At 63.5% G+C, this 41,137-nt stretch carries 31 protein-coding genes and 1 pseudogene (1 of these 32 only partly in view); 20 read left to right on the forward strand and 12 right to left on the reverse strand.

Going from position 1 to position 41,137, the window contains the following annotated elements; translation table 11 throughout:
• Positions 1-1,020, forward strand: partial view of a 1-deoxy-D-xylulose-5-phosphate reductoisomerase gene (dxr, locus tag WA950_RS11180; RefSeq protein WP_424551789.1) — the 3' portion only. It extends 156 nt beyond the left edge of the window; the window shows 1,020 of its 1,176 coding nt (coding positions 157-1,176); the start codon falls outside the window, past its left edge; the stop codon is at positions 1,018-1,020.
• Between the two features lie 18 nt (positions 1,021-1,038).
• Here the strand turns inward: dxr and hemA are convergent, their stop codons facing one another.
• The 4 genes from hemA to WA950_RS11200 all read right to left on the reverse strand — a co-directional run bounded on the left by hemA (position 1,039) and on the right by WA950_RS11200 (position 6,253).
• Entirely contained in the window at positions 1,039-2,253 is a 1,215-nt protein-coding gene (gene hemA / locus WA950_RS11185) for a 5-aminolevulinate synthase (RefSeq protein ID WP_424551790.1), read from the reverse strand.
• Positions 2,254-2,495: 242 nt separating this feature from the next.
• Complete coding sequence (locus tag WA950_RS11190; RefSeq protein WP_424551791.1) at positions 2,496-3,293, reverse strand: FAD binding domain-containing protein; 798 nt, start codon at positions 3,291-3,293, stop codon at positions 2,496-2,498.
• Between the two features lie 11 nt (positions 3,294-3,304).
• Positions 3,305-5,656: a xanthine dehydrogenase family protein molybdopterin-binding subunit gene (locus WA950_RS11195; protein WP_424551792.1), complete on the reverse strand. Its 2,352-nt coding sequence runs from the start codon at positions 5,654-5,656 to the stop codon at positions 3,305-3,307.
• Positions 5,657-5,761: 105 nt separating this feature from the next.
• Positions 5,762-6,253 (reverse strand): (2Fe-2S)-binding protein, encoded by a 492-nt coding sequence (locus WA950_RS11200; protein WP_424551793.1) that lies wholly within the window; start codon positions 6,251-6,253, stop codon positions 5,762-5,764.
• 456 nt (positions 6,254-6,709) lie between these two features.
• On the opposite strand from WA950_RS11200, the gene WA950_RS11205 reads away from it, so the two are divergent.
• The 5 genes from WA950_RS11205 (at position 6,710) to WA950_RS11225 (ending at position 16,298) form a co-directional block, all read left to right on the forward strand.
• Positions 6,710-6,973, forward strand: a complete 264-nt coding sequence (locus WA950_RS11205) for a YMGG-like glycine zipper-containing protein (protein WP_064331830.1) — start codon at positions 6,710-6,712, stop codon at positions 6,971-6,973.
• A gap of 264 nt (positions 6,974-7,237) precedes the next feature.
• Positions 7,238-9,157, forward strand: a complete 1,920-nt coding sequence (locus WA950_RS11210; RefSeq protein ID WP_424551794.1) for an autotransporter assembly complex protein TamA — start codon at positions 7,238-7,240, stop codon at positions 9,155-9,157.
• 102 nt (positions 9,158-9,259) lie between these two features.
• The gene (locus WA950_RS11215; protein ID WP_424551795.1) at positions 9,260-13,429 is read left to right on the forward strand and encodes a translocation/assembly module TamB domain-containing protein; all 4,170 of its coding nucleotides are present in this window, start codon (positions 9,260-9,262) and stop codon (positions 13,427-13,429) included.
• Between the two features lie 242 nt (positions 13,430-13,671).
• On the forward strand, positions 13,672-14,148 hold the full coding sequence (locus WA950_RS11220) for a chemotaxis protein CheW (protein WP_424551796.1): 477 nt from the start codon (positions 13,672-13,674) through the stop codon (positions 14,146-14,148).
• 383 nt (positions 14,149-14,531) lie between these two features.
• Positions 14,532-16,298: a methyl-accepting chemotaxis protein gene (locus tag WA950_RS11225; RefSeq protein WP_424551797.1), complete on the forward strand. Its 1,767-nt coding sequence runs from the start codon at positions 14,532-14,534 to the stop codon at positions 16,296-16,298.
• A gap of 63 nt (positions 16,299-16,361) precedes the next feature.
• On the opposite strand, the gene WA950_RS11230 is transcribed toward WA950_RS11225, so the two are convergent.
• From WA950_RS11230 to WA950_RS11260, 7 genes are all read right to left on the reverse strand, one after another.
• On the reverse strand, positions 16,362-16,631 hold the full coding sequence (locus tag WA950_RS11230) for a formate dehydrogenase subunit delta (RefSeq protein ID WP_424551798.1): 270 nt from the start codon (positions 16,629-16,631) through the stop codon (positions 16,362-16,364).
• An 8-nt stretch (positions 16,632-16,639) separates the two neighbouring features.
• Positions 16,640-17,473: a formate dehydrogenase accessory sulfurtransferase FdhD gene (gene fdhD, locus WA950_RS11235; protein ID WP_424551799.1), complete on the reverse strand. Its 834-nt coding sequence runs from the start codon at positions 17,471-17,473 to the stop codon at positions 16,640-16,642.
• An 8-nt stretch (positions 17,474-17,481) separates the two neighbouring features.
• Positions 17,482-20,361: a formate dehydrogenase subunit alpha gene (gene fdhF, locus WA950_RS11240; RefSeq protein ID WP_424551800.1), complete on the reverse strand. Its 2,880-nt coding sequence runs from the start codon at positions 20,359-20,361 to the stop codon at positions 17,482-17,484.
• Positions 20,362-20,420: 59 nt separating this feature from the next.
• On the reverse strand, positions 20,421-20,639 hold the full coding sequence (locus tag WA950_RS11245) for a DUF4287 domain-containing protein (protein ID WP_424551801.1): 219 nt from the start codon (positions 20,637-20,639) through the stop codon (positions 20,421-20,423).
• Complete coding sequence (locus WA950_RS11250) at positions 20,636-22,192, reverse strand: formate dehydrogenase beta subunit (protein ID WP_424551802.1); 1,557 nt, start codon at positions 22,190-22,192, stop codon at positions 20,636-20,638. Before WA950_RS11250 ends, WA950_RS11245 begins: the two co-directional genes overlap by 4 nt.
• On the reverse strand, positions 22,189-22,668 hold the full coding sequence (locus tag WA950_RS11255; RefSeq protein WP_424551803.1) for a formate dehydrogenase subunit gamma: 480 nt from the start codon (positions 22,666-22,668) through the stop codon (positions 22,189-22,191). Before WA950_RS11255 ends, WA950_RS11250 begins: the two co-directional genes overlap by 4 nt.
• 183 nt (positions 22,669-22,851) lie before the next feature.
• Positions 22,852-23,745 carry a LysR family transcriptional regulator gene (locus WA950_RS11260; RefSeq protein WP_424551804.1) on the reverse strand — a complete coding sequence of 298 codons (894 nt, stop codon included), beginning with the start codon at positions 23,743-23,745 and terminating at the stop codon, positions 22,852-22,854.
• A 127-nt stretch (positions 23,746-23,872) separates the two neighbouring features.
• On the opposite strand from WA950_RS11260, the gene WA950_RS11265 reads away from it, so the two are divergent.
• Entirely contained in the window at positions 23,873-24,868 is a 996-nt protein-coding gene (locus WA950_RS11265; RefSeq protein WP_424551805.1) for an MDR family oxidoreductase, read from the forward strand.
• A 12-nt stretch (positions 24,869-24,880) separates the two neighbouring features.
• On the opposite strand, the gene WA950_RS11270 is transcribed toward WA950_RS11265, so the two are convergent.
• Positions 24,881-25,651: an SDR family NAD(P)-dependent oxidoreductase gene (locus tag WA950_RS11270; protein ID WP_424551806.1), complete on the reverse strand. Its 771-nt coding sequence runs from the start codon at positions 25,649-25,651 to the stop codon at positions 24,881-24,883.
• A 136-nt stretch (positions 25,652-25,787) separates the two neighbouring features.
• Here WA950_RS11270 and WA950_RS11275 point away from each other — a divergent pair, with 136 nt between their 5' ends.
• The 13 genes and pseudogenes from WA950_RS11275 to WA950_RS11335 form a co-directional block, all read left to right on the forward strand.
• Positions 25,788-26,558 carry a DeoR/GlpR family DNA-binding transcription regulator gene (locus tag WA950_RS11275; RefSeq protein ID WP_424551807.1) on the forward strand — a complete coding sequence of 257 codons (771 nt, stop codon included), beginning with the start codon at positions 25,788-25,790 and terminating at the stop codon, positions 26,556-26,558.
• 114 nt (positions 26,559-26,672) lie between these two features.
• Positions 26,673-28,190: a glycerol-3-phosphate dehydrogenase gene (gene glpD / locus WA950_RS11280; RefSeq protein ID WP_424551808.1), complete on the forward strand. Its 1,518-nt coding sequence runs from the start codon at positions 26,673-26,675 to the stop codon at positions 28,188-28,190.
• 41 nt (positions 28,191-28,231) lie between these two features.
• A complete protein-coding gene (locus WA950_RS11285) occupies positions 28,232-29,314 on the forward strand; it encodes an ABC transporter ATP-binding protein (RefSeq protein WP_424551809.1) in 1,083 nt (360 codons plus the stop codon).
• Between the two features lie 10 nt (positions 29,315-29,324).
• A complete protein-coding gene (locus WA950_RS11290; protein WP_424551810.1) occupies positions 29,325-30,395 on the forward strand; it encodes an ABC transporter ATP-binding protein in 1,071 nt (356 codons plus the stop codon).
• A 2-nt stretch (positions 30,396-30,397) separates the two neighbouring features.
• A complete protein-coding gene (locus tag WA950_RS11295; protein WP_424551811.1) occupies positions 30,398-31,264 on the forward strand; it encodes a carbohydrate ABC transporter permease in 867 nt (288 codons plus the stop codon).
• A gap of 107 nt (positions 31,265-31,371) precedes the next feature.
• Positions 31,372-32,157 (forward strand): annotated as a pseudogene (locus tag WA950_RS11300) (carbohydrate ABC transporter permease); the annotation flags it as partial.
• Positions 32,157-32,576: a DUF2160 domain-containing protein gene (locus tag WA950_RS11305; protein WP_424551812.1), complete on the forward strand. Its 420-nt coding sequence runs from the start codon at positions 32,157-32,159 to the stop codon at positions 32,574-32,576. The pseudogene WA950_RS11300 and the gene WA950_RS11305, both read left to right, overlap by 1 nt.
• A gap of 77 nt (positions 32,577-32,653) precedes the next feature.
• Positions 32,654-34,375, forward strand: a complete 1,722-nt coding sequence (locus tag WA950_RS11310; RefSeq protein ID WP_424551813.1) for an ABC transporter substrate-binding protein — start codon at positions 32,654-32,656, stop codon at positions 34,373-34,375.
• 270 nt (positions 34,376-34,645) lie between these two features.
• On the forward strand, positions 34,646-35,920 hold the full coding sequence (locus WA950_RS11315; protein WP_424551814.1) for an aspartate kinase: 1,275 nt from the start codon (positions 34,646-34,648) through the stop codon (positions 35,918-35,920).
• Positions 35,921-36,007: 87 nt separating this feature from the next.
• Complete coding sequence (gene ptsP, locus WA950_RS11320; RefSeq protein WP_424551815.1) at positions 36,008-38,275, forward strand: phosphoenolpyruvate--protein phosphotransferase; 2,268 nt, start codon at positions 36,008-36,010, stop codon at positions 38,273-38,275.
• Between the two features lie 22 nt (positions 38,276-38,297).
• Complete coding sequence (gene prfA, locus WA950_RS11325) at positions 38,298-39,380, forward strand: peptide chain release factor 1 (RefSeq protein WP_424551816.1); 1,083 nt, start codon at positions 38,298-38,300, stop codon at positions 39,378-39,380.
• A complete protein-coding gene (prmC, locus tag WA950_RS11330) occupies positions 39,377-40,249 on the forward strand; it encodes a peptide chain release factor N(5)-glutamine methyltransferase (RefSeq protein ID WP_424551817.1) in 873 nt (290 codons plus the stop codon). The genes prfA and prmC overlap by 4 nt, the downstream gene beginning before the upstream one ends.
• 327 nt (positions 40,250-40,576) lie before the next feature.
• The coding region (locus WA950_RS11335) for a DUF4167 domain-containing protein (RefSeq protein WP_424551818.1) at positions 40,577-41,137 on the forward strand (561 nt) is incomplete at its 3' end.

The following is a 41,137-nucleotide window of genomic DNA, read 5'->3' on the forward strand; positions in this document are numbered from 1 at the left end:
GAACAGGCGAAGGAATGCGGCGCGCAAATGGCGGTGACGGCGAACGAGAGCCGCTATGGCGCGCTCAAGGATGCGTTGTCCGGCAGCGGCATTGAAGCTGCAGCGGGGCGCTCGGCGCTCATGGAAGCGGCCTCCGGCGATGCGGACTGGGTGATGGCGGCGATCGTCGGCACTGCGGGCCTCGCCCCGACGCTGGCGGCGGCAAACAAGGGCGCGGACATCGCGCTTGCCAACAAGGAATGCCTCGTTTCCGCCGGCGACCTGTTCGTCGATGCGGTGGCGCAGGGCGGCGGGCGGCTGATTCCGGTCGACAGCGAGCACAGCGCCATTTTCCAGTCGCTGGAGGAAGACCAGCGCCATGCCGTCGAGCGCATCGTGCTGACGGCGTCCGGCGGACCCTTCCGCACCTGGAGCCGCGAGCAGATGGCCGGCGTTACCGCCGATATCGCGCGCGCGCACCCCAATTGGTCGATGGGCCTCAAAATCTCGATCGGCAGCGCTTCGATGTTCAACAAGGCGCTGGAAATGATCGAGGCGAAGCATCTGTTCGATGTGCGGCCGGACCAGATCGAGGTCGTCGTGCACCCGCAGTCGATCATCCATTCCATGGTCGGCTATGTCGATGGTTCGGTGCTGGCGCAGCTCGGCGCGCCCGATATGCGCACCGCCATCGGCTATGCGCTGACCTATCCGGAGCGCTCGCCGCTCAATGTCGACCGGCTGGACTTCGCGAAGCTGTCGCGGCTCGATTTCGAGGCGCCGGACGAGGTGCGGTTCCCGGCGCTCCGCCTTGCCCGCACAGCGTTGGAGCGCGGCGGCTTGCAGGGCGCGGTGATGAATGCGGCTGAGGAAGTTGCCTTCAACGCGTTCGTCGGCGGACGCATCGGCTTCCTCGCCATGGCTGACATTGCCGAGCAGGTGATGGACAGGCTTGCCCACCTGCCTGCGGCATCTTCGATGGACGATGTCTTTGCGGCAGACGAAGAAGCCCGGCGGGTGGCCGCCGGGCTCATCGGATAGTTCTGCCTGGGTCGCTTTTTAGGCGACGGCGCGGGCCAGCGCACAGCGCGACCAGAGCGAATGCAGGGCGCCGACCAGATGGTCGATATCGGCATCCGTGTGGAGCGGCGTCGGCGTAATGCGCAGGCGCTCGGTCTTCTTCGGCACCGTCGGGTAGTTGATCGGCTGGACGTAGATGCCGAAATTGTCGAGCAGCAGGTCCGTGATCCACTTGCACTTGGCGGCATCGCCCACCATCACCGGCACGATATGGCTCGGATTTGGCATGTGCGGAATGCCGTTGCGGTCCAGGGCCGAACGCAGGCGACGGACACGCTCCTGATGGGCGAAGCGCTCGGTCTGGCTTTCCTTCAGGTGCCGGATTGCCGCGCATGCGCCAGCGGCAATCGCCGGCGGCAGGGAGGTCGTGAAGATGAAGCCGGAGGCGAAGGAACGGACGAAGTCGCAGAGCGCGGCCGAACCCGCAATATAGCCACCCATGACGCCGAAGGCCTTGCCGAGGGTGCCCTCGATGAGGGTCAGGCGATGCATCAGGCCTTCGCGCTCGGCAATGCCGCCGCCGCGCGGGCCGTACATGCCGACGGCATGGACTTCATCGAGGTAGGTCATCGCGCCATACTTGTCGGCAAGGTCGCAGATTTCCTTGATGGGAGCGATGTCACCGTCCATCGAATAGACCGATTCGAAGGCGATCAGCTTCGGCGCCTTCGGGTCGGCGGCGGCGAGCTTGGCTTCCAGGTCCTTGAGGTCGTTGTGCTTCCAGATCACGCGCTCGCACTTGGAGTGGCGGATGCCCTCGATCATCGAAGCGTGGTTTCCGGCATCGGAGAAACAGATGATGCCGGGGATCTTGGAACAGAGCGTGCCAAGGGCTGCCCAGTTGGACACGTAGCCCGAGGTGAAGAGCAGCGCCGATTCCTTGCCGTGCAGGTCGGCAAGCTCGCGCTCCAGCAGGACGTGGTGGTGATTGGTGCCGGAGATGTTGCGGGTGCCGCCGGCACCGGCGCCACACTGGTCGATGGCGGATTTCATCGCGTCGGTGACTTTCGGGTGCTGACCCATGCCGAGATAGTCGTTCGAACACCAGACCGTGACGTCCTGGATACCGCTTGCCGTATGACGGGTGGCCTTCGGGAAGTTGCCTTTCTGGCGCTCCAGGTCGGCGAAGACGCGATAACGGCCTTCCTGATGCAGGCCATTCAGTTCGTTCTGGAAGTAGGTCTCGAAGTCCATCCGGCGTCTCCAGTCCGGCAATAACCCGGACGTCATCATCGTTTGCGGTCGTTCAAACGGCTACACCCAGTGTCGTCTTGCTGCAACGGTATCCGCTGCGGCAAATCGAGCCACCTTTGAACCATTCCAATGTATCCTAGCCTGCCAAAGGCCATTTCCTGTTGATGCATGTCAAGTCTGCATGAAAAAAGGACGGCCTCAATCGTCCTTTTAATCGAACAGTTTCAGCTTTTTCCGCGCAGTCAGGTGGCTGCGACGGCGCGCTTGGCCATGACCTTCACGAGATTCGCGCGATATTCGGCGCTGCCGTGGATATCCGCCAGCAGGTCCGAAGCATCCACCGTGACGCCGGAGGCGGCATCCGCCGACCAGTTGGTCGCCAATGCCTTCTCCAGTCCCGCATGGCGGAAAACGCCGTTGGAGCCTGCGCCGGTCACCGCCACGCGCACGCCGCCATCTGCGGCCTTCGCCACGAAGACGCCGGTCATCGCAAAGCGCGAGGCCGGGTTGGCGAACTTGGAGTAGCCCGCCTTTGCAGGCGCGTCGAAGGTGACCGCGACGACGAGCTCACTATCCTCCAGCGCCGTTTCGAAGAGGCCGAGGAAAAAGTCGTCGGCGGGGATTTCACGGGCATTGGTGATGATCGTCGCGTTCAGTCCCAGCATGGCGGACGGGTAGTCGGCGGCCGGATCGTTGTTGGCGATGGAGCCGCCGATCGTTCCCATGTGCCGCACATGCGGGTCGCCGATAAGGGCGGCAAGGTGACAGATCGCCGGGCACACGGCTTTCAGTTCGGCCGAGGTGGAAACCTCGTGGTGCGTCGTGCCCGCGCCGATGCGCACCCGGTTGCCGCTGACGGATATACCCTTCATCTCGGCGACATGCCGCAGGTCGACAAGCTCCGGAGGGGCGGCCAGCCGCTGCTTCATGGTGGGAATCAGCGTCATGCCTCCGGAGAGGTATTTTGCCTCCCCGGAAGACGACTGAAGCTTGACGGCGTCAGCGACCGAAGACGCGCGGTGATAGTTGGTTGCGTACATGGCGTCCTCCGTCAGTTTGCCGTCAGCCGTGCAGCCGCCCAGACCTTCTGGGGCGTTGCCGGCATGGTGAGGTCGTTGTTGCCGATGGCATCGGTGATGGCGTTCATCAGCGCAGGCGGCGAGCCGATGGCGCCCGCCTCGCCGCAGCCCTTGATACCGAGCGGATTGCTCGGGCAGGGCGTGAGCTGATGCGACAGCTTGAAGAAGGGCAGGTCGTCGGCGCGCGGCATGGTGTAATCCATGTAGCTCGCGGTCAGCAGCTGGCCCGTCTCGGGATCGTAGTGGACGCCTTCAAGCAGCGCCTGACCGACGCCCTGCGCGATGCCGCCATGTACCTGGCCTTCGACAATCATCGGATTGATGATGTTGCCGAAGTCGTCGGCGGCGACGAACTGCACGATCTCGGTCTTGCCGGTCTCCGGATCGACCTCGACCTCGCAGATGTAGCAGCCGGCCGGGAAGGTGAAGTTGGCCGGATCGTAGAACGCACCCTCCTTGAGGCCCGGCTCCATGCCGGATGGCAGGTTGTGGGCGGTATAGGCGGCCAGCGCCATCTGGAACCACGGAACCGACTTGTCGGTGCCGGCGACCTTGAGGGCGCCGTTCTCGATGACGATGTCGCTCTCGTCGGCTTCCATCAGGTGGGCCGCGATCTTCTTGGCCTTGGCCTCGACCTTGTCGAGCGCCTTGGCGACGGCCGACATGCCGACCGCCCCGGAGCGCGAGCCATAGGTGCCCATGCCCATCTGCACCTTGTCCGTGTCGCCATGCACGATGGAGACGCTGTCGATCGGCACGCCGAAGCGTTCCGTGACGAGCTGGGCGAAGGTCGTCTCATGGCCCTGGCCGTGGCTGTGCGAGCCGGTCAGCACTTCGATTGTGCCGACCGCGTTGACGCGCACCTCCGCCGATTCCCAGAGGCCGACGCCGGCGCCGAGCGAGCCGACTGCGGCGGACGGCGCGATGCCGCAGGCCTCGATATAGCAGCTCATGCCGATGCCGCGCTTCATGCCGCGGCTGGCGGCTTGCGCCTTGCGGGCGGGAAAGCCGTTCCAGTCGGCAGCCTGCATCGCCGCCTCCAGCGAGGCTTCGTAGTCGCCGGCATCGTAATTCATGATGACCGGCGTCTGGTGCGGGAAGGAGCGGATGAAGTTGATGCGGCGAAGCTCGGCTGGCGAGACGCCGAGTTCGCGCGCCGCCGTCTCCATGGTGCGCTCGAGAAGGTAGGTCGCTTCAGGTCGGCCGGCACCACGATAGGCGTCGACCACGGCCGTATTGGTGTAGACGGCCCGCACATTGGCGTGAATCGCCGGGAAGGCATACTGGCCGGAAAGCAGGGTCGCATAGAGATAGGTCGGCACGGCCGAAGAGAAGAGCGACATGTAGGCGCCGAAATTGGCGATCGTATCGACCTTCAGGGCCGTGACGCGGTTGTTCGCGTCGAAGGCCATCTTGACCGTCGAGACGTGGTCGCGCCCGTGTGCGTCGGTCAGGAACGCCTCGGTGCGGTCGCTCGTCCATTTCACCGGAACGCCGGAGCGCTTGGAGGCCCACAGGCAGACGATCTCTTCCGGGTAGATGAAGATCTTCGAGCCGAAACCGCCGCCGACGTCCGGTGCGATGACGCGCAGCTTGTTTTCCGGCGCTACGTTATAGAAGGCGCTCATGACGAGGCGCGCGACATGCGGGTTCTGGCTCGTCGTGTAGCAGGTGTAGTGGTCTTCGGCCGAATCGTAGACGCCGAGCGCGGCGCGCGGCTCCATCGGGTTCGGCGCGAGCCGGTTGTTGACGATCTTCATCTCCGTGACATGGGCGGCCGCGGCAATGGCGGCGTCCGTCGCGTCCGCGTCACCGATCTGCCAGTCATAGATCAGGTTGCCGGGGGCCTCGGGGTGAAGCTGCGGCTGTCCGGCTTCCAGCGCCTTCACGGCCTCGGTCACGGCGGGCAGAACGTCATAGTCGACGACGACGGCCTCGGCCGCATCGCGCGCCTCGCCCATGCTGTCGGCTACCACTACGGCGACCGCATCGCCGACATAGCGCACCGTCTCATGCGCGAGCGGCCGCCAGGCGCCCATCTTCATCGGCGAGCCGTCCTTGGAATGGACCATCCAGCCACAGATCAGGTTGCCGATGCCGTCGTCCAGCATCTGTTTCCCGTTGAGCACGGCGATCACGCCGGGCATGTCCTCTGCCGCCGACGTATCGATGCTCCTGATCTTCGCATGCGCGTGCGGCGAGCGCACGAACGCGGCATAGCGCATGCCCGGTACGACCATGTCGTCCGTATAGCGGCCCTTGCCGGTCAGAAACCTCTTGTCTTCCTTCCGCGCGACGCGCGCGCCGATGCCTTCGACACCCATCTTCATCTCCTCCCGAGATATCGTTCGCGTGATTTGCTGAAGGCGGTCGGCCGGGCGGCGTGCGCACACGCATCGCAACCATCGGCAGGAACCGCCGTCCGCGCGCTATTCCGCAGCCTGACGGCCTGCCGCGCCCATTTCTTCGGCGGCGGCGAGGATGGCTTTCACGATGTTGTGATAGCCGGTGCATCGACAGATATTGCCTTCGAGATTGTCGCGGACCGTCTTCTCGTCGAGCTTGGCGCCATAGCGGTTGATCATGTCGATGGCGGTCATCACCATGCCGGGCGTGCAGAAGCCGCATTGCAGGCCGTGATTGGCCTTGAAAGCCGCCTGCACCGGGTGCAGCTCGCCGTTTGCCGCAATTCCTTCGATGGTCAGGATATCCGAGCCCGCGGCCTGCGCCGCGAGGATGGAACAGCTCTTCACCGACTTGCCATCCATATGCACGACGCAGGCCCCGCATTGGGACGTATCGCAGCCGACATGGGTTCCGGTGAGGCTGAGCTGGTCGCGCAGGAAATGCACGAGCAGGGTGCGGTCCTCGCACTCCTTGCTCACCTTCCTGCCGTTGACGGTCATTGCCACTCTTGTCATTCGTTCCTCCCTGGCGGTTGCGTCCGCTGGGCCGGTCGATCCGACGTCACATGCAGCAGGCGTCCTCACGACGCGGGCCGGGGATCAAACGACACCAGCATTTTCTGTTCGCGTGCATTGTACTTCGACAATGAAGTTGCGACGGCGATTCCTCCCCTGCCGGTGCAACCTCAACAATCATATCATTTGACTTTTTAGAGCGCCGATCAACCGGTACTTTCAGGCAATTGCGAAATTTCTCAAGATTGGTTCAGCGACCAGTCAAAACGAAATGGAAATGAAATTTATTCGGGACGCAAAAAAATAGTTTATTGCCATGGACTTCCCAATCAACGGCGATATTTTCATCCTCGGACAGACCTGACCGTCGTTGACGGCCCCGGTATGTTACTGAGTAGAAGGGGATAGGGTGGACCGTGAAAACGCGGCCGCCGCTCAACTTTGGAGAACATCTTCATGAAGAAAGTCATTGCGCTCGTTCTGGTCGGCCTTGCTGTCGCCAGCTGCACGCAGACGGAAAAGGGTGCGGGCATCGGCGCCGTCTCCGGCGCGATCATCGGTGGCGCAGTCACGGGTAACGTCCGTGGTGCGGCTGTCGGCGCGGCCATCGGCGGCGTTTCCGGCGCCGTCATCGGCAGCGTCTCCGAGCAGCCCGGCCAGTGCTACTATCGCGACCGCTACGGCCGCCGCTACATCGACCGTTGCCCGTCGGGTTACTGATACCTGCACACGCAACCTATGCGAAGCCCCGGATGTTCTCCGGGGCTTCTGCTTTTCGGCTTCCGTCAGAAAATGTGGACCGGCGCTTCAAATCCCGTGCACCTGCGTGTAAAACCGCCGTTAACATTACGGAAAACCTAACACGTTAGGGTCTTTTCCTGCCTGAAAGCTCCGGATGGATCGGAGCGCCTGAAGTCTGTGCCGGAAGCTGTCGGTCTGCCGCACGCACCGCACCTGAAGGAGAAAGGCGACGGATAGTAGCGGATGCGGGATAAAGTGAACCGGCCGGAAAAGAGTTATGCGTTTCTGAAGGCTGGCACCGCGCTCGCGGTTGCTGCTGCGCTTGCGTGCGGCCCGTTTGCCGCCCAGCCGGCGTCTGCCTTCGAGATCTTCGGTATGAAATTCTTCGAAGACGAGGAAGAAGCGGTCGCGGTCATCGATCCCGTCGACTATACGCTGACGCTCGATCCTGGCGCGGACGAGGACCTGAAGGACGCGATCGAGAATACCGCGCGCCTCAAGCAGGACGAGGGCAAGCCGGTCTCCGGCGATCTCGGCCTCGTCATCAAGGCGCGCGACGACCGCGATCGTATCCTCGCCGCTCTCTATGAGCATGCGCGCTACGGCGGTGTCGTGAACGTCACCGTCAACGGGCAGGACCTCGATTCGCTGCCACCCAATCCGGAATTCAACCACAAGGGCCCGGTGCCGGTGACGATCAGCGTCATTCCCGGCCCGGTCTTCACCTTCGGCGAGGTCGGCTTTTCCGGGGATGCGGAAGGCCGCAATCCTGCGGATTATGGGCTGGTGCCCGGGGCGCGGGCCGATTCAACCCTTATCCTGAAAGCCGGTGAAAAGGTCGTCGTCGACCTCAAGGCCGAGGGCCGGCCGCTGGCGAGGCTCGTGGAGCGCAATGCCACGGCGGACCACAAGACGCAGACCGTGGATGTGGTGATCGCCGCCGAAGGCGGACCGGTCGCGCCCATCGGCGAGGTCGGTGTCTCCGGTACCAAGACGGTCGATCCGAATTTTGTGCAGCGTTATTCGCGCATCAATGCCGGCCAGCCCTATTCGCCCGAGGCGCTTGGAAAGGCGGGCGAGCGGCTACGCCAGCTCGGCGTTTTCTCCAGCGTCACGATCCGCGAGGCCGACAAGCTGGCACCGGATGGCTCACTGCCGATGACCATCGAGGTTTCCGAGGGCAAGCACCGCTATTTCGGCGCCGGTGCGCAATATTCGAACACGGACGGTGTGGGCCTCCAGGGCTATTGGGGGCATCGCAACCTGTTCGGCCAGGCCGAGTCGCTGCGTATCGAGGGATCGGTCAACCGGATCGGAGAATCGGACCTTGGCGACCTCGACTATTCGACCGCCATTCTTTTCTCCAAGCCCGGTGCGTTCGGCCCGGCCTCGACTTTCAATGCCAGCCTCAAAGCCTCCATCGTCGATCCCGATGCCTACAAGGCGTTTACGACCACGGCCGCCGCGGGCGTCAGCATCGAGCTTTCCGACCGCGATACCGTGAGCGGCGGCGGCGAGGTCATGTGGAGCGATGTCGAGGACGCCTTCGGCAAGAACAAGTACCTGACGGTCAGCCTGCCGATCGAATATGTGCGCGATACCCGCGACGACAAGCTGAACCCGACCGAGGGCTACCGCTTCCTGATCAATGCGAAGCCGAGCTACGAGAATTATCGCGGCACGTTTTTCTCGAGCTTCGAGGGCGCGATCACCGGCTATCGGGCACTTGGCACCGAAGACCGGTTCGTGCTGGCCGGCAAGCTTTCCGCTGGCACGATCGTTGGCGGCAACGAGCTTTCCGACATACCGGCCACGCGCCGCTTCTTCCTTGGCGGCGGCGGTACGGTGCGCGGCTATGGCTATCAGGAGATCTCGCCGCGCAATGCTGACAACAAGCTGCTCGGCGGCCGCTCCTATGTGGCGGCCTCCGCAGAGGCGCGCATCGGTATCACCGAGACGATCGGTATCGTTCCCTTCATTGATGTCGGCACAGTCTCGACCGACGAGGTGCCGGACTTCAAGGATCTGAGGGCCGGTGCCGGCGTCGGCATACGCTATGCGACGCCGTTCGGGCCGCTCCGGCTCGATGTCGCGGTGCCATTGAAGAAATACCCTGGCGGAACCTCCTTCGGGATCTATGCCGGCATCGGCCAGTCCTTCTGACTGTCGCCCCAATTTTCATCTAGGCTCTTGATCCGTTGCGCGATTGAGATTCTAGACGTTGAGGAGCGATTCCGCGCTCCCCGCACGCGAAATGGATGAAGCATGAACAGGCTGTCCCGAATTCTCCGCGCCACGCTCCGCTATCTCGGCTACGGCCTTGCCGTTCTGCTCGTGCTTGCTATCGCTGTGCTGGGCTTCGTCGGGTTTACCGATACGGGCGCGCGGATGGCCGTTTCCTATGCGCAGAAGATCGCGGCCGCGAGCGGGCAGGTGATTTCCATCAGCGAGCCTTCCGGCTTGCTGACCGGGAAACTGCGCGCCGGCGCCGTCACGCTCGGCGACGAGAAGGGCACCTATGCGGAAATCCGCGACCTCGCCGTCGACTGGTCGCCGCTCCAGCTTCTGTTCTTCAACTTCGACGCGTCGCGTGTGTCCGCGTCCACCGTGTCCTTGCTGCGGCTGCCGGAATCAAAGGCGGAAGCGGAGAAATCCGACAAGCCATTCTCGCTCCCGGTCGAGGTGCATATCGGCTCGCTGGCGATCCCGGAGCTGTTCGTGTCTGGCGCAATCGCCGGGCGTGACCAGCGCATCGTCGTTTCGGGTCGCGGTAACGCCACGGCCGAAAGCGTTGCGGTCAAGCTTTCGGCTTCCGAAACGGCGCGGCCAGATGCGCGGATCGCCGCCGATATCGTCTTCAATCCCGCTGAGAACGTGCTTCGGCTCGAGGCCGATGTCGCCGAGCCCAAGGGCGGTATTCTGGCTGGCTTGCTCAAGCTGCCGAACGATCCTGCCGTCTCGCTCCACCTGACGGGCGACGGACCGCTGTCGCAATGGAAGGGACGCCTTTCGGCCGCCCTCGACGGCACGGAAATGCTGCGCGTCGATGGCCGCCATGATCTTGCCGCGAGCGGTCTCCACACGGTCGCCCTCAAGGGCGGCGGTACGTTCGATGCCCTGATGCCGCCGCAGCTTCGCCCGCTCTTCGCCGGCGAGACCGGGATTGACGTGGTCGCGGCCTTTGACGGGTCTGACATGTTGCGGATCGAGAAGGGGTCGATTGCGACGGGTGCGATGACGCTCGCCGCCTCGGGCACGCTGAGCGCCAAGGGGGCGAACGATCTCGACGTCAAACTTGCCGGCAAGGATGGGCCGATCGATTTTCGCTGGCCGCTCACGGAGGGCGATGCGCGCGTCCTGATCGAGGGCGCGGATCTTTCCCTGACGGGTGAGGCGAGTGCGGCGGCGCTTGAAGTCCACGCGGCGGTTGCTTCGGCCGAGCTTCCGGCCGGCCGGATAGAAAACATCCGCCTGACGGCGAAAAGCGATGCCTTCAACGTTGCGAGCCAGTCCGGCCGCATCGACGCCACGCTGGAAACCGGCTTCACGGCCTTCACCAATCCCGATCTCGACCGCGCGGTAAAGGGGCCGGCAAAGCTTGTCGCGACGCTGGACGTCTCGCCGCAGGAGATCGCCTTCGATCCCGCGACCCTCGAAAGCGCCAGCATCGGCGGCACGCTGTCGGGGCGCTACGGGCTCGAAAGCCGCGAGGCCGACGTCAATTTCCGCCTGTTCGCGTTGCCGGCCGTTCTGCCGCCGGCCCTTTCCGGCAAATTCGATACGACGATCGCCATGGAAGGTCGCGTTCAGCTTGCCGGCGATGGCCGACTTCAGGTGTCCGGCCTTCAGGTCAAGTCCGGTACGCTGGAGGCGGCGGGCAATGTCTCGCTTGGCAAGGGCAATCTGGAAGCCGCGCTTGCCGGCAAGGTGGTGAACCTCGGCAAGCTGCTTGCCGATGCAGCCGGGGAGGCCGAATTCGACGTCTCCGCCACTGGTCCTGTCGATGGGCTCGATGTTTCGGCCAAGGTCACTTCGAGCGGTGCGACGCTGTCCGGCCGTACCCTCAGCGATCTCGTCGTGACGCTCAAGGGCAAGGCCGTGGCCGACAGTCCATCCGGCGAGCTGACGGCGACCGGCGCGCTCGACGGGCAGGCGATCAACGTGCGCTCCAGCATCACCTCGGAGGGCGGGCGCATCTCCGTGCCGGTGCTGGAGGCGGAGATCGGTCCCAACACGCTGAAGGGTTCGCTTGCCCTTGCGCAGAACTTCATGCCTGATGGTACGATCCGCTTCAACTTCCCCGATCTCGGCCTTCTCGCCGCCATGGCGGGCCAGCAGGCGGCCGGCGATCTTTCCGGCCAGCTGGAAATCGCGACCGCCGGCGGCAAGACATCCGCGACGATGCAGGCGTCCGGCTCTGCGATCCGCCGCGATGCTGTCAGCATCACCAAACCGGCCGTCGACCTCACCATCACGGATCTCGCCACCGCCGCGATCACCGGCACGGTGCGCGCCGAGCGGGTTGCGTCCGGCGAAAACCGGATCGAATCCCTGAAGCTCGATTTTGCGCGCGAGGGGCAGGCGACCATTTTCGACCTTACCGGCCGTCTCGATGGCGCGCCGCTGGTGACGAAAGGCAAGATCCTGCAGCGCGACGGCGGGCTCGAGGTCGCCCTGCAAACCGTCGAGGCTGCGCCACGGCGCATTGCGCTGAAGCTGGCGAAACCTTCGACGATCACCGTCGCGAACGGGATTGCAACGCTCGATGGCCTCACCATCCAGGCCGGGCGCGGGTCCGTTGCCATTTCCGGCAAGGCGGGCGAGACGCTGGACCTGTCGGTTCGACTCAACGCATTGCCGGCTGCGCTCGTCAATAATTTTGCCGCGGGGCTCGATGCGGACGGCACGATCGGCGGCACGGTGTCGGTCAAGGGCAAGGCGACGGCACCCGTCGTCAATTATGCGCTTGACTGGAAAGGCGCGGTGACGAGCCAGACCCGCGGTGCGGGCATAGGCACACTCGACATCAATGCAAAAGGTGAACTTGCCAACAACCAGTTGCGGCTCGACACGGTTCTCTCCGGCGCGGGTGGTCTTTCCTTCCGCGGCGGCGGCACGGTCGGCATCGGCGGGGCGACGCCGCTTGGGCTCAAGTTCAACGGCACGGTGCCGTTCGGCCTGTTGCAGGGCCAGCTTTCCGCGCAAGGTTTCGTGTTGACCGGCAATGCCAATGTCGATGTTGCCATCGGCGGCACGGCCGCGGCGCCGTCCGTGACGGGCAGCATCACGGCAGGCGGTGCGCGCCTCGTCGATGTGCGCCGCAATCTTGCAGTGAACGACCTCACCATCCGCGTCACCATGGACGGGCGGCAGGCTGTGATCGAAACCGTTTCCGGCAAGCTGGCGAGCGGCGGGCAGCTTTCAGCAAGCGGCACGGTCGGCATCGATCCGGCGAGCGGCTTTCCCGTCGATGTGGCAGTCAAGCTCGGCGATATCACCTATGTCGACGGAACGCTGGTGACGGCGAATGTGACGGGCGACCTCACGCTGAAAGGCCCGGTGGCCGCGCTTGCGCTGGCCGGCAAGGTGGTCATCAACAAGGCGAGCATCGTCATCCCGCAGAAGCTGCCGGCCTCGCTGTCGGAAATCGACATCAAGCATCGCAATGCGCCGGCCGATGTGAAGCGCATGACGGCCGATGTGCAGCGTGAGCAAGGCAGCAGCAACGCCTCGCGCGGCATTGCGCTCGATCTCACCATCACGTCGCCCGGCCAGCTCTTTGTGCGCGGACGCGGCATCAATGCGGAAATGGGCGGCAGCCTGCGCATCAGCGGTACGTCAACGTCTCCGGTCGTCTCCGGCGGCTTCGATCTGGAGCGCGGGCGCATGGAGATCCTGACGCGCCGGCTCGATTTCACCAGCGCTCATATCGGCTTTGCCGGCGGCCTGGTGCCAACTGTCAATCTGGTCGCGGCGAGCACGGCGGGTACGACGGAAATCACCGTGACTGTGGCGGGCATTGCCAGCAACCCGACGGTCACCTTCGCGTCCTCGCCCTCCCTGCCGCAGGACGAGATTCTTGCCCAGCTGATCTTCAATCGCTCGATGTCGAACCTGTCGGCCATGCAGATCGCGCAGCTTGCCTCTGCCGCCAGCCAGCTTGCCGGAGGCAAGTCGACGGGGCTGCTCGACAGTCTGCGCAGCAAGCTCGGCGTCGACGACCTCGACATCACGACGGACGCGGAAGGCCGGGCGGCGGTCTCTGCCGGCAAATACCTGAACGAGCGCACCTACATCGAATTGAAGCAGGATCCGGAGACCAACGGCGCCAAGGCGGTGATCAACCTCGACGTCGGCCGCGGCCTCAAGCTGCGCGGCGAGGCAGGCAGCAGCGGCAGCGCGGGTGCGGGCATATTCTACGAGAAGGAATATTGAGGGCAGGCGCCGGCACTTTGTTGCATCCGGCGTCTTCATGCCGAGGCGTCATCCTCTGGCCTGCTCCTCGCGGCGCGCGAGCCCGCACGCCACTTCCCGTCAGTTCCGCTCCCGTCTTGATTTGCGGTGACGCGGGGCCTTTTGCATGCCGGGATACAGCAAACGGTCCGGCGTTTGAAAGATTTTAACCAGGACGTGCATAGGATCGGGACACGACGCAGATCAAACTGGAAAGAGTTCCGATGACCTCCATCAAGACGACCGGCTTCACCGGCGATACGCTCGAAATCATCGCATTCCGTCTGCATGAACAGGAGTTCTGCGTGAAGACGACGACGATCCGCGAAATCCGCGGCTGGGCGCCGTCCACACCGATCCCGCATTCTCCGCCGGATGTCATCGGCGTGATGAACCTGCGCGGCACGGTCATCCCGATCATCGATCTGGCCCACAAGCTCGGCATGAAGAGCACGGAAGCCAATGAGCGCAGCGCCATTGTGGTGGCCGAAGTGCACAGCATGGTCGTCGGCCTTGTCGTCGACCGGGTTTCCGACATTCTCACCATCCGCAGCGAGCAGATCCAGCCCGTGCCGGAAGTGACGACCTCCTTCGACAAGGCCTATGCCGAAGGCATCATCGCCCACGAGAACGGCATGATATGCTTCCTGAACCTGGCGCGCATGTTCAAGGAGCGCGACGTCGAAGACATGGCGGCCTGACCGCCTGAAGACAGACGCGAAGCATGAAGCCGCCGTGCGAAAGCCCGGCGGTTTTTTGTTGTTCGAAAATTTATGCAACCATTACGAGAATATCTTCTCAATAGATTGGAGGCGGACTTACGTAGCGTTAGGCCGGCGCTCTCTAAGTCGTTGTTATGAAACCAAGTCTAATATATCGCCCTTTGATTTTCATTAATCCTTAAATCGTCACCTCTATCTTTGATTGCAGTCGCGTACAGAACGTCGAAGCGGATCGGTACGTGCGTTGAATTCACTTGTTACGAATTCGTGGCCCGCATGCGGCCCACGTCAGAGCGCCAACAATTGAAGATGGCCACGGGCGATCCCAAGTAGACCCAGGTCATCGCACAGAGGGACAGGTCATGCTTTCAATTGCAAAGTCCCTGGATGCCGGCCATATCATCGACGCGCTGTCGCGCTCACAGGCCGTGATCCAGTTCGATCTCACCGGAAATATCCTGACGGCCAACGAGAACTTCTGCCGCGCGCTCGGCTATGAACTGAAGGACATCGTGGGCAAGCACCACCGTATATTCTGCGACGCGGCCTATGTGGCGAGCGAGGAATACCGGCAGTTCTGGGCGCGCCTCGGCCGGGGTGAATATGATTCGAACAGCTACAAGCGACTGCGCAAGGATGGCGGCGAGATCTGGATCCAGGCGACGTACAATCCGATCGTTCGCGGCGGCAAGCCCTACAAGGTCGTCAAGTTCGCCACCGATATTACCCAGGTGAAGATTCAGGCGACGGAAGACGCAGCCAAGCTCGATGCGATCTCCCGTTCGCAGGCGATGATCGAATTCACGCCGACCGGCGAGATCCTGACCGCCAACGAGAACTTCTGCGCGGCGCTCGGCTACGATCTTTCCGAGATCCGCGGGAAGCATCACCGCATGTTCTGCGACCAGACCTATGCCCAGACCCCGGCCTATGCAGATTTCTGGAAGAGCCTTGCGGAAGGCCAATTCATCGCCAACGAGTTCGTGCGCTACGGCAAGGGCGGGCGGGAAATCTGGATCCAGGCTGCCTATAACCCGATCCGCGATCTCAATGGCAAGGTCTACAAGGTCGTCAAGTTCGCGACTGACGTAACGGAGCGCATGTCGGCGATCAATACGCTTGGCGGCGCTCTGAAGGCATTGTCGGCAGGTGATCTCACGCAGAACCTCACCACGCCCTTCGTGCCCTCGATGGAGGTGGTGCGCAAGGACTTCAACGAGGCCGTTGCCGGCCTGCATGAAGCAATGCAGACGGTGGAGATCAATGCCAATGCGATTGCTTCTGGTGCGCAGCAAATCCGCGCTGCGGCGGACGATCTCGCCAAGCGGACGGAGCAGCAGGCGGCTTCCGTGGAGGAAACCGCTGCCGCGCTCGATGAAATTACCACGACGGTCGCCGATTCGAGCCGCCGGGCCGACGAGGCCGGCAAGCTGGTGAGCAAGACGCGGGCCGGGGCAGAAAAATCCGGCGAGGTCGTCAAGCAGGCAATCGGCGCGATGGGCCAGATCGAGCAATCGTCCCGGGAAATCTCCAATATCATCGGCGTCATCGACGATATTGCCTTCCAGACCAACCTCCTGGCGCTCAATGCCGGCGTGGAAGCGGCGCGGGCGGGCGAGGCCGGCAAGGGATTTGCTGTCGTGGCGCAGGAAGTCCGGGAACTGGCCCAGCGCTCGGCCAGTGCGGCCAAGGACATCAAGGCGTTGATCACCACGTCTGGCGAGCAGGTCAAGAGTGGGGTGGCGCTTGTCGATGAGACGGGACGGGCCCTGCAGGAAATCCTCGTGCAGGTCGCGGAGGTCCATCTCAACGTTACCGCAATCGTCGAAGCCTCCCGTGAACAGTCGACGGGGCTTCGCGAGATCAACCTGTCGGTCAATGCGATGGATCAGGCAACGCAGCAGAATGCGGCGATGGTGGAGGAGAGTACAGCGGCAAGCCACGCCATGGCGCGTGAGGCGGATGCGCTGCACGGTCTCATCCGGCGGTTCCGTCTTGCCGGAAGCGCGAAATCCAGCCAGCGGGCGCCATCGGCGGCACCCGTGGCACAACTTCATGCCGTGGCGCGCACCATGCGGGCACCGCGCGGCTCCGCGGCGCAGGCAGCGGAGAGTTGGGAAGAGTTCTGAGGTCTGATCGAAAATGAAAACGGCCGGCTGCAATGCCGGCCGTTTGTGTTTCGGGAATGGCGTTCAGCGTGCAGCGGGCGCGCTATCCCGGGTCGCGGCGGGTATTTCCGCCGGCGCGGGGCGGTGGACGAGGGGGGCCGCCTGCAGAACCAGTTCGTCGAGGCCTTCGCCATTGTGATTGTCGATGAGGTCGAAGAGCTGCCGACGCATGCGCGGCTCCCAGAACTTGTTGATATGGGTCGCCACGCCCTTCGGGCGTTCACTTGCGGGCTGCGAGTGAAAGAAGATGGCGATCTGGTTCGCCATCCTGACGATCTTGTTGCCTTCCGACATGCTGTCTCCTAGCCGTTGCCGATCCGGCGCCGAGGGCCGGACACGATGCGTTCCGCACCGGTGAATATCTCGAATTCCTCGCCGCGCACGAGCGCGATCAAGGTCATGCCGGCCTCTTCCGCCGTGCGGATGGCGAGCGCCGTCGGCGCGGAAATCGCAATGATGAACGGGCTGCCGATGATCGCCGTCTTCTGCACCATCTCGACCGAAACGCGGCTTGTCACGACAACTGCGCCCGCACCGCCGGCATGGCCGGCGCGTCGCGCGGCGCCGACGAGCTTGTCGAGCGCATTGTGCCGCCCGACATCCTCGCGCACGGCGACAAGGCCCGTGTCGGGCACGTAGAACCCGGCGCCATGGACGGCGCGCGTTACCATATGCAGCGGCTGATGGCCGTTCAGCAAGCGCACCGCCTCGACCACCTCGTCTTCGCTCAATGTAAGTGATGACGAACGAACGGACTGTGTCACGCGCACCGCCTGCTCGATCGATTCGATGCCGCACAGGCCGCAGCCCACGGGACCCGCCATGTGGCGGCGACGGGCCGTCAAGGCGTCGTTCTGGACATCGCCAAGACGGACCTGCACGTCGATGCCCTTGTCTTCCGCAATGATCTCGATGGCTTCGATCTCGCCCGGATCGCTGATGACGCCTTCGGTCAGGCTGAAGCCGACAGCGAAATCCTCAAGGTCGGCGGGCGTCGCCATCATCACGGCATGGGTCGAGCCGGCATAGGAGAAGGCGATCGGCGTCTCCTCCGGCACGAAACGATCGCCGGCGACGAGCCGCCCGCTGCGGCGGGCGGTCTCGGTGACCTTGGTCGTGGTGGCAAAGTCCGGCACGCGCAATCCTACTCTGCTGCCTCCAGCTTTCCGGCGATCCGGCGGGACCGGCGCGCCAGCTCGTCATATTCGATCTGCCAGTCGGACGGGCCGTTCGACGGCGAAATCTGCACGGCCGTCACCTTGTATTCCGGGCAGTTCGTCGCCCAGTCGGAGAAGTCGGTCGTGATGACGTTCGCCTGTGTCGTCGGATGGTGGAAGGTCGTGTAGACGACGCCCGGCGCCACGCGGTCGGTGACGAGGGCGCGCAGCGTCGTTTCGCCGGCGCGGCTGGCAAGACGCACCCAGTCGCCCTCGCGGATGCCGCGATTTTCGGCGTCGTGCGGATGGATTTCCAGCCGGTCCTCCTCGTGCCAGACGACATTGTCCGTCCGGCGCGTCTGGGCGCCGACATTGTACTGGCTGAGGATGCGGCCGGTGGTGAGCAGCAGCGGGAAGCGCGGGCCGGTCTTTTCGTCGGTCGCCACATACTCCGTTCGTATGAACTTACCCTTGCCGCGCACGAAGCCGTTGATGTGCATGATGGGAGAACCGTGCGGGTTCTTCTCGTTGCAGGGCCATTGAACGGAGCCGGCCTTCTCCAGATAGTCGTAGGAGACCAGCGCGAAGCTTGGCGTCGTCGCGGCAATCTCGTCCATGATCTCGGAGGGGTGGCTGTAGTTCCAGTTGAGGCCCATCGCCTTGGCGAGGTTCTGCGTGACCTCCCAGTCCGCATAGCCGTTCTTCGGCGTCATCACGCGGCGTACGCGATTGATGCGGCGCTCGGCATTGGTGAAGGTGCCGTCCTTTTCGAGGAAGGTCGAGCCCGGCAGGAAGACATGCGCATAGTTTGCCGTCTCGTTCAGGAAGAGATCCTGCACGACGACGCATTCCATGGCGGCAAGGCCGGCGGAGACATGCCTGGTGTCGGGGTCGGACTGGAGAATGTCCTCACCCTGGATATAGAGACCCTTGAACGTGCCCTCGACGGCGGCGTCCAGCATGTTGGGAATGCGCAGGCCCGGTTCGTTGTTGAGCGTCACGCCCCACATCTTCTCGAAGATCTCGCGGGTCGCATCATCGGAAATATGGCGGTAACCCGGCAGCTCGTGCGGGAAGGAGCCCATGTCGCACGAACCCTGCACGTTGTTCTGGCCGCGCAGCGGGTTCACGCCGACGCCTTCCCGGCCGATATTGCCGGTTGCCATGGCAAGGTTGGCGATGGCCATGACCGCGGTCGAGCCCTGGCTGTGCTCGGTGACGCCGAGGCCGTAGTAAATCGAGCCATTACCGCCGGTGGCAAAGAGGCGCGCGGCGCCCCGTACCATTTCGGCCGGCACGCCGGTCAGCGCCTCGGTCTCTTCCGGGCTGTGGCGCGGTTCGGCGACGAAGGCGGCCCAGTCCTCGAATTCCGACCAGTCGCAGCGCTCGCGGATGAACGCCTCGTCATAGATGCCTTCCGTCACGATGACATGGGAAAGCGCCGTGACGAGCGCGACGTTGGTGCCGGGCCTGAGCGGCAGGTGGTAGGCGGCCTTGACGTGTGGCGAAGAGACGAGGTCGGTGCGGCGCGGATCGATGACGATCAGCTTGGCGCCCTGGCGCAGGCGCTTCTTGAGGCGCGAGCCGAAGACCGGATGGCCATCCGTCGGGTTGGCGCCGATGACGATGACGACATCGGTAAACTCGACGGAATCGAAGTTCTGCGTGCCGGCGGAGGTGCCGAAGGCCTGGCCGAGGCCGTAGCCGGTCGGCGAATGGCAGACGCGGGCGCAGGTATCGACATTGTTGTTGCCGAAGCCGGCGCGGATCAGTTTCTGGACGAGGTAGGTTTCCTCGTTCGTGCAGCGGGACGAGGTGATGCCGCCGATGGAATCGCGGCCATACTGGTACTGGAGGCGGCGGAATTCCGATGCCACATGGGCATAGGCCTCTTCCCAGGTGACTTCCCGCCACGGATCCGAGATCTTTTCACGGATCATCGGATTGAGAATGCGGTCGCGATGGTTCGAATAGCCGTAGGCGAAGCGCCCCTTCACGCAGGAATGGCCGCGGTTGGCCTGCCCGTCCTTCCACGGCACCATGCGGATCAGCTCCTCGCCGCGCATTTCCGCCTTGAAGGAGCAGCCGACGCCGCAATAGGCGCAGGTCGTGACCACGGAATGTTCCGGCTGGCCGATCTCGATGACCGATTTCTCGGTAAGCGTCGCCGTCGGGCAGGCCTGTACGCAGGCGCCGCAGGAGACGCATTCGGATTCGAGGAACTGTTCGTGCATGCCGGGCGAAACGCGGCTGTCGAAACCGCGGCCCTCGATCGTCAGCGCGAAGGTGCCCTGCACCTCTTCGCAGGCGCGCACGCAGCGCGAGCAGACGATGCACTTCGACGGGTCATAGGTGAAATAGGGGTTCGATTCGTCCTTCGGCATCCAGCGGGCATTGGCCTCGCCATTGCTGCGCGCCTTGACGTGGTTGTCGCCCTCGTAGCCGTAGCGCACGTCGCGCAGGCCCACGGCGCCGGCCATGTCCTGCAGCTCACAATCGCCATTGGCCGCGCAGGTGAGGCAGTCGAGCGGATGGTCGGAGATGTAGAGCTCCATCACGCCCTTGCGGATCTGCTTCAGCCGGCTCGTCTGGGTATGGACGACGATACCGGGCGCCACGGGCGTCGTGCAGGAGGCGGGTGTGCCGTTGCGGCCCTCGACCTCGACGAGACAGAGGCGGCAGGAGCCGAAGGCATCGACCATGTCGGTGGCGCAGAGCTTCGGCACCTGAATGCCGGCCTCCATCGAGGCGCGCATGATGGAGGTGCCCTCCGGAACGGTGATCTCGTTCCCGTCGATGGTGAGTGTCACCATTTTTTCCGAACGGGAGGCGGGGGTGCCGTAGTCGATTTCGTGAACGAGGGGCATGGAAACCTCCGGGACAATTCTTGGCGCCGCGGGCATGCCCTGGCGGCTTGGGTTCAATTCTAGGACTTCGCCGTCTCGGCCAGGGTGGCGGCGACGAGCGCATTGGCATGGCCATGGCCGAGACCGCGCGTTTCCTTCAGGAACGCCACGATCTGCATGTGCGCCTTGCCGTCCTGCGCGCGGACGATTGCCTTCCAGTGCTCGATCGGCTGGCCGTACTTCTCCTCGATGGAGGGGAAGTAGGAGGCCGGGCCCTTTGCCTTTTCGGTCTCGCTCATTCCGCAGCCTCCACCATCGGCGCCGGCGAAAAGTCCTCCGGGAAATGCGTCATGGCGCTCATGACCGGATAGGGGGTGAAGCCGCCGAGCGCGCAGAGCGAGCCGAACTTCATGGTGTTGCACAGGTCCGTCAAAAGCTCGCGGTTCTTCTCCGGTTCGATGCCCTGCGCGATCCGGTCGGCCGTCTCGACGCCGCGTGTCGAGCCGATGCGGCAGGGGGTGCACTTGCCGCAGCTTTCCACGGCGCAGAATTCCATGGCGAAGCGGGCCTGCTTCAGCATGTCGACCGTCTCGTCGAAGACGGTGATGCCGGCATGGCCGATGAGCCCGTCCCTGGCGGCAAAGGCCTCGTAGTCGAAGGGCGTGTCGAACAGGGCGCGGGGGAAGTAGGCGCCAAGCGGACCGCCGACCTGCACGGCGCGAACCGGGCGGCCGGAGGCGGTGCCACCGCCGATGTCATCGATGATCTCGCCGAGCGTCAGGCCGAAGGCCGTCTCATAGAGCCCGCCATGCTTGACGTTGCCGGCGATCTGGATCGGGATCGTGCCGCGCGAGCGGCCCATGCCGAAGTCGCGGTAATAGGCGGCGCCCTTGTCCATGATAACGGGCACGGAGGCGAGCGAGATGACGTTGTTGACCACCGTCGGGCGACCGAGGAAGCCCTGCAGCGCCGGCAGCGGCGGCTTGGCGCGCACGATGCCACGCTTGCCTTCGAGGCTATTGAGCAGGGCCGTCTCCTCGCCGCAGACATAGGCGCCCGCACCGACTCGGATTTCCATGTCGAAGGCTTTTTGCGAGCCGAGCACGGAGGGGCCGAGCACGCCGGCGGCCCGCGCGACGGCGACGGCCTCGTTCATGATGGCGATGGCGTGCGGATATTCCGAGCGGGTATAGACGTAACCCTTCGTTGCGCCCGTCGCGAGACCGGCGATCGCCATGCCCTCGATCAGCACGAAGGGATCGCCTTCCATGATCATGCGGTCGGCAAAGGTGCCGCTATCTCCCTCGTCGGCGTTGCAGACGATGTATTTCTTGTCGCCCGGGGCGTCGAGAACGGTCTTCCACTTGATGCCCGTCGGGAACCCGGCGCCGCCGCGGCCGCGCAGGCCGCTGTCGGTGACTTCCTTGACCACCTCGGCGGGCGCCATCGCGATGGCTCTTTCGAGGCCCCTGAGGCCGCCATGGGCCTTGTAGTCGGCCAGGGAGACGGGATCGATGACGCCGCAGCGGGCGAAGGTGAGGCGGGTCTGGTTCTTCAGGAACGGAATTTCTTCCGTTGCGCCAAGACAGAGGGCGTGCGCCTGGCCAGCGGTGAGGCCGGCGTCGAGCAGGCCGGGAATATCGGAGGGTTTCACCGGGCCATAGGCGATGCGGCCTTCGGCGGTCTCGACTTCGACCAGCGGCTCCAGCCAGTGCATGCCGCGCGACCCGTTGCGAATGATCGCAATGTCGAGATTGCGGGCGTCCGCCTCGCGGGCAAGCGCACTGGCGACGCGATCTGCACCAAGTGCGAGGGCGGCGGCGTCACGGGGAATGTAGATGCGAACGGTCATCGGCGTGCCTCCGCAACGAGTTCACCGGCAAGGTCCGCATCGATCCTTCCGTGCAACTCGCCGTCGAGCATGGCGGCGGGTGCGCAGGAACAGAGCCCAAGACAGTAGACCGGTTCGAGCGTCACGGCGCCGTCGAGCGTCGTCTGGTGGAAATCGATGCCGAGCAGGGATTTGATGCGTTCGGCGATTTCATCGCCGCCCATCGACTGGCAGGCCTCGGCGCGACAGAGCTTGAGGACGTGTCGTCCGGTCGGATGGTCGCGATAGTCATGGTAGAAGGAAACGACGCCGTGGACTTCGGCGCGCGACAGGTTCAATTCGCTGGCAATGACCGGCAGGCATTCCTGCGGCACATAGCCGAACTCGGCCTGGATTTCGTGCAGGATCGGAAGAAGCGGCCCCTCGAGCCCCTTCAATTCACTGACGATTGCCAGCGTTCTTGTTCCGACATCGCTGCCGGTGACATGCACATTCATGGTCAGGCCTCCCAACCGACACGAATGAACCACGGAAGAAGAGGGGTCCTGACGCGTCGATGCTATTGATATTGCTCGACGAAGACCGGAACCCTGTCGCTCCTCGCAGAATTGTTGAATAGCTTCTCAGTACGGAGGCGGCGGGTCAATAAAGCTGTCCCGTTGATTGATAGAAAAAAACTATCAATCCATCCCTTTTTCAGCAAGCGTGCGGGCCTCGTGCAGCAAGGCGGACACGAGCGGAGTAAAAGGCTCGCGGTGCGTGGCGACGAGACCGACCGTGTGGTGCGGATCGGGATCGACAAGTGAAACTATACTTATTCCCTCAGGAAATCCAAATGATTTGGCGACATTTCTCGGCATGATGCTGGACCAGCGTCCCGTTCGCACATGAGAGAACAGCACGATCATCGAGTTGGATTCGAGCGAAGGCTCGACCGTGACGCCGGCCTCGGCAAAATGCCGGTTGATGATGCGGCGGTTCTGCATGTCGGCGGTCAATAGGCAAAGCCTAATGCTGCCGGCCTCCCGCCAGGTCACGGTTTCGCGATCGGAAAAGGGGCCGCCCTTGGCGGTGACGAGGCAATAGTGCTCATGCAGCAGCGGCACGCTGGTGACGCGGCCGAGCGGCTCGTTTTCGAGATAGGTGAGGCCGGCGTCGATCTCGAGGTTTTCCAGCAGGCCGAGGATCTTGATCGAGGTCGTCGAGACGATGGAGAAGGTGACGTCCGGGTGCTTTTCCTGGAAGGGCGCGGTGATGCGCGGCACCAGGGCGAGGGTCGTCGGAATGGCGGCGAGCCGGATATGGCCGGAAAGGCCGGTGCGCGCGGCGCGCATCTCCTCGCGCATGGTGCGCGTGTCGCCGACGATGCGGCGCGCCCATTCCAGCACGCGCTGGCCTTCCGGTGTCAGGCCCTGGAAGCGGGAGCCGCGCACGACGAGCATGACGCCGAGCTGGTCCTCGAGCTGGCGTATGGCCGCCGAAAGCGTCGGCTGCGAAATGCCGAGCTCTTCCGCCGCCCGGGCAAAGTGCCTTTCGCGGGCCAGGGCAATGAAATATTCGAGCTTGTCTATCATCTGCGAACGGCGCCTCCACGCTCTTGATACAAAAGAACAGTGGCGGCACCAATGCCCCGCGCCCTATATCTTGGGGCGGTAAAGGGATCACGTCATGCGTGCCCTTGGAGATCACGAGGAGGACGCCATGACATTTCAGGCATTGCTGGTCGAAAAGGCCGGGGACGGTACGGTTTCCGCATCGCTACGGGAACTGGAGGATGCGCGGCTTCCCGATGGCGACGTGACCGTCGCGGTCGAATATTCGACGCTCAACTACAAGGACGGGCTCTGCATCAGCGGCAAGGGCGGCCTGGTGCGCAGCTTCCCGCATGTGCCGGGCGTCGATTTTGCCGGCACGGTCGAGGCCTCCGACGATCCGCGCTACCGGCCGGGCGACCGGGTGGTGCTGACAGGCTGGCGCGTCGGCGAGGTCTGGTGGGGCGGCTACGCGACACGCGCGAAAGTGAAGGCCGACTGGCTGGTGCCGCTGCCCGATGAACTGTCCACCCGGCAGGCGATGGCGATCGGCACGGCGGGCCTCACCTCCATGCTTTCCGTCATTGCGCTGGAAAAGGCCGGGCTTTCACCGCTGAAGGGCGAGGTTCTCGTGACGGGGGCTGCCGGCGGGGTCGGTTCCGTCGCCGTCGCGCTTCTGGCTAGGCTCGGCTATTCCGTCGCTGCCGTCACGGGGCGGCCGGAAACGGCAGGCTACCTGAAGGAACTCGGCGCAGAGACGATCATCGAGCGCGCCGAGCTTGCCGAGGCCACGGGCAAGCCGCTGGAATCGGAACGCTGGGCCGGCGCCATCGATGCGGTCGGCGGCGAAATGCTCGCGCGCGTGCTCAAGCAGATGAAATATGACGGCGTCGTCGCCTCCGTGGGGCTTGCGGCCGGTGCCGGCGTGCCGTCCTTCACGGTCATTCCGTTCCTGCTGCGCGGCGTCAGTCTCCTCGGCATCGATTCGGTCATGCGGCCCTACGACCATCGCGTCGATGCCTGGAACCGCATCGCGTCTGATCTGCCGATGGACAAGCTCGAAGCGATGGTGGTCGAGCATCGCCTGTCCGATCTGCCGGATCTGGCCGACCGCATTCTGGACGGCAAGGTCAAGGGGCGTGTCGTCATCGACGTGCGCGCCTGAAGGCGAGGGCGGCTAGCAGATGAGCTGGCCGCCGTTCACCTCCAGCACCTGGCCGGTAATGTAGCCGGACAGTGCATTGGAGGCGAGGAAGAGATAGGCGGGGGCGCAATCCTCCGCCGTACCGAGCCGTTGCAGCGGAATGGTCTTGCGCGTCGCCTCCAGCTTTTCGGCGGACGAGTAGCGCGAATGGAAGTCGGTGGTGATGGTGCCCGGCGAGACGCAGTTGACGCGGATGCCCTCTGGCGCAAGCTCGCGGGCAAGGCCCTTGGAATAGGTCGCGACGAAAGCCTTGGTCGCCGAATAGATCGCGGAGCCGGGGCTGCCCCCTGTCAGCGCCGAAATCGACACCGTGTTAACGATCGCCGCCTGCGGTGCACGGCGAAGCGAGCGCAGCAGCGCCCGCGTCACCTCGACGACGGAGGTCTGGTTGAGGCGCACGACGGTTTCGTATTGCTCGTCGGTGAGGTCTGCCGCAGGGAAGCGGCCGACCATGGTGCCGGCATTGTTGATGAGCACGTCGATATGCGGGAAGAGGCCATCCACCCGCTGCAGGAGCGTGCCGATGCCGCCTTCGACGAGAAAGTCCGAATAGACGATATGGGCGCGGGCTTCCGCAACGGCGTTTTCGAGGAAATCGGGCAGGGGCCCGTGCGCGGAGCGGCCGCCGTGCAGCAGCACATGCGCGCCGCAATCGAGGAACTGCCGGGCGATTTCCAGTCCGATGCCACGCCCCGCGCCGGTGATGACCACGTTGGCGCCCTTGAATAAGGATGGATGAAACATGTGCTTTCCTCCCGATGTCCTGCCGATCGCCAGTATCACAAAAAGTGGCGCACACTCCAAGAAGGCGGGACGGATCAATTGATGTGTTTTCGTTTTCGCATATTATGAAACCAAACGAAAGCAATGGGAGAAGCCGATGTTTCTGACAGGTCGCCAGGCGGAGATCCTGGATCTCGCCAAAGTCGAGGGCCGCGTGCTCGTGGAAGACCTCGCAGCGCGCTTCTCCGTGACGCCGCAAACCATCCGCAAGGATCTCAACGATCTGTGTGACAGCAAGGCGCTGACGCGCATCCACGGCGGAGCGCTGTTCCCGAGCGGCAACGAGAACGTGAAATACGAGGCGCGCCGCTCGATCGCCGCGCCGGAAAAGCAGGCGATCGGCCGCGCCGCCGCCGGCATGATCCCCGACAATTCCTCCCTGTTCATCAATATCGGCACGACGACGGAAGCCGTTGGCGAGGCCCTTCTTGACCACAGGGAACTGATGGTCATTACCAATAATATCAATGTTGCCAATCGCTTGCGTGTCTACCCCTCGATCGAGGTGGTGATTGCCGGCGGCGTCGTTCGCGGCGCGGACGGCGGCATCGTCGGGGAAGCGGCGGTCGATTTCATCCGCCAGTTCAAGGTGGATTACGCGGTGATCGGCGTTTCAGCCATCGACGAGGACGGCGCGCTGCTCGACTTCGACTATCGCGAGGTCAAGGTGGCGCAGGCGATCATGGCGAATGCGCGCCATGTCATCCTGGTTTCGGATTCAACGAAATTCGAAAGGACCGCGCCGGTGCGCATCGGCCACCTTTCGCAGGTCCATACATTCATCACCGACAACTGTCCTTCCGAGGGGATTCGCGGCATTTGCCAGGAGCATGACGTGCGTCTCATCGAGACGGGATCGCAGGCCTGATCCGGCAGTGCAGTGCTGCCTATAGCATTCGTTTGACATTCGGAATGTTTTCGTTTTAACTCCTCTTGCTTTCGCGGCTGCGCAAATTTGTGCAATGCGAAATGGGAGGGGAATTTGGACGGCGACGTGATCCGCGATATTTTCGTCATCGGTGGCGGCATCAACGGCTGCGGCATTGCGCGCGATGCAGCGGGTCGCGGCTATTCGGTCGTGCTTGCCGAGATGAAGGATTTCGCGTCGGGGACATCTTCGGCCTCCACCAAGCTCATTCACGGCGGCCTGCGCTATCTCGAACATTACGAATTTCGCCTGGTGCGCGAGGCGCTGATGGAGCGCGAAGTGCTCTGGGCCATGGCGCCGCACGTCATCTGGCCGATGCGCTTCGTCCTGCCGTTCCAGAAGGGCGGTCCGCGTCCGGCCTGGCTCATCCGCCTCGGCCTTTTCCTGTATGACTATATTGGCGGTCGTAAGCTGCTGCCGGCGACCCGCACGCTCGATCTGGCGAAGGACCCGGCGGGCGGCCCGCTGAAGAAACTCTTCCGCAAGGCCTTTGAATATTCCGACGGCTGGGTGGATGATGCGCGCCTTGTCGTCCTCAACGCCCGCGATGCCGCGGACCGTGGTGCGGATATCCGCACCGGCGTCAAGGTCGTCACGGCACGCCGCGAAAACGGCCACTGGAATGTCGAGACGGAGAATGTCGAGACGGGCGCTCGCGAGACGTTCCGCGCCCGCATGCTGGTAAACGCGGCAGGCCCCTGGGTGGACAAGGTGCTGTCGACGGCCTTCGGTCGCAACGACGTGCACAATGTCCGCCTCGTGCAGGGTAGCCACGTCGTGGTGAAGAAGAAATTCTCCGATCCGCGCGCCTACTTCTTCCAGAACCCGGACGGGCGTATCATGTTCGCCATTCCCTATCAGGAAGAGTTCACGCTGATCGGTACGACCGACCGCGATTATCAGGGCGATCCTCGGGGTGTTCGCATCAGCGATGCGGAAATCGACTATCTTTGCGCTTCGGCCAGCGAATATTTCGCCGAGCCCGTCGGGCGCGACGATATCGTCTGGACCTATTCCGGCGTTCGCCCGCTCTTCGACGACGGCGCGAGCAAGGCGCAGGAAGCGACACGCGACTACGTGCTGAAGGTCGAGGGTAGCAATGGCGAGGCGCCGCTGCTCAACATCTTCGGCGGCAAGCTTACCACCTACCGGCGTCTTGCCGAATCGGCGCTGGAAAAGGTCAGCGAGGCAATCGGTGCCAAGGGGGATCGCTGGACGGCGCAGTCCCGCCTGCCCGGCGGCGATTTCAAGGTTGACGGCTTCGATGCCGAGGTGAAGGCGCTCGCAACGCGCTTTGCGTTCCTGGCGCCCGCCCATGCCCGCCGGCTTGTCAGGCTTTATGGCACGCGCGCAGCAAAGATGCTGGACGGCGCGACGGGCATCGACGATCTTGGTCGGCATTTCGGCAGCGATCTCTATGAGCGCGAAGTGCGCTGGCTGATGAAGGAAGAATGGGCCCGGCATGCGGAGGACGTGCTGTGGCGGCGAACGAAACGAGGATTGCATCTCTCGGCCGCGGAGGCGGCTGCGCTAGAGGACTACATGGTGGCGGCCCAGGCGGCCCCGCACTAGCGCCCCTTGTCCGGTGGCTGGGAGGAACATTGGAGACATGAATGCTTGAACTCAGAAACATCACGAAGGCGGCGGGGGCGGAAACGCATATCCATGCGACCGACCTCGTGCTCGAGCGCGGCTCGCTCAATGTGCTGCTCGGCCCGACGCTGTCCGGCAAGACCTCGCTGATGCGGCTGATGGCCGGCCTCGACCGGCCGACCACCGGTTCCGTGTGGTTCGACGGCAAGGACGTGACCGGCGTTCGCGTGCAGGATCGCGGCGTTGCCATGGTCTACCAGCAGTTCATCAACTATCCGGCGCTGACCGTCTACGAGAACATCGCCTCGCCGATGCGCATCAAGGGTGCGGACAAGGCGACCATCGACCGCGAAGTGCGCAAGGCGGCGGACCTTTTGAAGCTGACGCCCTATCTCGACCGCACGCCGCTCAATCTTTCCGGTGGCCAGCAGCAGCGCACGGCGCTTGCCCGCGCCATCGTCAAGAATGCCAGCCTTGTGCTGCTCGACGAGCCGCTCGCCAACCTCGACTACAAGCTGCGCGAGGAACTGCGCCTCGAACTGCCGAAGATTTTTGCCGCTTCCGGCGCGATCTTCGTCTACGCGACGACGGAGCCCTCCGAGGCCCTGCTTCTGGGGGGCAATACCGCGACGCTGGCGCAGGGCCGCATCACCCAGTTCGCCCGCACCATCGACGTCTACCGCCGTCCGAACGACCTTTTGACCGCACGCACCTTTGCCGATCCACCGCTGAACACGATGCAGGTGCTGAAGAACGGCGCGAATTTCGAGGTCGGCGGCAAGCCGGTGATCCCGGTGCCGGCGCATCTGGCGCGGCTTGCCGATGGCCCCTGCACCATTGCCTTCCATCCGCATCATCTCGCCCTGTCGAGCCAGTATCCGGCGTCGGCGAGCCTTGAGGTCCGCACGACGATTTCCGAGATCGCCGGTTCGGAGAGCTTCATCTACATCGAGTTCGAAGGCAGCCGCTGGGTCATGCTGGCGCCTGGCATCCACGACATCGAGCCGGACGCGTTCATCACCGTCCATGTCGACACACGCCACCTGATGGCGTTCGGCACGGACGGCAGGGCGATCGTCGAGCCGGCCGCCGCGGCGGCCTGAGGAGGAGACCATGGCACGCATCACCCTCGATCATATCCGCCACGCCTACGGCGAAAAGCCGAAGTCGGAAGCGGACTATTCCCTGAAGGAAGTCCACCATGAGTGGAACGACGGCGGCGCCTATGCGCTGCTCGGCCCTTCGGGTTGCGGCAAGACCACGCTGCTCAACATCATTTCGGGCCTGCTGCAACCTTCGGAAGGTCGCATCCTGTTTGACGGCAACGACGTGACCAACCTGTCGACGCAGCAGCGCAACATCGCGCAGGTCTTCCAGTTTCCGGTCATCTACGACACGATGACGGTTTACGACAATCTGGCGTTCCCGCTGCGCAATCGTGGCGTTGCCGAGCCCGAGGTCGACCGCCGCGTGCGCGACATCCTCGAAATGATCGATCTTTCCAGCTGGGCGAAGAAGACGGCGCGCGGCCTTACCGCCGACCAGAAGCAGAAGATCTCGCTCGGCCGGGGCCTCGTGCGCAACGACGTCAATGCGATCCTTTTCGACGAGCCGCTGACCGTTATCGATCCGCATATGAAATGGGTCCTGCGCTCGCAGCTGAAGAAGCTGCACCGCCAGTTCGGCTTCACCATGGTCTATGTCACGCATGACCAGACCGAGGCGCTCACCTTCGCCGACAAGGTCGTCGTCATGTATGACGGCCAGATTGTGCAGATCGGCACGCCTGCCGAGCTCTTCGAGAGGCCGAGCCACACCTTCGTCGGTTACTTCATCGGCTCGCCGGGCATGAACGTGCTGCCGGCCGCCATCGACGGCAGCAGCATCAAGGTCGGCGGCGAGACGCTTGCGCTCGACTACAAGCCGCAGATCGCCATCGGTGCGAAGACCGAACTGGGCATCCGCCCGGAATTCATCACGCTGTCGCGCGACGGCATGCCGATTTCGATCAATAAGGTCGAGGATATCGGTCGCCAGAAGATCGTGCGCGCGGAATTTGCCGGCAAGCCGATCGCCATCGTCGTGCCGGAAGACGGGGAAATCCCGGCCGATGCGCGCGTGACCTTCGATCCCGCCGCCATCAACATCTACGCCGATAGCTGGCGTGTCGGCAGGGAGGGCTGAGGATGAACAAGACCTGGAACAACAAGGCCTGGTTCATGGTTCTGCCGGTCCTGCTGCTCGTCGCCTTCTCGGCGGTGATCCCGCTGATGACGGTGGTGAACTATTCGGTTCAGGACACGTTCGGCAACAACCAGTTCTTCTGGAACGGCGTCGGCTGGTTCTCCGACGTGCTGGAATCCGATCGCTTCTGGCAGGCGCTCGGGCGCAACCTGCTCTTTTCCGGCATCATCCTCGCCATCGAGATCCCGCTTGGCATCCTGATCGCGCTCAACATGCCGAAAAAGGGTCTCGGCGTGCCGGTCTGCCTCGTTCTGATGGCGCTGCCGCTGCTCATTCCGTGGAACGTCGTCGGCACGATCTGGCAGGTCTTCGGCCGCGTCGATATCGGCCTGCTCGGCCGCACGCTCGATGCGCTCGGTATCAGCTACAACTACGTCAACAATGTCTTCGACGCCTGGATGACGCTCATTGTGATGGATGTCTGGCACTGGACGAGCCTTGTCGTGCTTCTCTGCTATGCCGGTCTCGTCTCGATCCCGGAGGCCTATTACCAGGCCGCCAAGATCGACGGCGCGTCGCGCTGGGCCGTGTTCCGCTACATCCAGCTGCCGAAGATGAAGCGCGTGCTGCTCATCGCCTTCCTGCTGCGCTTCATGGATAGTTTCATGATCTATACGGAGCCCTTCGTGGTCACCGGCGGCGGTCCCGGCAACTCGACGACCTTCCTGTCGATCGACCTCGTCAAGATGGCGATCGGCCAGTTCGACCTTGGCCCGGCCGCGGCCATGTCCATCATCTACTTCCTGATCATCCTTCTGCTGTCATGGATCTTCTATACGGTCATGACCAGCAGCGACGAACAGGCGTGAGGGAGGAAACCATGACTTCGCACGCAAGCACTGCAAACCCGATTTCCGCAGGCGTTTCGAGCCAGAGCGGGACCAGGGCCGGGGCCGGCAGCAAACGCAGCCTCTCCTGGCTCGTGCCGACGCTCTACATCGTCTTCCTGATGCTGCCGATCTACTGGCTCGTCAACATGAGCTTCAAGACGAATGCCGAGATCACCGGCGCCTTCTCGCTGTGGCCGCAATCGCCGACGCTGCGCAACTACCTGGTGATCTTCACCGATCCGGCGTGGTATCGCGGCTATATCAACTCGATCATCTACGTGGTGCTGAACACGGTGATCTCCGTTTCGGTGGCGCTGCCGGCAGCCTATGCCTTCTCGCGCTATCGCTTCCTCGGCGACAAGCACCTGTTCTTCTGGCTGCTGACCAACCGCATGGCACCGCCGGCCGTTTTCGCGCTGCCCTTCTTCCAGCTCTATTCGGCCTTCGGCCTGATCGACACGCATATTGCGGTGGCCATCGCCCACTGCCTGTTCAACGTGCCGCTCGCCGTCTGGATCCTCGAAGGCTTCATGTCGGGCGTGCCGAAGGAAATCGACGAGACCGCCTATATCGACGGCTACTCGTTCCCGAAATTCTTCGCCAAGATCTTCGTGCCGCTGATCGCGTCCGGCATCGGTGTCGCCGCCTTCTTCTGCTTCATGTTCTCCTGGGTCGAACTCCTGATCGCCCGCACGCTGACGACGACGGATGCCAAGCCGATCGCCGCTACGATGACGCGCACGGTCTCGGCTTCGGGCATGGACTGGGGTGTGTTGGCTGCCGCCGGCGTGCTGACCATCATCCCCGGCGCGCTCGTGATCTACTTCGTCCGCAACTACATCGCCAAGGGCTTCGCCCTGGGGAGGGTCTGATGACTGCCGTCGTGAAACGCAACAAAAACTGGCCCGTGGCGCTCGGTTGCGTGCTCGTCGCCTATGCTGTCCTGGTCGGCCTTCTCGTCATGGCGCTGCCCTTAAAGAATGACGCGCGCGACTGGTTCGCCCCGCTCATTCCGGGCGGCTGGATGGCCTGGTCGTTTCCGACCGCGGTGTTCTTCCTGACGATCTTTACGCTGATCGCGCTGATGGCGGTCTGGGAATATGCCCGTCCGGGCGGCAATCCGCGCGTCGGCATCCTGCGCTTCGAGACGACGCGCGGCGACCGGCTCTTCGTGTCGCTGCTCGGTTCGGCGTTCATTCATCTCGCATGGCTGGGCCTTGTCGGCGCCAACCTGTGGTGGGCTCTTGCCTTGTCAGTGGTCTACGCCATCGGCGTCTTCCGCTTCGTCTAGGCAATCGGGAAGGGAGGCTCCGGGGAGAAAATGGGGCCTTCATGCATGCAATCGCAAAACCTTAAGGGAGGATCAAAATGCGAAAGCAACTTCTGACAACGACGGCAGCCATGCTGCTGGCGTTTACCGGTTCCGCATTCGCGGACATGGATGCTGCCAAGAAGTTCCTGGATGCCGAGATCGGCGATCAGTCGTCGCTCGATCGCGCCGGCCAGGAAGCGGAAATGCAGTGGTTCATCGACGCCGCCAAGCCGTTCGCCGGCATGGAAATCAAGGTCGTCTCCGAAACGATCACCACGCATGAATATGAATCGAAGGTTCTTGCTCCGGCGTTCACCGCGATCACCGGCATCAAGATCACCCACGACCTGATCGGCGAAGGCGACGTCGTCGAAAAGCTCCAGACCCAGATGCAGTCGGGCGAAAACGTCTATGACGCCTATGTCAACGACTCGGACCTCATCGGCACCCACTGGCGCTACCAGCAGGCCCGCAGCCTGACCAAGTGGATGGAGAACGAAGGCAAGGACGTCACCAATCCGGGCCTCGATCTCAACGACTTCATCGGCCTGAAGTTCACCACCGCACCGGATGGCGATCTTTACCAGCTGCCCGACCAGCAGTTCGCGAACCTTTACTGGTTCCGGTACGACTGGTTCAACGACGAGAAGAACAAGGCGGACTTCAAGGCGAAGTACGGCTACGACCTCGGCGTTCCGGTCAACTGGTCGGCCTATGAGGACATCGCCGAGTTCTTCACCGGCCGCGAGATCGACGGCAAGAAGGTCTATGGCCACATGGACTACGGCAAGAAGGACCCGTCGCTCGGCTGGCGCTTCACCGACGCCTGGCTCTCGATGGCCGGCAACGGCGACAAGGGCCTGCCGAACGGTCTTCCGGTCGACGAGTGGGGCATCAAGGTTGACGAGAACTCCCGCCCGGTCGGCTCGTGCGTTGCCCGTGGCGGCGACACGAACGGCCCGGCTTCGGTCTACGCCATCCAGAAGTACCTCGACTGGATGAAGGCCTATGCACCGGCATCCGCCCAGGGCATGACCTTCTCCGAATCGGGTCCGGTTCCCTCGCAGGGCGAGATCGCGCAGCAGATGTTCACGTATACGGCGTTCACCGCCGACTTCGTGAAGCCGGGTCTGCCGGTCGTGAACGAGGACGGCACGCCGAAGTGGCGCTTCGCTCCTTCGCCGCATGGCGTCTACTGGAAGGACGGCATGAAGCTCGGCTATCAGGACGTGGGTTCCTGGACGCTGCTGAAGTCGACGCCGGACGATCGCGCCAAGGCCGCCTGGCTCTATGCGCAGTTCGTCGTCTCCAAGACGGTTGACGTCAAGAAGAGCCATGTCGGCCTGACGCTCATCCGCGAATCCTCGATTGCCCACCAGTCCTTCACGGACCGGGCACCGAATCTCGGTGGTCTGATCGAGTTCTATCGTTCGCCGGCCCGCGTTCAGTGGTCGCCGACCGGTACGAACATCCCGGACTATCCGAAACTGGCCCAGCTGTGGTGGCAGGCGATCGGCGATGCGTCGTCGGGTGCCAAGTCTGCCCAGGAAGCGATGGACTCGCTCTGCGCCGAGCAGGAAAAGGTGCTGGAACGCCTCGAGCGCGCCGGCGTCCAGGGCGATATCGGCCCGCTGCTCGCCGACGAGCACGACATCGAGTACTGGAACAAGGATGCCGTCTCTAAGGGCAACCTTGCGCCGCAGCTGAAGATCGAGAACGAGAAGGAACAGCCCCAGACCGTCAACTATGACGAACTGGTCAAAAGCTGGCAGAAGTAACCAGACAGGGCTGCGGGCGGATTTCGCCCGCAGCCAATTTTCTTCGCAATGGACGGTGTACGCGCCCTAGGTGCTCTCACCGGAATTGCCGACCATCCGGTCCCCTTTGCCCGTGCGCCGAAAGGTGAACGGGCCTTTTCATGTCGGTCGGAAACGCTGGCTGTATCGTTTGTCGAATTCCATCCATTGCACAGGACGGGGTCTTCCGCTAAGAGACCCCGCGGTTTCTCCCGCGCGCTCGCGCGTATTATTTGGAATAGCGGTACACCCATGGCACGCATCGTGATGAAATTCGGCGGAACGTCCGTCGCTGACCTCGACCGTATCCACAATGTGGCCCGTCATGTGAAACGCGAGGTCGATAACGGCCACGAGGTTGCCGTCGTCGTTTCCGCCATGTCCGGCAAGACCAACGAGCTGGTCGGCTGGGTGCAGGGCATACCCAAGGTGACGGGTGCCAATTCGCCCTTCTACGACGCGCGCGAATACGATGCGATCGTTGCTTCCGGCGAACAGGTAACCTCGGGCCTTCTGGCCGTCGCACTCCAGTCGATGGGCATCAATGCCCGCTCCTGGCAGGGCTGGCAGATTCCGATCAAGACGGACAACGCGCACGGCGCGGCCCGAATCATGGATATCGACGGCACGGAGATCATCCGCCGCATGGGCGAAGGCCAGGTTGCGGTCGTCGCCGGCTTCCAGGGTATCGGCCCGGACAACCGGATCGCGACGCTCGGCCGTGGCGGTTCCGATACGTCCGCCGTTGCCATCGCAGCGGCCGTCAAGGCCGATCGCTGCGACATCTACACGGACGTCGATGGCGTCTATACGACCGACCCGCGCATCGAGCCGAAGGCTCGGCGCCTGAAGAAGATCGCCTTCGAGGAAATGCTCGAAATGGCATCGCTCGGCGCCAAGATTCTCCAGGTGCGCTCGGTGGAGCTTGCCATGGTGCACAAGGTGCGCACCTTTGTCCGGTCGTCTTTCGTGGATCCCGATGCACCGGGCATGGGCGATCTAATGAACCCGCCCGGTACGCTGATTTGTGATGAGGATGAGATCGTGGAACAGGAAGTCGTAACCGGCATCGCCTATGCCAAGGATGAAGCGCAGATCTCGCTCCGCCGCGTCGCAGACCGGCCGGGCGTTTCGGCCGCGATCTTCGGCCCGCTGGCCGAGGCCCATATCAATGTCGACATGATCGTCCAGAATATTTCTGAGGACGGCTCGAAGACCGACATGACCTTCACCGTCCCCTCCGGCGACATGGAGAAGGCGATCCGCGTGCTCGAAGGCGCCAAGGAGCAGGTCGGTTTCGACGTGATCCAGCACGAGACGGGCCTTGTGAAGGTCTCCGTCATCGGCATCGGCATGCGCAGCCATGCGGGCGTTGCCGCCTCGGCCTTCCGGGCGCTTGCCGAGAAGGGCATCAACATCAAGGCGATCACGACTTCCGAGATCAAGATTTCCATTCTGATCGACGGTCCCTATGCCGAACTCGCCGTTCGGACTTTGCATTCCGTCTACGGTCTCGATAAGAAGTAAGGACCGGCCGACTCGGCGCCGATCTCATGATCGCCAGCGCGGGCCAGCGCTGGTGGTGTAAACGTCATTTTCGGGAGACGCCACGCGATGAGAGATCTCTCCGCGGGTCCGCGCGTTCTTCTCAAGCGGCTGCGCGAACTCATGGCGGAGCCGCTCGAGCCGCAGGAGCGCCTTGACCAGATCGTGCGCCAGATAGCGCAGAACATGGTCGCGGAGGTGTGTTCCGTTTACGTGCTGCGCTCCGACGGCATTCTCGAACTCTACGCGACCGAAGGCCTCAATCCCGGCGCCGTTCACCTTGCCCAGCTCAAGATGGGCCAGGGCCTCGTCGGCACCATCGCGGCCTCCGCACGGCCGCTGAACCTCTCCGACGCCCAGTCGCATCCCGCCTTCACCTACCTGCCGGAAACGGGCGAGGAGATCTACCACTCCTTCCTCGGCGTACCTATCTTGCGCACCGGCAGGGCGCTCGGCGTGCTTGTCGTGCAGAACAAGGCGAGCCGCACCTACCGCGAGGACGAGGTGGAGGCGCTCGAAACGACGGCGATGGTGATTGCGGAAATGGTGGCGACGGGAGAGCTGAAGAAGCTCACCAAGCCCGGCCTCGAGCTCGATCTTTCCCGGCCTGTGGCAATCGACGGGTCGAGCTTCGGCGAAGGCATCGGCCTTGGCTATGTGGTGCTGCACGAGCCGCGCATCGTCGTCACGAACCTGCTCAACGAAGATTCCGAACACGAACTCGGCCGGCTTGCCGAAGCGCTCGGTTCGCTGCGCATCTCCATCGACGACATGCTGTCGCGCCGCGAGGTGTCGATGGAGGGCGAGCATCGCGAGGTGCTCGAAACCTATCGCATGTTCGCCCACGATCGCGGCTGGGTGCGCAAGCTCGAAGAGGCGATCCGCAATGGCCTGACGGCGGAAGCGGCGGTCGAACGGGTGCAGAGCGAGACCAAGGCGCGCATGATCCGCATGACGGATCCGTATCTGCGCGAGCGCATGCACGATTTCGACGATCTGGCGAACCGGCTGCTGCGCCAGTTGACCGGCTATGGGGCGAAACTTTCTGCCAGCAGCTTCCCGAACGATGCGATCATCGTGGCCCGCGCCATGGGGGCCGCCGAACTGCTCGACTATCCGCGCGAAAACGTGCGCGGGCTCGTGCTGGAGGAGGGCGCTGTCACGAGCCATGTGGTCATCGTGGCGCGCGCCATGGGCATCCCGGTCGTTGGCCAGGCGGCCGGCGCGGTGGCGCTTGCCGAAAACGGCGACTCGATCATCGTCGACGGCGAGGATGCCAGGGTGCATCTGCGCCCGCTGGCCGATCTCCAGCGCTCCTATGAGGAGAAGGTGCGCTTCCGCGCCCGCCGGCAGGAGCAGTATCGTGCGCTGCGCGCCGTCGAGCCGGTGACGAAGGACGGTCACGACATCAATCTCCAGATGAATGCCGGCCTTCTCGTCGACCTGCCGCATCTCAACGAGTCCGGCGCCTCCGGCATCGGGCTCTTCCGCACCGAACTCCAGTTCATGATCGCCTCGACCATGCCGAAGGCGGAGGAACAGGAAGCCTTCTATCGCAACGTGCTGAAGCACGCCGGCGGCCGGGCCGTGACCTTCCGTACGCTCGACATCGGCGGCGACAAGGTCGTGCCCTATTTCCGCTCCACGGAAGAAGAAAACCCGGCGCTCGGCTGGCGCGCCATCCGCCTGTCGCTCGACCGGCCGGGTTTGCTGCGCACCCAGCTTCGCGCCATGCTGCGCGCCGCCGCCGGTGCCGATCTCCGGCTGATGCTGCCGATGGTGACCGAGGTTTCGGAACTGAAGGAGGTCCGCGATCTTCTCCAGAAAGAAATCCAGCGCCAGTCGAAGCTCGGCGAGCAATTGCCGAAGAAGCTGCAATTCGGCGCCATGCTGGAAGTGCCGGCGCTGCTCTGGCAGCTGGACGAACTGATGGCCGAGGTGGATTTCGTGTCCGTCGGCTCGAACGATCTCTTCCAGTTCGCGATGGCGGTCGATCGCGGCAATGCCCGCGTCTCGGACCGTTTCGACACGCTCGGCCGGCCGTTCCTGCGCATCCTGCGCGATATCGTGCGCGCAGGCATTCGCAACGAGACGTCGGTGACGCTGTGCGGTGAAATGGCGAGCAAGCCGATTTCCGCCATGGCGCTCCTGGGCATCGGCTTCCGCTCCGTCTCGATGTCGCCGGCGGCGATCGGTCCGGTGAAATCCATGCTGCTGTCACTCGATGCCGGAAAGCTCGAATCCATACTGATGCCGGCGCTGGACGATACGAAGCCTTCGGCCTCGATCCGGCAGATTCTCTCCGATTTCGCAGCCGAGAACGGCGTTCCGCTTTAAAGTTTTGACTGGAGACCAAACGGTGGCTCAGCTTCCCGTTGAAAAGATGCGCGAACTCGAACGCCGCTTCGGCGAGATCGAGGCGCGCATGTCGGCGGGCCCCGATTCGGAGACCTATGTGCGTCTGGCTTCGGAATATTCCGAGCTGCAGCCGGTCGTGACGAAGGTCCGAGAATACGAGAAGGTCAATGGCGAGATCGCTGACCTTGAAGCGCTGCTGGCCGACAAGGCGACGGATCGCGAGATGCGCGACCTTGCCGAAATGGAACTGCCGGACCTGAAAGAACGGCTGGAGGGGCTGGAAAAGGAGATGCAGATCCTGCTTCTCCCGAAGGACGCCGCCGACGAGAAGAGCGCGATCCTGGAAATTCGCGCCGGCACGGGCGGTTCCGAAGCGGCGCTGTTCGCCGGCGATCTTTTCCGCATGTACGAACGCTACGCCGCCGCCCACGGCTGGAAGGTGGAAGTCATCTCGGCCAGCGAGGGTGATGCCGGTGGCTTCAAGGAAATCATCGCGACCATTACCGGGCGCGGCGTTTTCGCCAAGCTGAAATTCGAATCGGGCGTTCACCGTGTCCAGCGCGTTCCGGAAACCGAGGGGAGCGGGCGTATCCACACGTCGGCGGCGACCGTTGCCGTGCTGCCGGAGGCGGAGGAGATCGATATCGAAGTCCGCGCCGAGGATATCCGCATCGACACGATGCGTTCATCGGGCGCCGGCGGCCAGCACGTCAACACGACGGATTCGGCCGTGCGCATCACGCACCTGCCGACGGGCCTTGTCGTGACCAGTTCGGAAAAGTCGCAGCACCAGAACCGCGCGAAGGCCATGCAGATCCTGCGCTCGCGCCTCTATGACATGGAGCGCCAGCGCGCCGACAGCGAACGCTCCGCCGACCGCAAGAGCCAGGTCGGTTCGGGCGACCGGTCCGAGCGTATCCGCACCTACAATTTTCCGCAGGGGCGCGTCACGGATCATCGCATCAACCTGACGCTCTACAAGCTCGACCGCATGATGATGGGCGAGATCGACGAAGTGGTGGATGCGCTCCTTGCCGACTATCAGGCCGGCCTTCTGGCGCAACTCGGCGAACAGGGCCGATGAGCGCCACGACGCTGGCCGAGTCGCTGGCGGCGGCACGGCTGCGGCTTTCGCAGGCCGGCATTGCGGATCCCGCGCGTGATGCGCGAACGCTGATTGCCGGCATCCTGGGGCTGTCGTCGACCGCCTTCGTCACGGATGGCGCGCGCCCGCTGGACGACATGCAGCTGGACGCAATCGACAAGGCGCTGGCGCGGCGCGTTGCGCACGAGCCGGTGCACCGGATCCTCGGCCGCCGGGCCTTTTCGCGGCTCGACCTGATGCTCTCGCCCGAAACGCTGGAACCGCGCCCGGATACGGAAATCCTGGTCGATATGCTCGTGCCTTATGCCAGGAAGATCGTGGCCGAGAGCGGTGGCTGCCGCATCCTTGATCTCGGCACGGGGACAGGGGCGATCTGTCTTGCTCTGCTCGATCTTGTCCCCGGCGCGACGGGCGTCGGCGCGGATCTTTCGGCTGGGGCCCTTGAAACGGCGAAGCGCAATGCCGATATGAATGGGGTCGCAGACCGCTTCGAGGCGGTCGAGAGCGACTGGTTTACAGCCGTGACCGGCGCGTTCGACATCATCGTGTCAAACCCGCCCTATATCGTCCGCTCCGTGGTCGGAACGCTGGACGAGGACGTCCGGCTCTACGACCCGATCCTGGCGCTGGATGGCGGAGACGATGGGCTTGATGCCTATCGGGCCATCGCTGCCGGTGCGGGCGATCATCTTCGGGAAAACGGCCTGGTGGCTTACGAAATCGGATACGACCAGATGGATCAGGTCACCGGGATCATGCGCGAAAACGGTTTTGCGCGTGTCGAGGCGGCACAGGATCTCGGCGGCAACGACCGCGCCCTCGTCTTTGCCAAAGCCGTGGCTTTGTAATTTGGCGCCCAAGCGCGGCAAATTCCGCAGCTGCAAAGAAAAGGCTTGGAATTGTGAAGGAAGCGCGATAGTTTGCGGCCACGCACTGGGCAAGAGGTCATGGCACAGGGAGTTTCTCCTGTATGACCCGATCGCGAGGATTGCTCTCTCCGAAGAGTTGCTAGGGTTGAAGCTGCCCTGTGCGGGTACCTGTTAATTTGACGTCTTACGGCGACAGGACCACCGACCGGCGTGGTTTCCCGCGGGTAAGGATGCTTGATCTGGTGTGTCCCGATCAGGCGTGCAGACACATGAATCTTCATACACGATACGTTAGGTGAGTGACACATGAGGCCAGGACAGCAAAACAAGCGCGGCCGCGGGCGTAATAACAACAGTAGCAGCAGCAACAATAACAACAATAACCACCGCAAGGGTGGCAATCCCCTGACGCGGACCTACGACAGCTCGGGTCCGGACGTGAAGATCAGGGGCACGGCCCAGCACATCGCCGAGAAGTATTCGGCGCTCGCCCGCGACGCCCAGAGCTCCGGCGACCGCGTCATGGCGGAAAATTATCTCCAGCACGCAGAGCACTACTACCGCATCATCGCGGCTGCCCAGGCGCAGATGCAGGACCGTCTGCCGCGTGAGGAACGCTCCGATAACGCCGACCGTAGCGATTTCAACGACCGCGACGGTTATGATCGCGATCAGGATGAAATCGATTCGACGCCCGGCGATGAGCCGACGCCTGTTGCTGCACCTGCACCCGTCGTTGTCGAGGAGCCTATCGTTGTTGGTTCCGGCCCGCAGCCGGTGATCGAAGGTACGCCGGCCGAAGTTGCGCTCGAGGAAGAAGCGGGCGCGACTGCCGCCCGGGGCCAGCCGCGCCGCCGTGCTGCCGCT

Source organism: Shinella sp., assembly GCF_049651085.1.
In the GTDB taxonomy this organism is placed as follows: domain Bacteria; phylum Pseudomonadota; class Alphaproteobacteria; order Rhizobiales; family Rhizobiaceae; genus Shinella.

Coding starts and splice junctions, on each gene's coding strand:
- WA950_RS11230 (WP_424551798.1), bottom strand. CDS start 16,631: ATGTCGGAAGGCAACAAGATCGTCAGGATGGCGAACCAGATCGCCATC.
- hemA (WP_424551790.1), bottom strand. CDS start 2,253: ATGGACTTCGAGACCTACTTCCAGAACGAACTGAATGGCCTGCATCAG.
- WA950_RS11260 (WP_424551804.1), bottom strand. CDS start 23,745: ATGATAGACAAGCTCGAATATTTCATTGCCCTGGCCCGCGAAAGGCAC.
- WA950_RS11295 (WP_424551811.1), top strand. CDS start 30,398: ATGAACAAGACCTGGAACAACAAGGCCTGGTTCATGGTTCTGCCGGTC.
- WA950_RS11190 (WP_424551791.1), bottom strand. CDS start 3,293: ATGTACGCAACCAACTATCACCGCGCGTCTTCGGTCGCTGACGCCGTC.
- WA950_RS11310 (WP_424551813.1), top strand. CDS start 32,654: ATGCGAAAGCAACTTCTGACAACGACGGCAGCCATGCTGCTGGCGTTT.
- WA950_RS11195 (WP_424551792.1), bottom strand. CDS start 5,656: ATGGGTGTCGAAGGCATCGGCGCGCGCGTCGCGCGGAAGGAAGACAAG.
- WA950_RS11200 (WP_424551793.1), bottom strand. CDS start 6,253: ATGACAAGAGTGGCAATGACCGTCAACGGCAGGAAGGTGAGCAAGGAG.
- WA950_RS11215 (WP_424551795.1), top strand. CDS start 9,260: ATGAACAGGCTGTCCCGAATTCTCCGCGCCACGCTCCGCTATCTCGGC.
- WA950_RS11265 (WP_424551805.1), top strand. CDS start 23,873: ATGACATTTCAGGCATTGCTGGTCGAAAAGGCCGGGGACGGTACGGTT.
- WA950_RS11275 (WP_424551807.1), top strand. CDS start 25,788: ATGTTTCTGACAGGTCGCCAGGCGGAGATCCTGGATCTCGCCAAAGTC.
- WA950_RS11315 (WP_424551814.1), top strand. CDS start 34,646: ATGGCACGCATCGTGATGAAATTCGGCGGAACGTCCGTCGCTGACCTC.
- WA950_RS11285 (WP_424551809.1), top strand. CDS start 28,232: ATGCTTGAACTCAGAAACATCACGAAGGCGGCGGGGGCGGAAACGCAT.
- WA950_RS11270 (WP_424551806.1), bottom strand. CDS start 25,651: ATGTTTCATCCATCCTTATTCAAGGGCGCCAACGTGGTCATCACCGGC.
- WA950_RS11290 (WP_424551810.1), top strand. CDS start 29,325: ATGGCACGCATCACCCTCGATCATATCCGCCACGCCTACGGCGAAAAG.
- WA950_RS11220 (WP_424551796.1), top strand. CDS start 13,672: ATGACCTCCATCAAGACGACCGGCTTCACCGGCGATACGCTCGAAATC.
- WA950_RS11245 (WP_424551801.1), bottom strand. CDS start 20,639: ATGAGCGAGACCGAAAAGGCAAAGGGCCCGGCCTCCTACTTCCCCTCC.
- prmC (WP_424551817.1), top strand. CDS start 39,377: ATGAGCGCCACGACGCTGGCCGAGTCGCTGGCGGCGGCACGGCTGCGG.
- WA950_RS11250 (WP_424551802.1), bottom strand. CDS start 22,192: ATGACCGTTCGCATCTACATTCCCCGTGACGCCGCCGCCCTCGCACTT.
- WA950_RS11225 (WP_424551797.1), top strand. CDS start 14,532: ATGCTTTCAATTGCAAAGTCCCTGGATGCCGGCCATATCATCGACGCG.
- WA950_RS11210 (WP_424551794.1), top strand. CDS start 7,238: ATGCGGGATAAAGTGAACCGGCCGGAAAAGAGTTATGCGTTTCTGAAG.
- WA950_RS11255 (WP_424551803.1), bottom strand. CDS start 22,668: ATGAATGTGCATGTCACCGGCAGCGATGTCGGAACAAGAACGCTGGCA.
- WA950_RS11205 (WP_064331830.1), top strand. CDS start 6,710: ATGAAGAAAGTCATTGCGCTCGTTCTGGTCGGCCTTGCTGTCGCCAGC.
- fdhF (WP_424551800.1), bottom strand. CDS start 20,361: ATGCCCCTCGTTCACGAAATCGACTACGGCACCCCCGCCTCCCGTTCG.
- WA950_RS11305 (WP_424551812.1), top strand. CDS start 32,157: ATGACTGCCGTCGTGAAACGCAACAAAAACTGGCCCGTGGCGCTCGGT.
- ptsP (WP_424551815.1), top strand. CDS start 36,008: ATGAGAGATCTCTCCGCGGGTCCGCGCGTTCTTCTCAAGCGGCTGCGC.